Here is a 54,681-nt window from a genome sequence, read left to right on the forward strand (position 1 = left end):
TGTCGGTGAGCAGCAGCGGCGCGTGGTAGCCCAGGTGCGACAGCGGCGCGGAGGCGACGGCCCCCTGCCAGTTGTCGATGTTGACCAGCGTGAAGCCGTGGCCGGGGCCGAGGATGTTCCAGCCCATCATGCCGGCCGGGTCCCACATCTTGGCGAAGGCGACGGAGAGGTTGACCGGGGTGGTCGTGGCCGGGGTGTTGAACGCGACCGCGTCGTCGGCGTCGATCCGGGTGACGCTGCCGTACTGGCTCAGGGTCCGCAGGACCGACGCCGAGATCTGGTCCGGACCCCCGTACACGTAGATCAGCGCGTGGCCCTTGCGGCGCTTGAGCGCGTCGATCGTCGGTCCGGGCACGCTGTTGCGGTGCGCCCAGAGCAGCCCGGCGGGCATGTGCGAGGCCCAGTGCGTGGCCGGCAGGTAGAACCGCCAGTCGTCGCCGTCCGCCGAACCGATCAGTACGTCCTGGGCGCCGTTGCCACCGGTGCTGGCGCTGGTCTCCATCTGTGGCACACCGAGGTCGGGGTTCTGGATGCCGCCGTACAGCTTGTCGATGTTGTTGGCCAGGTCGAAGACGGTGCGGCCGGTGACCGCGGTCCACTTCACCCCGATGGCCGTGAGTTGCCGCTTGACCGCGTCGTTGGCGGCGGCGCCGACCAGGAACGCGTCCACGTCGTTGAAGCGGACGATGCCGGTGTCCCCGAGCCGCTTGATCTCGTTGAGGGTCACCGTCGGGATGCCGGTCCGGGTGACGAAGAGGATCGGGGCGTCGTCCGGAAAGTGCAGCAGCGGTACGGCCGAGATGGCCTGCAGCGGATCGTCGGCGGTGACCAGGGTGATGCCCCACGGCCGGTCGGGGACGTTGTCGGTCTCCCCTGGCGCGTTCTCCGGCAGCGCGGCCGGCCAGATGTGCTGGGTCACCGAGACCGCCTCCTGGAACGGGTCGGTGCCCCAGAGCCGGGTGGTGGTCTTGGTGGCGATGGTCGGCACCAGGCTGGGCGACTCCGGCGGCGACGGGACGTCGAAGTCGCGGCCGCAGACCACCCCGAACGGCCACAGGTTGGGGTCGGGGCTCGGACATCCGCTGGGGGCGGGCGCCGCCGCAGCGGCCGCGGTCTCCGCCAGCGCCTTCCGCGGCTGCTGCGGCGTCGTCGCTCCCGCGACGAATGACAGCACGCACAGCACCGCCACCCCGCCAGCGGGAAGCAGATGCCGGCCCCGCGACAAGCGCCGGCCATCTCCGCTGGACCACATGTGATCGCTCCCCCCAGCCGTCCATCCGGGCAAGCAGAGCCTTCCCATGCCGCGTCACAGCGGCGTCACGGGAAGTCCGCGCCCGTGGCGGCTGGTCACCGCGTGCAGTTCGCTGAGGACGTTCTCCAGATGAAGGACGGCATGACGCCCCCCGGACATGCCCCCATAGCTCACGAAGGCCACCGGCTTGGCCATCCAGTGAGTGAAGTGCCAGTCGATCGCGGCCATGAGGGCAGCGGCGCCTGCGGCGCCCGGCCAGCCGCCCCCTGCGCGCGCTCGGCTGACACGGTCGCGACGCGGCGAGCCCGTTGACAGGTGACCATCTGGTCACATATTTTTCCTTCGGTGGACGACGACCTGGTGTTCAAGGCTCTCGCGGACCCCACCCGTCGCTACCTGCTGGACCTGCTCTTCGAGCGGGACGGCCGCACGCTCACCGAGTTGGAGTCGGCGGTCGAGATCACCCGGTTCGGCGTGATGAAGCACCTGCGGGTGCTCCAGGACGCCGGCCTGGTCGTCACCCGTCGGTCGGGCCGGGAAAAGCTGCACTTCCTCAACCCCGTACCGATCCGGCTCATCCACGACCGCTGGATCGACAAGTACACGGCCGGCCCAGCATCGCTGCTCGCCGGCCTGAAGAAGGCACTGGAGGAACCGCATGACGACACCTGACCTGAGCACGCAGATCTACCAGGTGTTCATCAAGGCCACCCCGGAGCGGGTGTGGCAGGCCATCACCGATCCCGACGAGACCATGCTCTACTTCCACGGCGCCCGGATCACCAACACCCCCGAACGGCACATCTCGTACGGTCCCGACGGGTCCACCTGGGGCGACGGCCCGGTGCTCGAGTGGGACCCGCCGCGCCGGCTCGTGCACGAGTGGCGCTCCCTCTACGACGAGGAACTGGCCGCAGAGCAACCCAGCCGGGTCAGCTGGGACATCGAGCCACAGGACGGCGGCCTGTGCCTGCTCACCCTCACCCACGACCGGCTCGACGGGGCGCCCGGCACCGCCAAGAGCGTCTCCGGCCCCGGCTGGATGCTCGTGCTCAGCGGCCTGAAGACCCTGCTGGAGACCGGAACCCCGCTCACCACCGCCCCGGAGGCCTGACATGGCGCACTTCGCCTACAAGCTGATCCCACCGCGTCCCAGCTTCTTCGCCGACCAGACCGAGCAGGAACAGGCCGTCATGGCCGACCACGTCGGCTACTGGACCGGGCTGCTGGCCGCCGGCACCGCCGTGGTCTTCGGCCCGGTGCTCGACCCGGCCGGCGTGTGGGGCCTCGGCGTCGTCGAGGCCGAGGACGAGGCCGCGCTGGCCACCATCGCCGCGAACGACCCGGTGGTCAAAGCCGGCGTCGGCACCATCGAGACGTACCCGATGCCGGGCGCCATCGTCCGCCCCGCGCCGCCCGGATAGCGCGCCGTCGTCGTTCGCCGGCGTTCGGCCGCCAGATAGACGAACGCCGGCGGACCGCGACGCCACGGCCGGCGAGGCCGGGAGATTGGCCGGTACCGTGAGGCGATGGCCGGCGACTGGACCACATCGGACGCCTGGGTGTTTGCCTCGATCGAGGGCACCGGCCCCGAGGATGCCTACTCACTGACACAAATCGTCGTCAAGGCGGAGGGCATCAATCACTCCCTCCTGAGGGAGGACGAGTTCAACCGGGCGATAGCCCGCCTGGTGTCCGCCGGCCTCGTGGGCGCCGATCCCCATGGGGACCGCTACTGGCACACGGAAGCCGGGCGGGCGCTGTACCGGCGCCGGATGCGGCGGCGGGGACTGTTCGGCTGGATGGACACGTTACCTCCGGCGCTACGCCGGCTCGGCGCACCGCAGGACGGCCCCTGGTCCCTGCCCCCCGGCGCGTTCGAGGACGCGGTTGAGCAACTGCGCCAGAAAGCCGCCGAGTAGGAAAGCTCCTCCCGGGCTGACGCCAGTCCCGGGCCGCCGGGCTACACGCACGCCCAGCAGTACAGCCGGTGGCCCTGGTCGCACGCGTCACGGGCGAGCTGAGAGAGTTCGCGCAGGAAATCGGCCAGCAGCTCCGGGTCGCCCTTTCCCCAGAACTCCTCGGTCCGGGACCAGGCCACCGCGGCCGCGTCCAGCCGTTCGGGCGTCTGCTCTGCCAGCGCCTGCTGCAGTTCGTCGGTGAGTGTCAGGACCAGCCGCTCGCCTTCGTCTCTGACGGCCACGGCTCGGCCCGAGCGCGGGCGAGCAAAGACGATGTCGGCGTCTACGCGGGTGAGCAGCCCCTCCAGGGTTCCCATCTGCACCACCGGGTCGATGCCCTTGGTGGACAGCACCCGCAGGCCGTGCTCGGAGAGCCGGACGCGCGGCCGCATGAGACGGTCCACCGCCTCCCGATCGCCGGCGTCGAGGGCCGCCCGCAGCTCGGGCGAGACGGCCTCGGCCCCGGCCGGGCCGCCATCGAGGTCGATCGCGGCGGCGGCCTGCTCATCCGAGGCGGCCGCGAAATAGTCGTAGAGCACACCCACCCGAGGATCATGCACCACCGGACGGCGCGGTCCATCGGGTGGACGTGCTGGATCCGGCTTCGTGCGGCCCACCTCGGGTCAGGGTCCGAGGAACTGATGGATCAACGACAGCGTGTACGGGAACGACGGCAGCTCGGCTGGTGCGAGGGCACGAATCTCCGCCCGGGTGAACCACCGCGCCTGGGCGATCTCGCCCGGATCCAGCCGCAGCGTCGGTACGTCAACGGTGGCGGCGAAACCGGCCAGCAGCACCGACGGCGAGCTGAACGACCAGGGATGGCTACCTGTGTACGTCAGCCGGAGCGGCACCAGCCCGGTCTCCTCCCACAGCTCCCGGCTGGCCGCCCCTTCGAGCGTCTCCCCGGGCTCGACGAACCCGGCCACGAGTTCCCAGCTGTCCCGGTGCGGCCCGTACGTGTGGCGTACCAGCAGCAACCGGTCGTCGTGCTCGACGGCCATGACCACCGCGGGTGACAGGGCGTTGGGCACGTACGGCAGGGTCGAGCACTCCGGGCAGCGCCGCGTCGGGAAACCCGGGCAGTCGACCAGCGGTCCCCCGCACTCTCCGCAGTGGCGGTTGGTGCGCCGCCAGCGCACCTGGTAGTAACCCCGGGCGACGGCCGCCCCGGCAACTCGGCCACCAGTTCAAGCCATGGCCGCAGCACCGCACCCTCGGCTGTCGCGGTCAACTCACCTGCCCAGACCGGACGACCGTAAATTGCGCCGATGTGGAACAACGCCACATCCGGCAGCGCGGCGACGGTCGGCAGGGCACCGTCGGTCCGGACCACGACCCGTCCGTCGAGGGTCGCCGCCACCAGCAGGTCACCGGCGGCCGGCACGACCGACACGTCGTAGCCGGGCAGGAACGGCATCGGCACCGGAGAACCGTAACCAGTCCACCGCCCGGACACCAGGGACGGTGCCCTAGCTGGTCACTTGGCGTTGAAGTAGTTGGCCTCGGGGTGGTGTACGACGATGGCGTCGGTGGCCTGCTCGGGCATGAGCTGGAACTCCTCCGACAGCTGCACGCCGATCCGGTCGGCGGCCAGCAGGTCCATGATCTTGGCCCGTTCCTCCAGGTCGGGGCAGGCCGGGTAGCCGAACGCGTACCGGCAGCCGCGGTAGTCGGTGCGCAGCAGGCCGGCCAGGTCGGCCGGGTCGTCCTGGGCCAGCGTCCGGCCGCCGGGCAGGGTCAGCTCGGTCCGGATCCGCCGGTGCCAGTACTCCGCCAGCGCCTCGGTGAGCTGCACGGACAGCCCGTGCACCTCGAGGTAGTCGCGGTATTCGTTGCCGGCGAACAGCTTCGCGGTGTATTCGCTGATCGGCTGGCCGACGGTGACCAGCTGCAGGGCCACCACGTCGAGCTGGTCGCCCTTGGGCCGGAAGAAGTCGGCCAGGCACAGCCGGCGTTCCTGGCGCTGCCGGGGGAAGCTGAACCGGGCCCGCTCGGCGTGCCCGTTCTCGTCCAGCACCACCAGGTCGTTGCCCTCGGAGTAGGCCGGGAAGTAGCCGTACACCACGGCCGCCTCGAGCACCTTGTCTGCGGTGAGCCGATCCAGCCAGTACCGCAGCCGCGGCCGGCCCTGGGTCTCCACCAGCTCCTCGTACGTCGGGCCCGAGCCGCCCCGCGAGCCGCGCAGCCCCCACTGGCCCAGGAAGGTGGCCCGCTCGTCCAGCAGCGCCGCGTAGTCGGCCAGCGGCAGTCCCTTGACCACCCGGGTGCCGAAGAACGGCGGCGCCGGCACCTCCACGTCGGTGGCCACGTCGGACCGGACCGACGTGTCGTCCAGCGCCGGCAGCGACTCGGTCACCACGGCCCGCTGCCGCTCCCGCCGGGCCCGCCGCGCCGCGAGCGCCGCCTCGCGCTCCGGGTCGACCACCGGGGCGCCGCCGCGCTTGGCGGTCATCACCCGGTCCATCAGCGACAGACCCTCGAACGCGTCCCGCGCGTAGTGCACCTGCCCCGGGAACATCCCCCGCAGGTCGTCCTCGACGTACGCCCGGGTCAGCGCCGCCCCGCCGAGCAGCACCGGCCAGCGCTCGGCCACGCCCCGGTCGGCCATCTCGGCCAGGTTCTCCTTCATGATGACCGTGCTCTTGACCAGGAGCCCGGACATGCCGATCGCGTCGGCCCGGTGCTCCTCGGCGGCGTCCAGGATCGCCGAGATCGGCTGCTTGATGCCGATGTTCACGACCTCGTAGCCGTTGTTGGACAGGATGATGTCGACCAGGTTCTTGCCGATGTCGTGCACGTCGCCGCGCACCGTGGCCAGCACGATCCGGCCCTTGCCGCCGTCGTCGGCCTTTTCCATGTGCGGCTCGAGGTAGGCCACCGCGGTCTTCATCACCTCGGCCGACTGGAGCACGAACGGCAGCTGCATCTGGCCGGAGCCGAACAGCTCGCCAACCACCTTCATCCCATCCAGCAGCAGGTCGTTGATGATCGACAGCGCGCTGCGGCCCTCGGTCATGGCCGTGTCCAGGTCGGCCTCCAGGCCGGTCCGCTCGCCGTCGATGATCCGCCGCTTGAGCCGCTCGTCCAGCGGCAGCGCGGCCAACTCCTCCGCGCGGGTGGCCCGGGCCGAAGCCGCGTCGACGCCCTCGAACGCCTCGATGAACGCCTGCACCGGGTCGTATCCCTCGCGGCGCCGGTCGTAGACCAGGTCGAGCGCGACCTCGCGCTGCTCGTCCGGGATCCGGGAGACCGGCAGGATCTTGCTGGCGTGCACGATGGCGCTGGTCAGGCCGGCCTGCTGGCACTCGTGCAGGAACACCGAGTTGAGCACCTGCCGGGCGGCCGGGTTGAGCCCGAACGACACGTTGGAGACGCCCAGGGTGAAGTTGACCCCCGGGTAGCGCCGGGCGATCTCCCGGATCGCCTCGATGGTCTCGATGCCGTCCCGGCGGGTCTCCTCCTGACCGGTAGCGATCGGGAAGGTCAGCGCGTCGATGAGGATGTCCGACCGGTCCATCCCCCACCGGCCGGTGAGGTCCTCGATCAGCCGGGCGGCCACCCGTACCTTCCAGTCCTTGGTGCGGGCCTGGCCTTCCTCGTCGATGAGCAGCGCCACCACGGCGGCGCCGTGCTCGCGGACGATCGGCATCACCCGGGCGTACCGGGAGCCGGGCCCGTCGCCGTCCTCGAAGTTCACCGAGTTGACCACGCACCGGCCGCCGAGCATCTCCAGCCCGGCCTCGATCACCGCCGGCTCGGTGGAGTCCAGCATGATCGGCAGGGTGGAGGCGGTGGCGAACCGGCCGGCCAGCTCCCGCATGTCCCGGGTGCCGTCCCGGCCGACGTAGTCGACGCACAGGTCCAGCAGGTGCGACCCGTCCCGGGCCTGGGCGCGGGCGATCTCGACGCAGTCCTGCCAGTCGCCGGCCAGCATCGCCTCGCGGAACGCCTTGGAGCCGTTGGCGTTGGTGCGCTCCCCCACCATCAGCACCGACGAGTCCTGCGCGAACGGCACCGCGTGATAGATCGACGAGACCCCCGGCTCGTGCCGCGGCCCGCGGACCGCCGGGGTCAACCCGCGCATCCGCTCGGCCAGCACCCGGATGTGCTCGGGGGTGGTGCCGCAACAGCCGCCCACCAGCGCCACGCCGTACTCGGTGACGAACCGCTCCAGGGCGTCGGCCAGCTCCAGCGGGGTCAGCGGGAAGTAGGCCCCGTCCGAGGTCAGCACCGGCAGGCCCGCGTTCGGCATCACCGAGACCGGGACGCGGGAGTGCTGCGACAGGTAGCGCAGGTGCTCGCCCATCTCGGCCGGGCCGGTGGAGCAGTTGAGCCCGATGAGGTCCACCCCGAGCGGCTCGATGGCGGCCAGCGCCGCGCCGATCTCGGAGCCGAGCAGCATCGTGCCGGTGGTCTCCACGGCCACGTGGCAGATCAGCGGCACCCGCCGGTCCAGCTCCGCCATGGCCCGCTTCGACCCGATCAACGCGGCCTTGACCTGGAGCAGGTCCTGGCAGGTCTCCACGATGAGCGCGTCCACGCCGCCCTCGATGAGCCCGGCCGCGTTCTCCTGGTACGCGTCGCGCAGCTCGGCGTACGGGCTGTGCCCGAGAGTCGGTAGCCGGGTGCCGGGGCCGATCGAGCCGAGCACGTAGCGCGGCCGGTCGGGCGTGCTGAACTCGTCCGCGGCCTCCCGGGCCAGCCGGGCGCCGGCCGCGGAGAGCTCGCGGATCCGGTCGGCGATGCCGTACTCACCGAGGTTGGGCAGGTTGGCCCCGAACGTGTTGGTCTCCACGCAGTCGGCGCCGGCCTCGAAGTAGGCCCGGTGGATGTCCCGGACGACGTCGGGGCGGGTGATGTTGAGGATCTCGTTGCACCCCTCCAGGCCGTCGTAGTCCGCCAGGGAGAGGTCCGCCGCGTGCAGCATCGTGCCCATCGCTCCGTCGGCGACGAGGATCCGCTGGGTCAGGTCGGCAAGCAGAGAATCGGGCACGACATCCAGGCTAGTCCCTGGGGTGACGTTCGCCCGGCTCACCGTTCCGGGATCTCAGATACTGTGACGTGCGTCGCGTTCGGTCCGGTGCGTACCCGATCGTCCCGGTCCGGGGGCGGCCCGCACCCGGCGCGGCCAGCGGGCCGCATGGCCCCCGGACACGTAGGCTGGCGTACGTGAGGGATTCGAGGGACACCACCAGCAGGGAGATCGACCGGTACGGCGGCCGGCGCCGCTCGCCGGCCGACGCGGCACGCCGCGAGGTGACCCGATGACGGAGTTCGACGGCCTGCCGGAGCTGCGCTCGCCGGTGGCCATCGCGGCCTTCGAGGGCTGGAACGACGCCGCGGACGCCTCGACGGCCGCGGTCGAGCACCTGGAGCAGGTGTGGCAGGCCCGGCCCATCACCGAACTGGACCCCGAGGAGTTCTACGACTTCCAGGTGAGCCGGCCCGTCATCACGATGACCGAGGGCGAGACCCGGCGGATCGAGTGGCCGACCACCCGCTTCATGGTGGCCAGCCCGGAGGGCACCGACCGGGACGTGGTGCTGATCCGCGGCATCGAGCCCAGCATGCGCTGGCGGACATTCTGCGAGCAGGTGCTCGAGCTGTGCCACAGCCTGGAGATCAACCGGGTCGTGCTGCTTGGCGCGCTGCTGGCCGACGTGCCATACACCCGACCGCTGCCGATCAGCGGCAGCGCGTCGGACCGCGACGCCGCAGAGCGTTACCAGCTCACCCCGACCCGGTACGACGGTCCGACCGGGATCGTCGGCGTGCTGCACGACGCGTGTTCCCGAGCCGAGGTCGACGCGCTGTCCTTCTGGGTGCACGTGCCGCACTACGCCAACAACCCGCCCTGCCCCAAGGCCACCCAGGCGCTGCTGCACCGGGTCGAGGAGGTCCTCGACCTGCCGGTGCCGATGGCCGACCTGGCCGAGGAGGCGGCCGAGTGGGAGCAGCGGGTGCGGGCCGCGGCCGAGCAGGATGCCGAGCTCGGCGAATACGTCCGGGAGCTGGAGGAACGGGTCGGCGACGCCGGCATCCAGCCGCTCACCGGCGACGAGATCGCCCAGGAGTTCGAGAAGTACCTGCGCCGCCGGGGCGGCTCGGCCGGCCCCACGGCCGGTTCCTGGTAGGGAGCGGGACTCACGCCCCGGCTCAGCGGCCCGCCCATCCGGGCTTGACGGCCATCATCCGGGCGGTCTTGCCGGCGTCGGTGTCGACCAGGTCGCCCAGCGTCTCGTCGACCCGGCGCAGCAGCTCGTCGCCGAGCACCCGGCGGATGAACGTCGGCGCCCGCCCGCCGGCGGTGGCCCGCGATCCCTCCGGCGGCCGCTGCCCGGGCAGGTACTTGCCGGTCAGCACCCCCTGGGCGAGCGGCTGGAACGCGACCTGGCCGATCCCCTCCGCCGCGCACAGCGGGACCACCTCCGGCTCGATGACCCGCCAGAGCATGTTGTACTGCGGCTGGTTGGCCACGATCCGCCCGCGCAGCCCGAGCTCGTCGGCGAGGGCGAGCGCCGACCGCAGCTGCGCCGCGGTCCACTCGGAGACACCGAGGTAGCGCACCTTGCCCTGCCGGACCAGGTCGTCGAACGCGATCAGCGTCTCCACCAGCGGCGTGTCGTCGTCGTACCGGTGCGCCTGATAGAGGTCGATGTGGTCGGTGCGCAGGCGGCGCAGTGAGGCGTGGCAGGACTCCATGATGTGCTTGCGGGACAGGCCACGGTCGTTCGGCCCGTCACCGGTCGGCAGGCACACCTTCGTGGCGATCTCGACCGATTCGCGGCGGACGCCGCGCAGCGCCTCGCCGAGCACCTCCTCGGCGGCGCCGCGGGCGTACACGTCGGCGGTGTCGAAGGTGGTGATCCCGGCGTCCAGCGCGGCGCGGACGCAGGCCAGCGTGGCACTCCGGTTGCGGTTGCCCTCCGCACAGTCCGTACGGCATCCTAGGAACCTAGCTGTCGGTTGACCGAAGGGTGCGCGCAGATGCAGATCAACCCGGGCGCCGCCGAGTTCCCGCACCGGCAGATCGCCAACCACATCAAGGCGCGGATCCGGCAGGGCGACTGGGCCGCGGGCGAGCGGCTGCCGTCCATCCCGGCCATCGCCGAGATGTTCGGAGTGGCGAAGCAGACCGTCCAGCGCGCCGTCGACCAGCTGCGGGTGGAGGGCGTGCTGATCACCAAGCCCGGCTCCGGGACGTACGTGCGGGGCACCCGGCGCCGGCTCAACCGGCTCTCCCGGGGCCGGTACGGCGGCTTCCGGGGCTACCATGCCGACCTCGCGGCCCGGTACCGGCAGCAGCTCACCGAGGTCGGTCGGGCGCCGGCGCCGCCGGAGGTGGCCGACGCGTTCGGCGTGACCGACGGCACCGAGCTGGTCGTCCGCCGCCATCTGGTACGCACCGAGGACTCCCCGGTGGAGATCGGCGCGTCCTGGTTCCGGGTGGCCGACGCGCAGGGCACCTCGCTGGAACTCACCGAGGCGTTCGGCCGGCCGCTCTACCAGGAGGCCGAGGAGGAGATCGGCCGCCGGTACGCCACCGCCACCGACACGATCACGGCCCGGCAGCCCAGCCGGGAGGAGGCCGAGCTGCTGCAGATCCGGCCGGACACCCCGGTGCTGCACCTGCTGCACGTCGCCTACGACCAGGCGCACAAGCCCATCGAGGTGGCCCAGGCCACCTGGCCGGGACCGGTCACCACGCTCACCGAGGAATACAAGATCCCGGGCCCGGCGGCGGAGCCGGCGCCGGATCCGGGCCTGGTGCTGGGCTGACCGTGCGCGGCGAGGGCCCCGGCTCGGCCGGCGAGACCGGCCGAGCCACCGCGGGCGCCGGCCCAGCCGGCGAGACCGCCGGCCGGACCGGGCCGCGGCTCAACCCGCGCAGGCCACGCCGTTGAGGACGTAGTTGAGCGGGTGACCGTCGTTGGTCCGCCAGCTGCCCTGCAGGCCGAAGGAGACGCTGCCGCCGGCGGGGATCGACGCGTTGCTCGGCACGTTCCGCGCGGTCACCGTGGCGCCGCTCTGGCTCAGCACGGCGTTCCACGCGTTCGTCACCCGCTGGTCGCCGGAGAAGGTGAACACCAGCGTCCAACCGTTGATCGCGACGGTTCCGGTGTTGCTGACCTGCACGGTCGCCACGAAGCCGCCCCGCCACTCGCTCTGCAGCACGTACAGCACGCTGCAGGACTGGCTGGGACCGCCGCTGCCGCTGATCGCCAGATCGGCCGTCTTCTCCCCCAGGACCGTGCCGTCGGGGCCGCTGATCCGCACGCTCAGGTGCAGCGACGTCGCGGTGCAGCCGCTGAAGACGAAGTACGTCAGCGACGCGCTGCCCGTACCGGCGGCCGGCAGGCTGATCTGCTGGCCGACCGGGTCGATCGCGGCGCAGCCGGGCGGGATGGCCGTCCCGTTGCCCTGGAACCGGCCGTACCACTGCGAACTCACCTGCAACGGTTGGTCGGTGCAGTTGCGCACCTGCACGGTCGCCGTCGAGCGGCCGCCCGGGTCGATGCTCGGCGGGTTGAACGTGAGGCTGCTGATCTCCGCGATTCCGGTGCCGGCGCAGCCGGCCTCGGTCGACCCGGTGGCGGCGTGCGCCGGGCCGGTGAGCCCGACCAGGCCCAGCAGGGCCGTCGTCAACAGCGTGAGTGATCTGAGCAGGACCGGCGTCCGCATGGTTGCTCCCGCGGGGGTCGGCCGGGCCAACGGCGGGGACGGTACCGGTGAGCCTGGCGGGGATGGTCCCGCACATGATGCCGACATACATCGGAGATAGTCAATACGCCGACCGGGCCGGTCAGGGTCTTCCGGCCCGACCGGCCCGGTGACGGGACGGCGTCAGAGGCGGATGCCGAGCAGCGCGTCGACCGTGGCGGCGGCCAGGGCCGGCGCCTCGGCGTCGTCACCCGTCCCGGCCAGCGCCGCCTCGGCCCAGGCGTCCACCAGGGCCAGCGTGCCGGCGGTGTCCAGGTCGTCGGCCAGCCGCTCGCGTACCCCGGCCAGCAGATCGGCCCCGGACGGCCCGGCGGGGGCCGCGGCGGCCGACCGCCAGCGGGCCAGCCGGGCCTCGGCGGTGGCCAGCACCTCGTCGGTCCACGGCCGGTCGGCGCGGTAGTGCCCGGCCAGCAGGCCCAGCCGGACGGCCATCGGGTCCACCCGGTCGGCCCGCAGCCGGGACACGAAGACCAGGTTGCCGCGGGACTTCGACATCTTCTCGCCGTCCAGACCGATCATGCCGGCGTGCACGTAGTGGCGGGCGAACGGCACCGTCCCGGTGAGCCGCTCGGCGTGCGCGGCGGAACACTCGTGGTGCGGGAACACCAGGTCGTTGCCGCCGCCCTGCACGTCGATGGTCGGCCCCAGCAGGTCCAGCGCGATGGTGGCGCACTCGATGTGCCAGCCCGGCCGCCCCGGGCCCAGCTCGCCGCCGGGCCAGGACGGCTCGTCCGCGCGGGCGCCGCGCCACAGCAGCGGATCGAGCGGGTCGCGCTTGCCGGCCCGGTCGGGGTCGCCGCCGCGCTCGGCGAACAGCTCCAGCATCTGGGCCCGGTCGAGGTTCGACTCCGACCCCCACCGCGGCGCGGCCGCGATGTCGAAGTACACGTCGCCGGTGCCGTCCTCCAGCCGGTACGCCGCGCCGTCCTTGACCAGCAGCAGGACCTTCTCGGCGATGTCGGGGATGGACTCCACGGCGCCCACGTAGTGCGCCGGCGGCAGGATCCGCAGCGACTCCATGTCCTCCCGGAACAACGCCGTCTCGCGCATGGCCAGGACCACCCAGTCCTCGCCATCGCGCTGGGCCCGCTCCAGCAGCGGGTCGTCGATGTCCGTCACGTTCTGCACGTACGTCACCGGCAGCCCGGCGTCCAGCCACAACCGCTGCACCAGATCGAAGGTGATCATGGTGGCGGCGTGCCCGAGGTGAGTGGCGTCGTACGGCGTGATGCCGCAGACATACAGCGTGGCCGCGCCCGGCGGGCGGGTGGGGTGCACGGCGCCCCGCGCCGAGTCGAACAACGCTGGCGGCCGACCGGTCCCCGGCAGCCGCGGCACCTCATGCCCCGCCCAAGATTCCATGGGCCAAGCCTAGCGAGCCGTCGCGGGCGGCCCGTCCCACCAAGCGGGCTGTGATCAGGACGACAGGGACGCCCGGGGCGTGGCCGGGCGCTGCCGGTCGGAATGTCGGCGCCGGCGGACCGGCCCGGCGGGGCCGGAGCGTCCGGACGGCAGCCGGGTCAGATCGGCGGCCAGGGCACCGCCGGCCAGTCCTGGGACGGGCGGGGAAACCGGCCCCGGGTCCGCAGCCGGGTCACCCGGGCGGCGGTGGCGGCCACCTCGGCGCGGGTCAGATGCTCGGCCAGCCCGTCCCCGAGCGGGCCGGCCAGGTCCTCGGACAGCCGGTCCAGCACCTCCACCGCGTCCGGCGGCAGGGTCCGGCGGGCCCAGCCCCAGAGCACCGTCCGCAGCTTGTCCTCGACGTGGAAGCTCACCCCGTGGTCGACGCCGTAGATCCGGTCGTCCGGGCCAACCAGCACGTGCGCGCCCTTGCGGTCGGCATTGTTGATCACCGCGTCGAAGACCGCCAGCCGGGCCAGTCGCGGGTCGTCGGCGTGCGCCAGCGCGTACGGCAGGCCGTCCTCGTCCTGCGCCGCGGCGATCCGGAACCAGCGCGGCGGCAGGCTGTCCGCCGGCACGAACCCGACCAGCGGCTCGAGGTCGTCCGGTTCGTCGATCCAGAGCTGACAGGCGCCCGGGCCGAACGGCCCGTCCCGCAGCACGGTGGGCGGCACCACGTCCCAGCCCGTGGCTCGGGAGACGAGGTACGCGCTGACCTCCCGGCCGGCCAGCGTGCCGTCCGGGAAGTCCCACAGCGGCCGTTCCCCCGCCACCGGCTTGTAGACGCAGCGGGCCGTCACCCCGTCCAGGGTGATCACGCCGCGCAGCGTCGTGTTCGACGCGTCGACCAGCCGGCCCTCCAGCTCGACCTCGCCCTCGCGTAGCAGCCGCAGGGCGGTTTCGTCGTCGAGCACCGGCTGCAGATCCGGCGAGGTCACCGGTGGTAGCCGTTGTGCCGCGGGCAGAGGTGCCCGGCGGGGTCGAGCGGCTGGCCACAGAGCGGGCAGGGCGGCCGGCCGGCCGCCACCACCCGGCGGGCCCGGTCGATGAACTCGCGAGTCGCCTCCGGGGTCAACCGCACCCGCAGCCGGTCCAGGTCCGGATCCGGCTCCTCGTCCTCGTCGATGGCGTCCTCGCCGACCGCGTCCGGCTCGTCCTCGAGGTCGGCCTCGGCGCCGGACAGCTCGATCTCCGCCTCCGCCTCGCCGGCCGCGATCGCCTCGATCACCACGGTGGCGGTGTCGACGTCGAAGGCGAGCCCGAGCGTCCCGACCCGGAACTCCTCGTCCACCGGGGTGTCCAGCGGCTCGTTGTCGGTCGCCGACAACGGCGGATCGGGCAGTTTGACGCCGAACCTCCGGTTCGCCTCGCTCAGCAACTCCTCGAGCTTCTCGGCCAGCAGCGACACCTGGACCTTCTCCAGGGCCACGCTGACCACCCGGCCACCACCACGAGCCTGCAGGAAGAACGTCCGCTCCCCCGGCGGACCCACGGTCCCGGCGACGAACCGCTCGGGCGGCTCGAAGGCATGCACCTGGTGGGTCATACCCAGAACCCTAGCCCGCCCGTCGACGGGCCGCGCAGCGCACCTCGGCGATTCGGCACCGCCCTCACCCGACCCGTCCGGCGTCCGCGCTGCCCGTCCCGCCGCCCACCGGCGCGTCCGATTCGGCCGCCCGGGACCGGCGGCGCCGGGCCCGCTTCGGCGGCACCAGACCGGCCAGGTCGCCGCCGGTGTCGTTGAGCCGCAGCAGGAACGGGCGGGTGGGGGTGTACCGGATCGCGGTGATCGAGGCCGGATCGGCGACGATCCGCTGGAACAGGTCCAGGTGCAGGCCGAGCGCGTCCGCCACGATGGCCTTGATCACATCGCCGTGGCTGCACGCCAGCCAGATGGCGTCCGGCCCGTGCTCGGCGGTCAGCCGGGCGTCCCAGGCCCGCACCGCGCCCACCGCGCGGTGCGCCATGGCGGCCATGGCCTCCCCGTCCGGGAAGACCGCCGCGCTGGGATGCTGCTGTACGACGGGCCACAGTGGATCCTTGGCCAGCGTCTTCAGCGGCTGCCCCTCCCAGGCGCCGTACCCGCACTCGATCAGGCCGTCCTCGGTCGCCGGCTCGGTGCCGGGCAGCGCCAGCTCGAGGGTCTGCCGGCAGCGCACCAGCGGGCTGGTCACCGCCGCCACCAGGGGCAGGCCGGCCAGCCGGGCGCCCGCGGCGAGCGCCTGGGCCCGGCCCGTCTCGTCGAGTTCCACCGGCTGCCGGCCCGCCAGCCCGCCGGTGGCGTTCGCGGTGGTCCGGCCGTGCCGGAGGAGCAGAAGAGTCGCCACGAGCATCAGCCTACGGAGCCGGCCAGGGCCGCGGCGGGGCACCTCCGGCCCGGCCCGCCGGCCGGCCGGGACCCCGACGCGGTCGGCCCGCTCGGCGGCCGGCGGGACGGGCCGGCCGGGACCCCGGCGCGGTCGGTCCGCCCGGCGGGCAGCGGGACGGGCCGGCCGGGGCCGCGGCTGCGCCGCTCACTCGGGTTCCACCAGCAGCCGGGCGTAGGCGGCCATCGACCGCTGGTAGCGCGGCAGGTGCCGGGCGAGGGCGGCCACGGCGATCGACACCGCCTCCCGCTCCCGGCCCACGCTGGTGAGCGCCAGCGCCAGGGTGGCGCTGACCGCGTCGTCCAGCTCGTCGGAGCCGCGCCCGCGCTCCTCGGTGAGCAGCCGTACGCTCTCCTGCGCCTGCCCCACGTTGCGCAGCGAGCTGGACAGCTGGATCACCGAGCGGCGCCGGCGGATCCCGTCGATGCCCTGCTCCAGCGCCCGGCGGTAGAGCGGAACCGCCCGGTCCGAGTGGCCGGTGGAGTCCCACGCGCAGGCCCGCTCGAAGGCCGCCACCGGGTGGTCCGGGCCCAATTCGTCGGCGAGCGCCCCGACCCGGTCGCGGAACTCCTCCTCGTCCCAGTGCTCGGGCGCGGCGTTGAACGCCGCCCACAGGTCCGCGCTGCGCTGCTCCCAGTCGGCGCTCGGATGCATGACCGTCCTCCTCGTGGTGAAACCGTTAACAGGGGTCCCTTGCTATACGAAAAGCGATAACAAGGGGCCCTTCCTTTCTGACGGGGGCCACTCTGCTGGCGCTGGTAGCTTGGGGGCCAGTGATTCGGTGTGGGCCGAATCAGTGGGTCGGGAGGGACGCGCGGATGGCGGTCACGCTGCGGTTCGGCCCCGCCGACCTGCTGCGCTGCCGGTTCGCCGTCTCGCCGATGCTGGAGACGCTGTCCGCGATCCGGCTGCTCTCCCCGCGCGAGGGCGTCGGCCCGCACGGCCGCTGGCTGGACACCCGGGACACCCGCGACCTCGACCTGCGGCCCATCGCCCTGCTCCAGCCGCGCCGGGGCTACACCCCCGACTTCCTCTCACCGCCGCCGGCCGGCCCGCTCGCCCGGTTCGAGGACGAGCTCGCGGCCGTCGCGGCGACCGACCACGAACGGGTACGCGCCGAGCTGCGGCGCTCGCTGGCCGACACCCCGGGGGCGGCCGACTCGGCGGCCGGACGGCGCCTGCTGGGCCCCCCGGCCGAGGTCCTGCCGATGCTGGTCTCGCTGGTGCGCCGGGCCTGGGAGGTGCTGGTCGAGCCGGTCTGGCCGCAGGTGCGCGGGCTGCTGGAGCGCGACGTGGCCTTCCAGAGCCGGCGGCTGGCCGAGGGCGGCCTGGACCGGCTGTTCGCCGAGCTGCATCCCCGGCTGCGGTGGCACAACGGCGTCCTGACCCGGGAGTACGGTGACCACGAGCACCGCGAGCTGCGCGGCGAGGGGCTCGCCCTGGTGCCCAGCGTCTTCAAGTGGGACCAGGTCGTCGTCGTCGTGGATCCGCCGTGGCAGCCCACCGTGATCTATCCGGCCCGCGGCCTGGGGACCCTCTGGCAGCCCCGCTCCCCGGGCCGGCACGCGGCGCTCGGCCGGTTGCTCGGCCGGACCAGGGCGGCGCTGCTGACCGGCCTCGACGAGCCGGCCAGCACGACGGTGCTGGCCCACCGGCACGCGCTCGCGGCCGGCACCGTGTCCGAGCACCTGTCGGTGCTGCGCGACGCCGGTTTCGTGGCCGGCGACCGGCACCGGCACGAGGTGCGCTACCGGCGCACCCCGCTGGGCGACGCCGCGGTCGGCCAGCCGGCGCGCCGGTAGGGCGGCTCAGGTGGCGGCGATGGTGCCGGTCATCAGGAGGGCCAGCACCAGGCTGCCCAGGGCCACCCGGTAGAGCACGAACAGGTAGAGCGTGTGGTGCGCCACGTACCGCAGCAGCCAGGCGATCGAGGCGTACCCGAGCACGAACGCGATCACGGTGGCCACCACCATCTGCGCGCCGGACGGGTGATGATCGCTCTTGTTGAAAACGTCCGGGATGCTGAACACGCCGGAGATCAGCACCGCGGGGATGGCCAGCAGGAAGGAGTAGCGGGCGGCGGCCTCCCGGGTCAGGCTGAGGAAGAGCCCGGCGGTGAGCGTGCCACCGGACCGCGACACCCCGGGGATCAGCGCGAGGGCCTGGGCGAAGCCCATGACGACGCCGTCCCTCATCCGGAAGTTGTTGATCGTCCGGGTCTGCCGGCCCCAGTACTCGGCGAAGGCCAGCACGAAGGCGAAGACGATCAGCACGGTGGCCACCAGCCACAGGTTCCGGGCCGCCGTACGGATGTCGTCCTTGAACAGCAGCCCGAAGATGCCGATCGGGATGGTGCCGACGATGACGTACCAGCCCATCCGGTAGTCCAGGCTGGATCGCACCGAGCGGTCCCAGATCCCGACCACCCAGGTACGGGTGATCCGCCAGATGTCCTTCGCGAAGTACACCAGCACGGCCGCCTCGGTGCCCAGCTGCGTCACCGCGGTGAACGACGCGCCCGCGTCCTCGTTGAAGAAGATGGCCGAGGTGATCCGCAGGTGCGCCGACGAGCTGATCGGCAGGAACTCGGTCAGCCCCTGCACGATGCCCAGGACGATGACCTCCACCCAGCCCATCTGGGTGCCCACGCCGACCGGTGTCGGGCTCACTCGGCCACCCCGGACAGCTCGAACGCGGCCGCCACCGTGCGCAGCGTCTCGACGCCGCTCTCCCGGTCGGCCGCGAACAGCGTCACCGACAGCGTGGTCACGCCGGCCTCGGCGTACGCCCGCATCCGCTCGGCGATCCGCTCCTTCGGGCCGAGCAGCGAGGTGCGGTCGATGAACTCCAGCGGTACGGCCGCCGCGGCGTCCCGCTGCCGCTTGGCCAGGTAGAGGTCCTGCACCTCACGGGCCGCGTCGCCGTACCCCATCCGGGTGGCGAGCTGGTTGTAGAAGTTCTGCTCCCGGCTGCCCATGCCGCCCACGTACAGGGCCGCGTACCAGCGGACCAGCTCGGCGCAGGAGGCCACGTCGTCGCCCACCACCACCGGCACGCTGGGCACCACGTCGAACCCGGCCAGCTCCCGGCCGGCCCGCGCCCGGCCGGCGGCCACCGAGGCCAACTGCTCGGCCGCGAACTCCGGCGCGAAGAAGATCGCCAGCCAGCCGTCGGCGAGCTCGCCGGCCAGCTCGAGGTTGCGCGGGCCGACCGCGGCCAGGTAGATCGGGATGTGCTCGCGCGGCGGGTGGAAGCCCAACCGCAGCGCCTTGCCCGGGCCGTCGGGCAGCGGCAGCGTGTAGTGCTGGCCGGCGTACTCGACCTGCTTGCGACCCACCGCCAGCTTGACGATCTCCACGTACTCGCGGGTCCGCTGCAACGGCTTGGCGAACCGCACCCCGTGCCAACCCTCCGAGACCTGCGGTCCGGACACGCCCAGGCCGAGCCGGAACCGGCCGCCGGACAGGGCGTCGATGGTGGCCGCGGTCATCGCGGTCATCGCCGGCGACCGGCCCGGGATCTGCATCACGGCGGAGCCCAGGTCGATCCGCTCGGTCTGGCCGGCCAGCCAGGCCAGCATGCTGGGCGAGTCGGAGCCGTACGCCTCCGCGGCCCAGACCACCGAGTAGCCGAGCCGGTCGGCCTCCTGTGCCAGGGCGAGATGATCGGCGGGCGTGCTCCACGCCGTCTGGTAACCAAGGCTGAGCCCGAGTCGCACTGGTCCTCCCCCATCCGCAAAGTCGCATCAGGGTACGCAATCAACCTGGGGAGGCCGATCACCGGCTCGCCCGGACCGTGATCGGAGCGTCGGATCCGCGACGAAGGCCGGTTCGGCGGGTGCGAGGATATCGGCGGGTGGCGAAGGATAATACAGTTCTGCCATGCAGCAACGACCGCTCGGCCGCAGCGGGCTGGCGGTTTCCCGGCTCGCGCTCGGCACCATGACCTGGGGCCGGGACACCGATGCCGACGACGCCGCCGCGCAGCTGAAGAGCTATCTGGACGCCGGCGGCAACCTGGTGGACACGGCCGACGTGTACGGCGACGGCGACGCCGAGGCGGTCATCGGATCGCTGCTGGGCACCCTGGTCGACCGGGACGACATGCTGATCGCCACCAAGGCGGGGCTGCGGCCCGGCGCCACCCGCCGCCGGGACAACTCCCGGGGCCACCTGCTGCGCACCCTGGACGCGTCGCTGCGCCGGCTCGGCACCGACCACGTCGACCTGTGGCAGGTGCACGGGTACGACCCGGCCACCCCGCTGGAGGAGACGCTGACGGCGCTGGACCACGCCGTGGCCAGCGGCCGGGTCCGGTACGTCGGGGTGTCCAACTTCTCCGGCTGGCAGACCGCCCAGGCCGCCAGCTGGCAGGCCGCCTTTCCCGGGCGCGCGCCGGTGGTGGCCACCCAGGTCGAGTACTCGCTGCTGGAACGCGGCATCGAGCGGGAGGTGCTGCCCGCGTGCGCGGCGCTGGGGCTGGGCGTGCTGCCCTGGTCGCCGCTCGGCCGGGGGGTGCTGACCGGCAAGTACCGGCACGGCCGGCCGGCCGACTCCCGGGCGGCGTCCCCGCACTACGAGCCGTTCGTGGCCCGCTACCTGGAGCCGCGCTGCTCCAGCATCGTCGAGGCGGTCGCCACCGCGGCCGGCGGGCTCGGCGTGTCGCCGCTGGAGGTGGCGCTGGCCTGGGTCCGGGACCGGCCCGGGGTGGTGGCGCCGATCCTCGGCGCCCGGACCGTCGGCCAGTTGCTGGGCGGGCTCCAGGTCGAGCGGATCACCCTGCCCGGGGAGATCAGCCGGGCGCTCGACGACGTGTCGGGCGTACCGGTGGGTTATCCCGAACGCGACGGCTGATCGCCGCCACGGCCCGGCCCTCCGGGAGCCGAACGGCCCCGCGGACCCGGCACGCGGGTTGCGACGTCGTTCAGCCCGCCGACCGCGACGGCGGGGGCAGCGGCGGGACGCCGTCGCGCCGGTCCGGGTCCGGCGGTGGGCACGGGATCCTGCCCGCACGGGTTCGCCGGGCCGGTTTCCGTCCGGCGGGCGGCATCGCGGCATCGACCGACGAACGCACCCGGTGTCGGGCCGCGCGGACCGGCAGGCGCCCCGGATGTCGGTAGGCGCCGACCGGCGAGCGCACCGGATGTCGGGCCGCGCGGACCGGCGGGCGCCCGGATGTCTGGGCCGCGCCGGCGGCGGCCCCGAGCCCGCCGCCGACCCGCCCATCACCGATCGCCCGGGCGATCGGATACGCCGGTCCCGTCCGGACCGGTCCCGTCCGGACCGGTCCCGTCCGGACCGGTCCGGGGCCGGGCGTGCCGGACGCGTGGCGCCGTCGGCAGACGCCCGTGGTGGCCGCCCGGGCGCGCCCCGGCTTTGACAGGCTCGTCGGCACCGGCGGTATCCTTTCCCAGGTGGGTTCCTATTGGGAACCTACTGATGCGCCCGGTGATTGTCCAGGGCGATCGGGGAGGATGCGAGGGTGGCCGGCCGGGAACGCGTGGTGGACGAGGTGTGCGGGGTGGCCCAGGCCGCCGCGGTCGCCGGCGACTGGTGGAACCTGCTGGTGCTGCGCGAGGTGGCCCGGGGCCGGCACCGGTTCGACGAACTGGCCACCGAGCTGTCCATCTCCCGCAAGGTGCTCACCGAGCGGCTGGGCCATCTGGTGGCGCACGGGATGCTCGGCCGGCACCCGTACTCCGACCGTCCGGTGCGGCACGAATACCGGCTGACCGACCGGGGGGTGGCGTTCCTGCCGGTGCTGGTCGCCATGCAGGACTGGGCCGACCGGTGGCTCCTCGGCGACGGCGAGCTGACCGCGTCCGCCGCCCCGGCGGGCCCGGAGGCCGTCCGGATGCACGCCCTGCCCGGCGCCCGGATCCCGCCGGAGGCGCTGCTCACCGGCACCGACGGCCGCCCGGGTGATCCCGTCGACGGGGCCGCCCGGGCCACCGTGCTGTTCACGTACCCGGCCACCGGGCGGCCGACCCCGCTGCCGGCCGGCTGGTCGGACATTCCCGGCACGGCGGGATGCACCCTGGAGAACCGGCTGTTCCGGGACCGCTGGCCCGAGTTCACCGCGGCCGGCGTGGCCGTCCGCGGGGTGAGCACCCAGCGGCCGGATGAGCAGGCGGCCTTCGCCGCGGCCGAACAGGTGCCGTTCCCGCTGCTCTCCGACGCCGACCTGCGGCTCGCGGCCGCCCTGCGGCTGCCGGTCGTCCGGATCGGGCAGCAGCCGCGGCTCAAGCGTGCCGTCCTGGTCACCGGCCCGGACCGGGTGATCCGGCACGTCATCTTCCCGGTCCTGGACATCCCGGCCGCCGTCGACGAGGCCCTGGCCCACGCCCGGCGCTGATCCCGACCACCCCGGACCCGGGTCGTCGCGGACCGGCCGGCGCGGCGAGTCCGGGCTAACCCGGGCGTGGCCGGCCGTGATCCCGGGCCAACACGGACGCGGCCGACCGTGATCCCGGGCCAACACGGACGCGGCCGACCGTGAGTCCCGGGCCAACGCCGGCGCGGCCGGCCGTGATCCCGGCCACCGCTGGCCGGATTCGGGCGGCCCGCCGCGGCCGGGGACTGGTGCCGGCCGGACCGGCTGGGCAGGATGGAACGCATGGACTACGAATACGCGCCGCTGCGGTTACCACCGAACGTCGACCGGGTTACCGCGACGGCGCAGCTGGCCATCCAGGCGGAGTTCTCGGGCTGGGAGCTGGCCCGGGTGCGCCTCTACCGCGACGGCACCCGGCAGATCATGCTCCGCCGCCGGGTCGTCAACGCCCCGCAGCCCGGCCTGTCGTACTGAGGCGGCGCCCGGACCGGCCGGCGGTCCGGTTTTCCGCCGGGCCCGCCCACTCTGGGCAGTCAGGATCGATCCCGACGTGGCCGGGCCCGGCGGAGAACCGTCGTGGGCGGCGGGCGCCGCCGACGGCAATCGCAGCTCGGCAACCCGGAGCGCTCCTGGCCCCGGCGGCCTCGCGACGGCTCACGCGTCAGCGCGCCGGCTGGTCCTCGGAGTCGGGCAGGAACGGGTGCTCGTCGAGCCGGCCCACCAGCTGGTCTGAGTCCGCCGGCCGGAACGGCCCGGCGCTGTCGTCATCCTCGAACGCCTCCAGGTCCAGCGGGGCCGCCACCTCGCTGACCATCACCAAGCCGTCCAGCGGGTCCAGCTCGGGGATGTCCAGCGCGGCGAGCGAGCCGTCGCCGGCCTGCAGCAGCTCCAGCACCGCCTCGCCGACCGCCTCGACCGGCTCGGCGTCCTCCCCGTCCGGCATCCCGGCCCGGCGGGCGGCCTCGGCCACCCGGATCAGCGCGGCCACGCTGGGCACCCGGAAGTCCCGGCGCTGGCGCACCGACAGCACCCGCGGGTGCGGATCGGCCTCCTCGGCGCCGTCGGCGCCGCCGAGGCCCACCCCGAACCGTTCGTCCGCCTCGTCCGGGTCGATCGAGTCGACGTCCCAGGGCGTCACCTCCCCGTACGCGTCGAGCAGCCGCTCGTCGTACTCGTAGGAGGCATTGTTGAGCGCCACGTACGCCTGCCAGACATCGTCGTCGTCGACCCGCCCCTCGGCGGTCTTGACGGCGGCCAGGTGGGCCCGCGCGGCCTCGATGACCCGCTCGAGAGCGGCATCCAGGTCGGCGTGCTGGTCGGTCATGGTGGTGGGTGTCCCTTCCGGAGGTACGTGGACGGCGGGTCGGGGATCAGCTGGCGCGCAGGAAGCGGTCCAGCACCCGCACGCCGAACTGTAGTCCGTCCACCGGTACCCGCTCGTCAATGCCGTGGAACAACGCGGAGAAGTTCAGATCGGCGGGCAGCCGCAGCGGGGAGAACCCGAAGCACCGGATGCCCAGCCGGTGCCACGCCTTGGCGTCCGTACCCCCGGAGAGCATGTAGGGCACGGGCCGCGCGCCCGCGTCCTCGGCCCGCAGCGCCGCGGCCATCGCGTCCACCAGCGCGCCGTCGAAGGTCGTCTCGATGGCGTCCTGCCGCTGGATGTGTTCCATCTCGATGTCCGGGCCGATCAGCTCGCGCAGCTGCTCGACGATCAGCTCGGACTGCCCGGGCAGGCTGCGGCAGTCGATCGTGGCGGTGGCCCGGCCCGGGATGACGTTGTCCTTGTAGCCGGCGGCCAGCCGGGTGGGGTTGGCCGTGTTGCGGATCGTGGCCCCGATGATCGTGGCGATCGGCCCCAGCTTGGCGATGGCGGTCTCCGGGTCGTCCGGGTCCAGCTCCACCCCGAGCGCCTCGGACACCTGCTCGAGGAAGGCCCGCACGGTCGGGGTCACCACGGTCGGGAAGCGGTGCCGGCCGATCCGGGCCACCGCCTCGGCCAGCGCGGTCACCGCGTTGTCGTCGTGCACGAACGAGCCGTGCCCGGGGCGCCCCTTGGCGTGCAGCCGCAGCCAGTTGATGCCCTTCTCGGCCGTCTCGATGAGATAGAGCCGCAGGTCGTCGCTGACCGTGTAGGAGAACCCGCCCACCTCGCCGATGGCCTCGGTGCAGCCCTCCAGCTCGTCGGCGTGCCGGTCGACCAGGAAGTGCGCGCCGTAGTCGCTGCCCGCCTCCTCGTCCGCGGTGAACGCCAGCACGATGTCCCGCTCGGGGCGCACGCCGGTGCGCTGCCAGTGCCGGACCACCGCGAGCGCCATGGCGTCGAAGTCCTTCATGTCGATGGCGCCGCGCCCCCACAGGTAGCCGTCGCGCAGCTCACCGGAGAAGGGATGCACCGACCACTCGGCCGGATCGGCGGGTACGACGTCGAGGTGCCCGTGCACCAGCAGCGCGCCGCGGGACGGGTCGGTGCCCGGGATCCGGGCCAGCACGCTGGCCCGCCCCGGGGCCGACTCGTGGATGCGGCTGTCGACGCCCACCTCGGCCAGCTTGCCGGCCACGTACTCGGCCGCCAACCGCTCGCCGGCGCAGGTGTCGTTGTCGCCGGTGTTCGTGGTGTCGATCCGCAGCAGGTCGCGGCACAGGTCGACGACCTCGGCGTCGACGGCCGGGGCGGGGGCTTCCGGGGCACTGGTCATGCCCCTTCATACCAGCCCCGGTTTCGCCGCGCCCGCGGCCGGGTATCGCCGCTGGCACACCACGCGGAGACGGAGGGCCCGATGAGCGCCGTTCCCCTGCCACCGCTGCCCCCGGATCCCGGCGGGCCGGCCGACGACTATCGGCCCGGCGGGCGCAACATGGTCGACCTGCTGGCCGCCGAGCACCACCGGATCGACGGGCTGTGCGCGGAGCTGGTCGACGGCGGCACGGCGCCGGACCGGCGGCGGCAGGTGGCCGAGGTGCTCACCGCCACCGTGGTGCGGCACCTGTCGGCCGAGGAGCAGTACCTCTACCCCACCGTCCGGCTGGCGCTGCCCCACGGCGCGGAGCTGGCCGACCGGGAGGTCGCCGCCGATATCAGCCTGCTGGCGTCGCTGAAGGAGCTCACCGCCGCCGACCCCCGGGACGACGCGTACGACCGGCGGTGCCGGGCGGTGGCCGGGCTGCTGCGCCGGCACGCGGTGGCGGCGGCCACCGAGCTGTTCCCGCCGCTGCGCGCGCTGGCCAGCGATGCCGAGCTGATCCGGTTGGGCAACCGGGTGGAGATCGCGGCCGAGGCCGCGCCGACCCGGCCGCGCCCGTCGACGCCGGCCACGCCGCCGTGGAACCGGGTGGTGGACCCGGCGGTGGGCGTGCTGGACAAGGTGCTGGACGCGGTCACCCGCCGCCGCACCTACGTCGAGGACCTGGTGCCGCGGTCGCGGACCCGCTGACCCACCGGGTCGCACCGAGCCAGGTGCGAAACGGACGCCGCGGGGTACAGACGCGAGCATGACGGATTCGAATCGAGCAAACGGGCCGGACCGCGACGACCTGGAGACGGCCCGGCGGGCCGCCGCCGCGCACACGGCCGCGTCCCGCGACGTGGAGGCGTTCCTGCGCCGCGTCCCGGAGGTGCCCGGGCCGGCCGAACTGGCCGAGTACGCCACCCTCATCGCCCGGGAGGAGGAGCTGCGGGCCCAGCGACTGGACGCCGCCGACGCGGCCGGCCTCACCGCCCCCAGCATCGAATCCCCCTGAGCCCACCCCCGCGCCGGGGGCCCCGGTGCCGGCGGGTCAGCGGTCGGCGAGCGGGTCGTGGCCGAGGTCGAGCAGCGAGTGCCGCCAGTCCTCGTCGGTCACGCCCGTGGCCGTGCGCGCCGCCAGCAGCCGGCGGACCTCCGCGACCGTGTCCCGCATGGTCGCGATGTCCTCGCCGGTCAGGTCCACCTTCCGCTTCCCCTTGATGGCCAGGATCGAGCGTCCGGGCTCGGGCAGGTCCATGCTCGGATCGGCGCCGAACGCCGCCTCGCCGGAGCCCTGCGTCAGCAGCCAGGTCCGCAGCTGGTCGGAGGTGACGTTCACGCAGTCGTGGAACTCGGTCCACAGCTCCTCGACGCCGGGTTCGATCCGCTGGTCACGGGCCATCAGGAAGCCTCCTTCGTCGGGCGCTCGTCATCCCCCGCCCCCTCGGAGCCGGCGTCCTCCTCGTGCCGACAGGGCCCCTCGTGGTCCCCGGGGCAGCGGACCCGGCGGGGGTTGGCGGTGGGCGAGAAGAGGATCGCGTCGGTCTTCGGCGTCTTTTCCCGGTCCTCCTCCGGCTCGGTCATCGCGGCGTCACCGGCCCACCGCGGCGCCGGCGGCCGGTTGCCGCCCCGCGTGGGTGATCACGTCGAACTTCAACCGGCCGTCCCGGGCGTCGACCCGGACCCGATGCCCCGGCAAGAGGCTGCCGTCCAGCAGCATCCCGGAGAGCCGGTTGTCCACCTCGCGCTGAATGGTGCGGCGTAGCGGCCGGGCCCCGAACTCGGGCTGGTAGCCGTGCTCGGCCAGCCAGTCCAGCGCCGCCTCGGTGAACTCCACCTCGACGTTCTGGGCGTGCAGCCGCCGCTCGGTCTCGCTGAGCATGAGCGAGGTGATCTGCCGGATCTGGCCCTCCTCCAACCGACGGAAGATGATCACCTCGTCGATCCGGTTGAGGAACTCCGGCCGGAACTGCTCCTGCAGCCGGCGCATCAGCCGGTCCCGCAGCTCGTCGTTCTCGGCCTCGCCCCCGCCGTTCCCGCCGGCGGCGAAGCCCACGCTGCGTTGGGTACCCATGATCAGCTCAGAGCCCAGGTTGCTCGTCATGATCAGTACGGTGTTCCGGAAGTTCACCGTCCGGCCCTGGCTGTCGGTGAGCCGGCCGTCGTCGAGGACCTGCAGCAACACGTTGAACACGTCCGGGTGGGCCTTCTCCACCTCGTCCAGCAGCACCACCGAGTACGGCCGGCGGCGCACCTGCTCGGTCAGCTGCCCGGCCTCCTCGTAGCCGACGTACCCGGGCGGGGCGCCCACCAGCCGGCTCACGGTGTGCTTCTCCTGGAACTCGCTCATGTCCAGCCGGATCATCCGGTCGTCGTCGCCGAACAGCGCCGAGGCCAGGGCCCGAGCCAGCTCCGTCTTGCCCACCCCGGTCGGGCCGAGGAACAGGAAGCTGCCCATCGGCCGGTCCGGGTCGGCCAGCCCGGCCCGGGACCGGCGCACCGCCTCGGCGACCGCCTGCACGGCGTCGTCCTGGCCGACCACCCGCTCGTGCAGGTGGCCCTCCAGCCGCATGAGCCGGCTGCGCTCCTCCTCGGTCAGCTGGTTGACCGGGATCCCGGTGGCCCGCGAGACCACCTCGGCGATCTCCTTGGGGCCCACGTGCGGCACCCGGTCGTCGTCGCCGTTCCCGCGCGCCCGATCCAGTTGCGACTGCAGCTGCTGCACCCGGTCACGCAGCTGCGACGCCTTCTCGTACTGCTCGTCGGCGACCGCCTGCTCCTTGTCCCGGGCGACCTCCTCCAGCTGATGCTCGAGGTCCCGCACGTCGCCGTCGGGGGTGCGGGTGCGCAGCCGTACCCGCGCGCCGGCCTGGTCGATCAGGTCGATGGCCTTGTCCGGCAGGAACCGGTCGGTGATGTACCGGTCGGACAGCTCGGCCGCCGCGACCAGCGCCTCGTCGGTGAACCGGACCTGGTGGTGGGCCTCGTACCGGTCGCGCAGCCCGCGCAGGATCTGCACCGTGTCGTCGAGGCTGGGCTCGGGCACGAACACCGGCTGGAACCGCCGGGCCAGCGCGGCGTCCTTCTCGATGCTGCGCCGGTACTCGTCCAGGGTGGTGGCGCCGATCACCCGCAGGTCGCCCCGGGCCAGCGCCGGCTTGAGCATGTTGCTCGCGTCCATCCCGCCCTCGCTGCCCGCGCCGCCGGCGCCGACCAGCGTGTGGATCTCGTCGAGGAAGATGATGAGCTGGTCGCGGTTGGCCCGGATCTCGTCGATGACCTTCTTGAGCCGCTCCTCGAAGTCGCCGCGGTAGCGGGTGCCGGCCACCAGGCCGGCCAGGTCCAGCTGGATGACCCGCTTGCCGGCCAGGGTCTGCGGCACGTCGCCGTCGCAGATCCGCTCGGCCAGTCCCTCCACGATGGCCGTCTTGCCCACGCCGGCCTCGCCGATCAGCACCGGGTTGTTCTTGGTACGCCGGGAGAGGATCTCGACGGCCTGCTCGATCTCGTCGCTCCGACCGATCACCGGGTCGATCTGGTCGGCCCGGGCCAGATCGGTGAGGTCCTGCCCGTACTGGTCCAGGGTGGGTGTGCCGCGATCCGGCCGGGCGGGAGCGGCGGCCCCGCGCTCGGCGCTGGCGGCCTGCAACGACTGCGGCTGGACCCGGCTGGAGGCCAGCATCCGCCCGGCGGGCGACTCGGGGTTCAGCGGCAGGGCCATGAGGATGTGCTCCGGCCCGATGTAGGAGGCGCCCATGGCCCGGGACAGCTGGTGCGCGTCGAGCAGCGCCCGCTTGGCCGCCGGGGTCAGCGACAGGTTCGGCGGCACCTCGCCGCCGGGCGCGCCGTCGCCGCTCCCGCCCAGCGCGTTGAGCAGGTTGTTCGGGTCCCCGCCGGCGCGCTCCAGCAGCTGGCGCAGCGGCTCCCGTTGCAGGGCCGCCCACAGCAGGTGGTCGGTGTCCAGGTCGTTGCTGCGCCGCTGCGCGGCCCGGCGGGCGGCGTCGGCGAGCAGCTCACGGGCGTCCGCCGTCATCAGCCGGGTGATGTCCACGCGGTGCGAGCGGCGCCCCTCCCCCCGCCCGAAGTAGCGGGCCAGGAACTCGTCCCACGGGTCGGAGTCGAAGTTCCCGAATCCCTGCGTCATCTCGGTTCCCCTGTCCCTGAGGGTGAGTGGCCGGTCATCGCCGCCTACCCGGGGGTCCCGGCGACAAACGTGCGCGCGTGGCAGGCTGGGACCCATGCAGACCCCGGCCGACCCCGCGGCGCCGCTGCTGGTGGTGGACGCGGCCAACGTGATGGGGTCCCGCCCGGACGGCTGGTGGCGGGACCGCGCCGGCGCGGCCGTCCGGCTGCGGGACCGGCTCGAGCGGGTTGCCGGGGCGGGCCGGCCGGACCTGCCACCCCCGGTGCGGGTGGTGCTGGTGGTGGAGGGGGCCGCCCGGGGCGTGCCGGACGGGGACCTGGTGGGGGTGGTGGCCGCGGCCGGCTCCGGCGACGACGCGGTGGTCGAGCTGGTCCGGGCCGAGCCGGGCCGCCGGCGGGTGGTGGTCACGGCCGACCGGGAGCTGCGGCGCCGGGTCACCGAGCTGGGCGCGGAGGTACGCGGCCCGCGCTGGCTGGACTGAGCGCACCATCCGGGACGGCGCTACCGGCCGCCAGAAGTGACGAATCGGACGAAAAACTCGATCACTGTGCGTGCCACCTCGGGAACTGCCCGTATTGACGAGGCGGTCGAGATCGGACACCGTGGTAGTAACACGCCGCGGGGGTCGCGTCCTGGCAAAAGTGTCTAGCCTCTACTGTAGGGCCTGTCCCGTGGATCTCCGCTCGGGATCCCCGCGGCGGGCTCTCGGGCCCTCCCCGCCCCCAGGAGGTTGCAGCGTGGCGAGCGTCGCCGAGCTCAAGTCGGCCATCGACGCGGCCCTGGCGCAGATCGGCGACGGGCAGGCCGCGGTGCAGGCCGCGGGCGAGAAACTGGCGGAGGCGCAGCAGACCCTGGCCGGCGCGCTGGAGGGCAGCGGGCACGACACCGTGACGGCGGCGCAGGCGTCGCTCACCCAGGCCAGCCAGGAGCTGCAGGACTGCCTGGCCGCCACGCTCACCGCCGTCGAGCAGGCCCAGTTGTACGTCGCGAGCCTGTAGCGCCCATGTCCATCGTGGAGGATCTGGGGGCGCGGGTCCGGGCGGCCGCCGAGGAGCTGCCGCTGGGCCACCTGGCGCAGGCGCTGGACCGGCTGGGCCGGGCCGCGGACCGGCTGCGCTGGGTGCGGCAGGAGTCGCGGGACCCGATGGGCGTGCCGGAGCTGACCGCGGCCACCGAACACATCGAGGCCGCGAACCGGGCGCTGCTGGTGGCGCAGGAGCAGCTCACCGCATACCTGGCCGCCATCGGCCTGGCCGCCGACGGTGGCCGGCCACCGCCGCCGCCGGCGCAGCGGCGCGAACCCGCGGCCCGCCCGGACCGCGAGCCCGAGCCGGAGCGCGGCGAGGCCGCCCGGCGGGGGCCTGCGGACACCGGCCTGCGCCGCTGGTGGCCGGCGCGGGTGGCCGAACTCACGGAGGGCCCGCAGCCGCCACCCGTCGAACCCGGCCGGCGGGTCACCGATCCGGCCGAGCTGCTGCGCCGGGTCTCCGCCGGCGTCCGGGCCGGCGACCGGGCCGGGCTGCGGCGCGAGCTGGGCCAGGTGGAGGCCGACGTCGGGCTCGGGCTGGCGGCCGTGGCGCCGCCGCTGCTCCGCGGCCTGGCGACCGACCTGCTCGGCCATCCACCCCGGCCGGAGGACCTGCCCCGGCTGCGCCGCGAGGTCGGCGGCGGCGTCCGGGCGATGCTGCCGGGGCTGCCGCCGACGGTCCTCGACACCCTGCTGAGCCGGGTCTGCCGGATGCCGCCGCCCCGGCGTACCGACGAACGGTCCAACCCGGCGGACCCGGCCGTGGCGGCCGGGGTGCTGGCCGGGCTGCTCATGCAGCGGGTCGGCCGGGACGCCCGGCCGGCCGTCGGTTCCACCCGGGAGACCCATGGCTGACGTGCGGACCCAGCTCGTCGACCGGGTTCGCGAGCAGCTCGCGCACGCGCTCGGCGCGGCGCACGCCGAGCTGGCCGCGGCCCGGGAGGACCTGCGGACCCGCCGGGACCGGCTGGCCCGGACCCGGCAGGCCGCCGAGCGCATCCCGGCGAGCGCCGGCGCGCAGCGGGACGAGCGGCTCGCCGAGGTCGACCGCCGGCACGCGGCCCGGCTGGCCGCGCTGGCCGACCGGGCCGCCGCGGCGGCCGAGGCCGAGGCCCCGGGCGCGGCCGCGGCGCCGTGGGAGGGCTGGCGGCCCACACCGGCGGTCCGCGGCGAGTCGCCGGGACCGGCCCGGATCGGCCGCATCCCGCTCGGTCCCGGCGTGCCGGCCCTGGTCCCGCTGCTGGACGCCGGGCACGTCCAGCTCACCGCCGACGACGCGGCCGGCGGGGACGCGGTGGTCGCCGCGCTGCTGCTGCGCGCGCTCGGCCGGGCCGCGCCGGGCGCGGTCCGGATCGTCGGGTACGACCCGGAGCACCTCGGCGGCGGGCTGGCCGGGTTCGCCCCGCTCGCCACCGCCGGCCTGCTCACCTTCGTGGGGCCGGGCGGCCTGGGCGGGCTGCTGGACGAGCTGGTCGACCACATCCGGCGGATCAACGAGAAGGTGCTGGCCGGCGAGTACGCCTCGGTGCGCGAGATGGCCGCCGCCACCGCCCGCCGCCCGGAGCCGTGGCGGGTGGCGGTGCTGCTCGGCGGCGACGAGCCGGGTCGGCACGAGCGGGCGCAGCTGGACCGGATCGCCCGTACCGGGGCGGCCTGCGGCGTACACCTGGTGGTCCGCGACCTGGAGCTGGCGGAGTCGGCGGCCGTCACCCGGATCCGGGTGACCGGCGATCGGGCCCGGCTGGCCGCCGTGCCGGCGCTGCCGGTGGTCCTCGACCCGGGACCGCCGCCGGCCCTGCTCACCGACACCTGCCGGCGGCTGGCCGAGCGGGTCAGCGCCGGACCCGCGCCCACGCCCTTCGCCGACCTGCTGCCGCCGCCGGACAAGATGTGGCGGGAGAGCTCCGCGGCCGGCCTCACGGCCCCGATCGGCGACGGTCCGCAGGGCCGGCCGGTCACCCTCACTTTGGGCGACTACCCGCCGCACGCGCTCATCGGCGGCCCGTCGGGCACCGGCAAGACCAACCTCATCTTCGCCTGGATCGGCTCGCTCGCGGCCCGCTACTCCCCCGCCGAGCTGGAGTTCTATCTGCTCGACTTCAAGGAGGGCGTGTCGTTCGCCCGGTTCGCGCAGGGCCGCCGCGATCCCAGCTGGCTGCCGCACCTGCGCCTGGTGGGCATCAACGTCAACACCGACCGCGAGTTCGGGCTGGCCCTGCTGCGGTTCCTCACCGAGGAGCTGCGCCGCCGGGCCGAGGCGGCCAAGCGGCACGAGGTCACCAAGCTGGCCGAGCTGCGGGCGGTCGATCCGGCCGGGCGCTGGCCGCGGATCGTGGCCGTGGTGGACGAGTTCCAGATGCTGCTGGCCGGCCGGGACGCGCTGGCCCGGGAGGCCGCCGACCTGCTGGAGGATCTGGCCCGCCGCGGCCGCTCCCAGGGCATCCACCTGGTGCTCGCCTCGCAGGACGTACGCGGCATCGAGGCGCTGTGGGGCCGACCCGCCCTGGTGGCCCAGTTCACCCTGCGGATCGCCATGCCGAAGGCGCTGCGCATCCTGGACGAGCGCAACGACGCGGCCCAGTCGCTGCGCCGGCACCACGCCGTGGTGAACGCCGAGTCCGGGATGGCCGAGGGCAACCAGGTCGCCCGGATCCCGGCCGCCAGCGACTGGGGCACCTGGAGCGAGCTGCAGCACCGGCTGTGGCGGATGCGTCCGGCCGACGCCGCGCCGGCCCGGCTGTTCGACGGCGACGCGGTGCCGCGGCTCGCCGACGCGCCGGACTTCCAGGCGCTGGCGGCGACCCCGCCCCGGGCGCCGGGCCCGGGCCGGCCGGCCTGGGCCTCGGCCCCCGGCACGCCCCGGCCGGACGGCCCGGCGGCGCCGGAGCCGCCGCGCGGTGGCCGCGCGCCGGTGGCGCTGCTCGGGGAGATCATCGACGTGCAGGCCCGCTCGGCCGCGCTGCGGCTGCCCCGGGCGCCCGGCCGCAACCTCGCGGTGCTGGGCACCGGAGTGGACGAGGCGTGCGCGGTGCTGGACGCGGCCGGCCGGTCGCTGCACCGGCAGCACCGGCCGGGCGCCGCGCGGTACTCGGTGGCCTGTCTCGACCCGGACGCCGACCCGGCGGCGCGGGCGCTGTTCGGCACGCTCGGCGCCGACGCCGCCTGGTACGACGAGGAGTCCGTGCCCGAGCTGGTGGCCGAGACGGCCGAGGGGCTGGCCGGCGGGCCCGCGGAGCCGCACTACCTGCTGCTGTACGCGGTGGACGCCGCCGCCGGCCCGCTCGGCGCGCGGATCGGCGGGCGGACCGGGCTGGAGCACCTGCGCCGGATCATGCACGACGGTCCGGAGCGCCGGACCCACGTGCTGGCCTGGTGGCGGGGGGTGGCCCGGATGCGCGCCGACCTGGGCGGCCCGGCCGCGCGCACCGACCAGATCGGCGCCTGGGTGGCCCTCGACGTGCAGGGCGCCGAGCTGACCTCCTCGCTCTATCCCGGCACCGGCGGCCCGGACTGGTATCCCCGCCCCTGGCGGGGCCTGTTCTTCGACCGGTCGGTGCACCGCACCGGCCAGATCATCATCCCGTACCGGCTGGAACCCTGAACGCGCTCGCGGAGGCGGAGAACATGGGCGGTGAGCCCGGGGTGCGGACCCCGCGCAGCCAGGTCGAACCGGTCGACCGCGGCTACGCCGACCTGCTCGGCCAGCTCGCCGCGCTGTCCGCCCGGGTGGCCGCGCAGCGGGCCGAGGCGCAGTCCTGGTATGCCGGGCAGCGGGAGGCCGCCGACCGGGCGGTGGCCAACGCGCAGGACGCCGTACGGCGCGCGGAGGACCGGTTCGGTGCGGCGAAGGAGGCGGCCGAACGGGTGGACGCCGAGGTGGACGCGCTCTGGCAGGCGCTGCCCGGCCGGCTCGGCGTACCGGCCGGCCGGCTCGGCGCTCCGCCGGCGCCGGCGGCGGACGCGCCCGAGGATCCGGTACGGCCGCTGGAGGCGGCGCGGGCGCTGCTCACCCGGGCGGCGCGCCCGGCGGAGCTGCCGGCGTCGGTCAACCCGGTCCTGGTGCTGTTCGGGGTGCTCGGCGCGGCCCTGGCGGCCGGTCTCGGCGCGCTGGTCCGGCTGGCCGGCGCCCGGTACGGCGGTGACCTGCGGGTGGGACTGCCGGTGGTGGCGCTGGTGGTGACGCTGCTGGGCCCGGTCGTCGGGCTGGTCCCGGCGCGCCGGCTCGCCGACCGCCGGCACGCCGTGCTCGGCCCGCGGCCCATCACCGTGGTGGTGGTCGCCGGCCTGCTGACCACCGGGGTGCTGGTCGCGCTGCTGCGCTGACGGATCCGCTCAGTCGGCGGGGACGAGCACGGCCTCCCGGAGCAGCCGCCGGGCCAGCACCACCCGGTCGGCGTCCTCGTCCAGGCCGGGCAGGTCGCCCACCCGGTCCACCGCGCCGGACAGCACCGCCCGGAGCGCCGGCTCGCAGCCCTCGGGCAGATCCAGCGTCCGGTCCGGCACCCGCAGCGTGATCCGCCCGGGCGCGCCGGGCGACAGCCGCCAGGGCAGGCCGCGGCGCGGCGCCACCCGGGTGTCGGCGTCGATCCGGTCGGCCGCCGCGGCCTGGGCCAGCGGGCGGATCGGCGCGGGCCGGGCGGCCGGCCAGGACCGCCGGCGGAGCCGGTCGGCCAGCGCGGCCGGATCGGCGCCGGGCAGCCAGTCCCGCAGCGCCGCGATGGTCTCGGCGAGCTCCGGTGCCAGCTGGTCCGGGTCGGTCAGGTCGAGGCCGAACGGGAGGGTGGCGCGCAGCCGGGGGTCCTCGGCGGCCAGCCCCAGCAGCTCCTCGACCAGGGCGTACCGGGTGAGCGCCCGGATCCCCACGGTCAGGTGCAGTGAGCTGGTCTCCTGCGCCTGCGCGCTGTGCAGCCAGCCGCGCGGCAGATAGAGAGCGTCGCCCGGCGCGAGCACCACGTCCAGCGCGGGTGGCCCGCTGGCCACCGCCGACACCTCGTCGGCGCGGCCGCCCCAGGCCTGCCGCTCCAGCGGCTCGGGCAGCACGGGCGGGTGGATCCGCCAGTGCTTGCGGCCGTCCACCTGGAGCACGAAGACGTCGTGGGTGTCGTAGTGCGTGGCGAAGCCCTGGCTCCCGGCCGGAGTGAGGTACGCGTTGACCTGCAACGGATGGCCGAGCGCGAGGCCCAGCTCCCGGGCCAGGTCGACCAGCGGCGGCCAGAGCCGGTGCAGCCCCTGCAGCACCAGCGTGGCGCCGTCGGCGTACAGGGCCAGCACCCGCTCGTCGAGCACCTGGTCGGTGATCTCGGCCCCGGAACCGCCGCCGCCGGTGTACCGGGCGGCCGGCAGCAGCTCGCCGTCCTTGGCCACCCGCAGGAACGGCGTCCGCAGGCCACGACGGCTGAGCAGCTCGTCGGCGTCGGCCGGGGACAGCAGGTCGGTGAAGCCGGCCGGATTACCCAGCTCGGCGGCCCGGGACAGCAGCGGGGCGCGGCCCCAGTGCTCGGTCACGAACGCGGCCGGGTCCTTGGCCACGCACCGGGCGAGCGCCGCCGCGCTGGCAGGGTCGCCGAACGCCGGGCGGCCATGGCCGCCCGGCGTCTCGGTAAAGCTGACCGGAGGTCCGATCGTCACCGGGCCGCGCCGTCGGCGCCGCCGTCCTGCCCACCCGGGTTCGCGCCGCCGTCGGCCGGGCCCTCGGCGCCGCCGTCGGCGCCACCGTCCTGCTGGCCCGGGGTCGCGCCGCCGTCCGCGGGACCCTCGGCGCCGCCGTCGGCGCCACCGTCCCGCTGGCCCGGGGTCGCGCCGCCGTCCGCGGGACCCTCCGCGCCGCCGTCGGCGCCGCCGTCCCGACCGGCCGGGTTGGCCCCGCCGTCGGCCGGGCCCTCGGAACCGCCGCCGCTGGTGCTCCGGATGTCGTCATCGTTCAGTCGCATCGACGTCTCCTTCTTCTCCGCCGCGAGGCGGCTCGGGTGGATCTGTCCGGTCCAACCGCCCGAGGGCGGCCGGCGGTACGCCACGCCGGGCGTGCCTGCGCTGGTACCCGCGGTCGATCATGTCTAACCATGCCCCCGATCCCCGGCCGAACCGGCGAACGACCGTGCCGCGCCGTTCGGCTCACCCGGTCGACCGCCCAGCGCTGTGGGGTCCGGCCGCGGTAGGCCGCGAGGCGCCGGCGGGTAGCTTCCGGCGGAGCGAGATCAACGCCAGACCGCCGCCGGCGCCCGTACCCCCCGACCTCGCCGGAAGAGGTGCACCACCATGCCCCTGCTGTCCGCGCTCGACCGCGAGCACACCGTCGCACCGCCCGGTTACAACCGGTGGCTCATCCCCCCCGCCGCCCTGGCGGTGCACCTGTGCATCGGGCAGGTCTATGCCACGAGCGTCTACAAGAACTCCCTGATCGCCCACCTGGACGCGAGCCAGACCGCCATCGGGGTCATCTTCAGCATCGCCATCGTCATGCTCGGCCTCTCCGCCGCCATCGGCGGAACCTGGGTCGAGGCGAACGGCCCGCGGAAGGCCATGTTCGTGTCCGCGTGCTTCTGGGCCGCGGGATTCCTCGTCGGCGCCCTCGGCATCGCCACCAAGCAGCTCTGGCTGATCTATCTGGGGTACGGGGTGCTCGGCGGCATCGGCCTGGGCATCGGCTACATCTCGCCGGTCAGCACGCTGATCAAGTGGTTCCCGGACCGCCCCGGCCTGGCCACCGGACTGGCCATCATGGGCTTCGGCGGCGGCGCCATGGTGGCCAGCCCGCTGTCTCGGCAGCTGCTCTCGGCGTACGACCCGAACTACCAGCCGTCCAACGCCTCGTCGGTGGCCTCCGGCTCCGCCCTGGTCTGGTTGTTCGTCACCCTCGGGATCGGCTACTTCGTCATCATGATGTTCGGCGTGGCCAACATCCGGGTGCCGGCGCCGGACTGGCGGCCGGCCGGCTTCGATCCGGCGAGGGTGGCCGCGAAGCCGCTGGTCACCACCGCCAACGTCTCGGCCGCCAACGCGCTGCGGACCCGGTCGTTCTGGCTGCTGTGGGTCGTGCTGTTCTGCAACGTGACCGCCGGCATCGGCATCCTCGAGCAGGCCAGCCCGATGATCCAGGACTTCTTCCGGGAAAACGGCACCTCCGTGGTGGCGGCCGCCGCGGCCGGCGGCTTCGTGGGTCTGCTCTCGCTGTTCAACATGGCCGGCCGGTTCGCCTGGTCGACCACGTCGGACCTGATCGGCCGCAAGCCCATCTATCTGGTCTATCTCGGCGTCGGCACCGTGCTCTACCTGCTGCTGGCGCTGGTCGGCAACACCGCCACCTGGGTCTTCGTGCTGCTGGCCTGCGTGATCCTGTCCTTCTACGGCGGCGGCTTCGCCACCGCGCCGGCATACCTGCGGGACCTGTTCGGCACGTTCCAGGTGGGCGCCATTCACGGGCGGCTGCTGACCGCCTGGTCCGCGGCCGGGGTGGCCGGCCCGCTGATCGTCAACGGCTTCCTGGACGCCCAGGGCAAGCCGGGGACGCTGACCGCCAGCGCGTACCGGCCGGCGCTGTTCACCATGGTGGGCGTGCTGCTGGTCGGCCTGGTGGCCAACCTGCTGATCCGGCCGGTGCCGGAGCGCTACCACGAGCCGGCCGGCCGGGCCGACGCCAGCGGCCCGGCCGCCGCCGGCGACGCCAGCCCGGCCGGCGCCGCCGGCGAGTCCCGCCCCGCCGGCCCCGCCGATCCGGCGGGATCCGCCGGCCCGACCGACCCCACCGCCACCGAGAGGAGCGCGGCCCGATGAGCGAGCACACCGGTACGCCCGAACACGGCCCGAGCACGGCGGCCGGCTCCGCCCGGCTCTGGATCTCCTGGCTGCTCGTGGTCGTGCTGCTCGGCTACGGCGTGGTGCAGACCATCATCACGGCCGCCAAGCTGTTCACCGAGTAGTCACTCAGTCCGGATGCGGTCAGCGACCGTTCGGGGACTGCGAGCGATGGGCTTCGCTCGCTATCCTCGGCGGGCATGGGGGTCAACGGGGTAGCCACGGCGTCGCTGTGGCGCAACCGGGACTTCGTCCTCTTCTGGTTGCTGCAGACCCTCTCGGTGGCGGGCGACTCCTTCTCGTACGTCGCCATTCCACTGCTGGTGCTGCACGCCACCGGTTCGGTGACCCAGATGGGGCTGCTCACCGGCCTGGCCGGCGCCGCCTCGGTGCTGACCGGCGTCTTCGCCGGGGTGCTGGTGGACCGGCTGAACCGGCGCCGGTTGATGATCTTCTGCGACGCGCTGCGCGCGCTGGCCTTCGCGAGCATTCCGGTGCTGTGGCTGGCCGGCGCGCCGCAGGTCTGGCTGCTCTATCTCGTCGTGCCCCTGGGTGGCGCGCTCGGGATGGTCTTCCGGGTCGGCTACGTCACGGCCGTGGCCGAGCTGGTGGACATCGACGTGATCACCGAGGCGAACGGCCGGCTGTCGGCCACGTACGCGGTGGCCAGCGTGGCCGGCCCGATGCTGGCCGGCATCGTCTGCGGCCTGTTCGGCCCGGCGGTCGCCGTCGGCATCGACGCGGTGACGTTCGGGCTGTCGGCCGCCGGCCTCCTGCTGGTCCGGCTGGGTCGCCGCCGGCCCGAGGTCCGGGCTGGCGCGCCGGCCGCCGGGCGGCAACCGGCGGTGGACGCCCCACCGGCCGCGGCGGTGGTCCGCCCCGCCGTCGGCCGCGACCTGCTGGCCGGGGTGCTGTTCCTGTGGCGGCACCCGGCGCTGCGGGCGCTCACCGTGCTGCTGTCGCTGTCCCTGTTCCTCATGCTCGGCCTCACCGACGTGTTCATCTACCGGCTCAAGCACGACCTCGGGCAGCCGGACCACATCGTGGGCACGGTGATCGCGGTGGCCGCCGTGGGCACGGTGGTGGCGGCGCTGGTGGCCGCGCCGGCGCGGCGCCGGTTCGGCTTCGGCGTGTGCTGGGTGGCCGCGCAGGCGCTGGCCGGGCTCGCGGTGGCCGCGGCCGGGCTGGCCGGCCACCTGGTCAGCGCCGCCGTCATGGTGGCGGTCTACACCTTCGGCATCGGGGTGGCCGGGATCTGCTCGATGTCGCTCCGCCAGCAGGTCACCCCGGAGCACCTGCTCGGCCGGGTGACCTCGGCCTTCTGGACCGTGCACTACGCGCTGGCCCCGCTGGGCGCGGCGGCCCTCACCTCCGCCACGGCCGCGTACGGCAGCTCCGCCGTCCTGCTGCTGGCCGGCGGTGGCTGCCTGGTGGTGGCGCTCGCCGGCCTGTTCACCCCGCTGGTGCGGCTCTCCCCCGCCGCCCTGCACAGACCCGTCACCCAGGGCGCGAGCTGACCCGCGCGGCGGCCGCGGGCGGCGGGCGGCGTCGTGCGGAATACTGGCGGCGATGATGTTCATCGGCACGTCCGGGTGGCAGTACCGCGACTGGCGCGGCCGGCTCTACCCGGCCGGCCTGGCCCAGCGGGAGTGGCTGGAGCACTACGCCGCGGCCTTCGGCACCGTCGAGGTCAACAATGCGTTCTACCGGCTGCCCGAGCGGGAGACCTTCGCCCGATGGCGGGCCCGCACGCCGGACGACTTCTGCGTGGCGGTGAAGATGAGCCGCTACCTGACCCACATCAAGCGGCTGCGCGACCCCGCCGAGCCGGTCGCCAGATTCCTGGACCGGGCCACCGCGCTCGGGGACCGGCTCGGGCCGGTGCTGCTCCAGCTGCCGCCCACCCTGCGGGCCGACGTGGCCGCGCTGGACGCGACGCTGTCGCGCTTCCCGCCCGGCGTGCGGGTCGCGGTGGAGCCCCGGCACGCCAGCTGGTGGACCGACGAGGTCCGCGCGGTGCTCGCCGACCACGCCGCAGCGCTGTGCTGGGCGGACCGGTGCGGCCGGCCGGTCACCCCGCTGTGGCGGACCGCCGACTGGTGCTACCTGCGGCTGCACGAGGGCCGCGCCCGACCCTGGCCACGGTACGGGCGGACCGCGCTGGCCAGCTGGGTGGACCGGATCGCCGAGCGGTTCGGCGCCGGCGAGCCCGCGTACGTCTACTTCAACAACGACCCGGGCGGCGCGGCCGTGATCGACGCGGTGGCCTTCGCCCGCGCGGCCCGGCGGCGCGGGCTGACCGTCGGCCGGACGCCCAGCCGCGCCCCCGCGGAGCCGCCCCACCCCCGGGGTTGAGTCTCCAGCGGCGTCAGGGTCGATGCTGTCGGGGTGGACGAACCGCTGCTCTCCATCGGCCAGCTGGCCCGCCGGACCGGGCTGACGGTCCGTGCCATCCGGTTCTGGTCCGACGCCGGGCTGGTGCCCCCGACCGGTCGATCGGCCGCCGGATACCGCCGGTACGACGCCGCCGCCGTGGCCCGGCTCGACCTGGTCCGGACGCTGCGCGACCTCGGGCTGGACCTGGGGACCATCCGGCGGCTGCTGGACCGGCAGGCCACCGTGGGCGACGTCGTGCACGCCCAGATAGCCGCCCTGGACACCCAGATCCGCACCCTCCGGCTTCGCCGGGCCATCCTGCGGTCGGTGGCCGGGCGGGCCGAGCACCCGGAGGGACTGCGACTGATGAACGAGCTGGCACGGATGTCCGCCGAGGAGCGGCAGCGCATGATCGACGAGTTTGTCGACCGGGCCTTCGCCGGGATCGACCCGGCGGCGCCCGGCGCCGGGCTGGCGGGCGCGATGCGCCAGCTGGACCTGCCGGACGACCCGGCGCCGGACCAGGTGGCGGCCTGGCTCGAACTGGCCGAGCTGGTGTCCGACCGCGACTTCGCCGACCGGGTCCGGGCCATGGTGCTGGCCGGGTCGGCGCAGCCGGCGGACGGGGACCGGGCGATGAACACCTGGCAGGTCGTCACCGATGAGGGGCACCGGCCCGACCTGGTGCTGGCCGAGGCCGGCCCGGCCGCCGCCGCGGGCGTCGATCCCGGTTCGCCGCCGGCGGCCGCGGTGCTGCACCGGATCATCGACCCCGCGCTGCCGGCGGCCGACCGGGCCCGGCTCGCCGACCGGGTCGCCGTCTTCACCGACCGCCGGGTGGAGCGGTACTGGCAGCTGATGGGCCTGCTGAACGGCCGGCCGACGTTCCCGCCGGCCAGCCCGGCGTTCGAATGGTTCGCCGCGGCGCTGCGCGCCCACCCGCCCGTCCCGGCGGGGTGACGCCGGCGCGCGCCGACCGCCGGCGCGGGTCAGGGCCCCGGCCCGCGCCGGCGCGGGGTCACGGCACCACGGCCGCGAGGTCGTTGGGCACGGTGGCCCGCACATCGTCCCACTCCCCCTGCGGAATGTGCCGGCGCAGCGCGCCCAGCACCGTCCGGACCACACCCTCGGCGCCGCCCGCCACGTCGTACGGGAAGTTCTGCCGGACCTCGTACAGGAACTCGTCCCGGTTGAGCTTCACCGGCACCACCGTCGGGTCCCAGCCCTCGAAGTAGACGCCGCGCACCAGGGTCGGCAGCTGCGCCGCGAAGTGCGCGCTCTCCTGGACCGGCAGGCGGTCGCGGAGCAGGTGCAGCACGGTCCGCAGGGCCGCGTACGACTGGTTGCGGCGTTCCTTGGGCCAGCCGTACGCCTGCTCGATCTCCTTGAGCAGCAGGTTGGTCTTGTCGATGGACGCGTCGAACGTCGACTCCGGCTTGTTGCTCACGGCGTTCCCCTCTCGGCTCTCCTGCCCGCCGGTCCACCGTGCCGGCGGACCGGATGAACCCGCCTCCCCCGATCCGGGTGAGTCCCCCGCCGCCGGCGCCACGGCCGGCCGGGCTGGGCGGGCGGCCCGGTCCGGCGCCGCGGTGGCCGCGACCGGCCCGCCGGGGCCGGCCAGCGGCACGGGCTCGGTCAGCGCCCACGCCGCGGCGATCACCCCGATCTGGGAGAACGCCTGCGGGAAGTTGCCCAGCTGCTCGCCGCTGGCCGGGTCGAGCTGCTCGGCCAGCAGGCCGAGGTCGTTGGCCCGGGCTACCACGCTCTCGAACAGCGCCCTGGCCCGCTCGGCCGCGCCCGCGTAGGCCAGGCACTGCACCATCCAGAACGAGCAGAGGAAGAAGCCGGCCGGGTCGGTGTCCCAGCGCCGGATGAGGCCACCACGGGACAGCCGCTGGTTGATCACCTCGATGGTGGCCCACATCCGCGGATCGCTCGCGGGCAGGAACCCGACGCACGGCATGACCAGCACCGAGGCGTCCAGCTCGGACGATCCGAAGGCCCCGGTGTACGCGCCCACCTCGGCGTTCCAGCCCTCCCGCAGGACGGTGTCCCGGATCTCGTCGCGGGCCGCCCGCCACCGGTCGAGATCCGCCGGCGTGCCCAGCCGGTCGCCGAAGCCGACGGCCCGGTCCAGGGCCACCCAGCAGAGCACCTTCGAGGACAGGTAGTGCCGTTCGGTGTCCCGGGCCTCCCACATCCCGGCGTCGGGTCGCCGCCACCGCTCGGCGGACCGGTCCGCGAGGTCGCGCAGCAGTTCCCGGACGTCGTCCGGCATCGGCTCCAGGTAGTCGCGCAACAGCCAGGCCGCGTCCAGCACCTCCCCCGGTACGTCGGACTGCCGCTGCCGCCAGGCGTCGTTGCCGACCCGCACCGGGCGGCTGTCCGCGTACCCCCGGAGGCCCTCGACGGTCCGTTCGGTGACGTCCCGCTCGCCCTCCACGCCGCACATGATCGGCACCGGGCGTCCCTCCGTCCGGCCCATCGTGCCGGCCACCCAGCGAAACAGCCGGGTGGCCTCGTCGGGGCAGGCGGCCACCCACAGCGCTCGCAGGGTCAGCGAGAAGTCCCGCAGCCAGGCGAACCGGTAGTCGTAGTTGCGGTCGCCGCCCGGCGCCTCCGGCAGCGACGTGGTGAGCGCCGCCACCACCGCGCCGCTGGGCTGGTAGGTGAGGCCCTGCACGAACAGCGCGTTGCGCCGGACCAGCTCGGGATACCGCCCGTCATAGTCGTGCAGCGCCGCCCAGGAGCGCCAGCCCCGCTCGGTGGCGGCAAGCGCGGCCGGCACGTCGACCCCGGTCGGGGGCGGATCGTGGTACGTGGCCGTGTGGCTGAGCGAGAAGTCCCGCCGCTCGCCGGCCGCCACCGCGAACCGGGCGACGGCGTCCGACCCGCTGATGGTCAGCGGCACCGCGCCGGACAGGGTGAGGGTGGCCGGTCCGGCGGTGGCGACCAGGCCCGCGTCGGTGTTCAGCAGGTTGCCCAGCACCAGCCCGTACTGGAAGCGCGGGCGGTAGACCAGCTCCAGTTCGACCCGGCCGGTGAGGCCCTGCACCGAGCGCAGCAACCGGTCCGGTGACCGCCGGCCGAGCTCGTGTCCCCGGGCGCCGGGCTCCAACTCCAGCGCGTCGACCAGCGCCACCGAGCCGGCGGCGGTGACGAAGACGGTGCGCAACACCAGCGAATCCGGCAGGTACGCCCGCTCGGTGGTGTACGCCGCGCGGGGCCGGATCGACCACTGGCCTCCGGCGTCCTCGTCGAGCAGCGCGGCGAACACCGACGGCGCGTCGAACCGGCCGGGGCACCACCAGTTCACCGCGCCGTCCCGGTCGACCAGCGCGCCCGTCCGGCCGTCGGCCAGGAAGCCGTGCTCGGCGATGCGTGACCTGCCCACGCCGGCGGTTACCCGGCCCGCCGCCCGGTATTCGGCCGGTGTTCCGGCGACCCGGTGGTCAGGCGCCCGGATGGTCCGGCGGCGACCCGGTATTCAGGCGTCCTCCAGCAACGCGGCCAGGGTGGCCGCGTTGTCCTGGGCGTAGTCCCGGTAACAATTGTTCATCAGCACCTGCGTCCGCTCCGCCTCGCCGGCCAGCTCGCGCAGCCGCGGCGCCCACTCGCGCAGCTCGGCGTCGGAGTAGCGGTAGCCGAACTTCTCGTGGATGTCCCGGCTGGTCCACTTGGTGCTGTGCCCGTGGAACCGGACCACCGCCAGGTCCGCGGTGGCGGCCAGCACCGGCGGCACCGAGGACCGGTGCCCCTGCGGCATGTCCACGCAGACGTACGGCAACTCGTGCTTGCGCAGGAACATCAGCGTCTCGTCGGCGTTGTCGCCGTCGAACCAGGACGCGTGCCGGAACTCGACCACCGGGGTCAGCGGCGCGCACCGGCGCTGAATCTCCAGCAGGTACTGCTTGTTGTCCTTGCGGATGGTGAACCAGGGCGGAAACTGGAACAGCACCGCGCCGAGCTTCCCGGCCGACACCAGCGGGTCGAGCGCGGTGAGGAACCGGGACCAGACATCCTCGTACGCCTGCGGCGGCAGGTCGTCCGGGTAGACGTTCTTCTTGTCGGTGTCGGGCCGGAGGTCCTTGTAGAGCGCGTTCACCCGGGTGGGGTGGCCGGTGAGCAGGCTGAACGCCTTGATGTTGAAGGTGAACCCCGGCGGTGTGCGCGCCGCCCACAGCTCGGCGGTCCGCTCGGCCGGCGGGGAATAGTAGGTGGCGTCGACCTCCACCAGCGGGAACCGCTCGGCGTAGTAGGCCAGGCGCTTCTCCGCGGTGTCCACGTCGGACGGGTACCAGCCCGACTCCAGCAGGGTGGGATCGGTCCAGGAGGCGGTGCCGACGCTGATCCGGCCCATCCGCCGCACACCCGCCCTTCCGCCCGTGTCCCGACCCGACTCACCGTACCCGCACCGGCCGCCGGCGGGGCGGCGGCGCGGACCGGACCGGACGCTCAGGCGGCGCGGCGCTCCCGGGTCTGCTTGCAGGCCACGCAGCTGGTGGCGGACGGGAAGATCTCCAGCCGCTCCACCGGGATCGGCGCCGAGCAACCCTCGCAGAACCCGTACGTGCCCTCGGCCAGCCGGGCCAGCGCGTGCTCGAACTGGGCACGCCGGTCGAGGATGCCGCGCAGCAGCGACTGCGCGGTGTCCCGCTCGGCGGTCTTGGTCCCGTGGTCGGCCTGGTCGTCCCCGGCGGTGTCGCCCACCTCGACCAGCCGGAGCACCTCGTTCTGCAGGACGGCCTCGTCGTACTCCGCGGTCAACTCGTCGTACCGGCCCTGCAGCGACGTCCGGATCTGCTCGATGTCCGCCGCGGAACGTTCCGGGTGCGCCGCGTCGACGTCGACCCGCTCGATGGTTACGGCCTTGTCGTGGACGAGCATGCGCCGCCTACCTCTCTGCTACCGGAACGCCCGCCCGGGGGCCGGACCGCTCCGCCTGTGCTCCGCCGTGGGGCGGGGCGCCGCCGTGGGCGACCTCCACCCTCGGGCGGGGCTCCGCCGTTGAGCGGGGCGAGTACCCCTGTCCCGGCGCGGTCAAACGGCCACCCGGCCGGCTCATTCCGGCGGCAGCACGAGGGCCGGATGCCGCGGATCGTCCACCCGGACGGCGAGGTCGGCGAGCCCCACCGGATCCACCTCCTCGGCGTACCGCTCGTACGCCGGCAGCGTCCACCGGTCCGCCTCGGCGGCCTGCCGGCGCAACGCGGCCGGGGAGAGCGCGAGATGCACGGACAGGTCGAACGGCAGCGGGCCGCCGAGCAGGAACGGGCCGCTCACCAGGACCACGGCGCGGTCCGGCAGACCGAGGTAGTCGGCCCGGCTGGCCCGGTCGCGCTCGGCGTTCCACAGGGTCGGCAGGATCCGTCCGTTGCCCGCCGGCCCGGCCGGCTCCAGCACCTCCCGGCGCAGCCCCGTCTCGTCCAACCAGCCGAGATAGAACGAGTCGGGGTTGGTCCGGCCCTGCTCGAAGCGGAGCGAGGCCGGGCGCAGGAAGTCGGCCGAGCGCAGGTGCACGGCCGGCCGGCCGCGTACCCGGAGCGGGTCGATCAGCGCGTCGGCCAGCCGGTCGGGCGCGGCCGCGGGCGCCCCGTCCAGGGCCACCCGCAGCCGGTCTGCGGGCCGTGCGGTGGCGATCAGCTCGGCCACCTCGGCCACCAGCAGGTCGGGCGCGATCGGACGGAATCTCACCCGTCCATGGTGCCCGGTCAGCCGGCGCGGTCGATCACCACCCGGGCATCGTCGGCGAGCCGGTAGCCCACCCCGTACACCGTGGTCACCAGCGGCACCTCGGTGCCGACCTTGCCGCGCAGCCGGCGGATGTGCACGTCCACCGTGCGCACCCCGGCGTGCTCGTAACCCCACACGGCGTTCAGCAACTGCAACCGGGTGAACACCCGGCGCGGATGGGCGACCAGGTGCATCAGCAGGTCGAACTCCAGCCGGGTCAGCGGCAGCCGCTCGGCGCCCAGCAGGGCCGACCGCGAGGCCGCGAGGATGTGCAGCGTCGGTGGCGTGGGCGGGGCCGGCGGCGGCGACTGCGGGCGCAGCACGGCCGGCTCGGCCCGCCGGTCCACCCCGACCGGACCGGTGTTGACCGTTGCTTCGCCCCGTTCGACCAGCTCACGGGCCGCCTCGAGCAGCCGCCGGGCCGGCGCCGTGAGCGCCTCCTCGCCGGCCAGCGGGATGGACAGCGTCACCGTGAGGGCTGGCATGCCGGGCGCGCCGGCGGGACGCCGCTGCGCTCCCGGCGGCCGACCCGGCCCCGGGTGCTGGGACGGATGCCATCCGGTACGCGACGAGGCGGGGCTGACCGACATGGTCCTCCTTGGCTGGTCCGGGCGTTTCCCACGGCCCCGGGGCGCCGCACGACCGATGCTTCCGGCCGCCTCGGGGAGGGTCAAGGGGCTGCGGCGTTGCATGAATGTGACAATCGACAAACGGACCGGAACGGAACGCTTGCTCTGAGTGCCACGGCAGATGATAGACGCAGTGCTATCCCCCGTGTCGACACCCCTACCCCTGGTACGCGTCCTCGGCCTCGATCCGCACGTCCAGCTCCGCGGCCAACCGGTAGCCGACCCGGTTCACGGTGGTCACCACCGGAATGCCGTCGAACTTGGCCCGCAGCCGCCGGACGTGCACGTCGACGGTCCGGGTGCGCGCCGGCTCGTACCCCCAGACCAGGGTGAGCAACTGCGCCCTGGTGAAGACCCGGCGGGGGCGCTGGGCGAGGAACGCCAGCAGGTCGTATTCGAGCCGGGTGAGGGACAGCCGCCGACCGGCGAGCCACACCTCCCGGGACGGCTTCCGCAGCCACAGGCCGACCGACGGCGCCACGGCCCTGCCGTCGGACTCGCCCCTCGGTCCCGGGACGACGCTCCCGGGCCACGGCTCGACCGGAGCGGCAGCGACGGGCCCGGCGCCCGGCAGTCCGGCGTCCACGGGACCGGTGGGCGGCGGGCCGACGTCCACGGGACCGGCGGGCGGCACGCCGACGCCCACGGGCCCCGCGCCCGGCAGGCCGGCGTCCACGGGACCGGCGGGCGGTATGCCGACGTCCACGGGACCGGCGGGCGCAGGCGGCGGGTCCGGTGTGCCGGTCCGGACGGACGCGCCGGCGCCGGCCAGCTCGGCCACCAGTTCCAGCAGCCGGGCGGTGGCCGGCGTCAGCGGACCAGGCGGTACGGCGAGGTCCACGGTCAGGCGCAGCCGGGGCGACCCGCCGGCCGGGGCGACGCTGTCGACACCCGGCCGGCGGTGCGGCGGGACGAGGTCCCTGGTGAAGAAGGGATGCGGTGGAATGGCGGCGATGGACACTGGCGTCTCCCGGGTGGTGCCGGTGGGGTGGCGGCCGGTCGTGACGGGGTCAGTGGACCGGGGCGGGCCCGGCCCGGTGCTGGACCGCCGGCCGGGGCGAGTGCTGGGCGTACACGTCGGACGGGCCGAAGGCCGGCAGCCCGGCCGCGCGCCAGGCGGCGAAGCCGCCGGCCACGTCGGTGGCCCGGTACACGCCCAGATCCTGCAGCGCGGCCGCGGCGAGCGAGGAGGTGAAGCCCTCCTGGCACAGCACCACCACCGACAGGTCGTAGCGGGCGATCGGCAGTCGGGCGCTACATCGCGGATCGAACCGCCACTCCAGCACGTTCCGTTCCACCACCAGGGCGCCGGGCACCGCGCCGGTCGCGGCGCGCTGCGCCGCGGGCCGGATGTCCACCAGCACGGCGCCGCCGCGGTACGCCAGGTGGGCCGCCTCGGGGTCGAGCCGGACCAGCCGGGCCCGGGCGTCCGCCAGGATGGCGTCGATGCCGCGGGAGCCGGACGGCGCCGGGCGGGTCCCCACGGCGCCGGCCAGTTCGCCGATCACCACGCCACCCCCGCCTCGGCCACCTCGACCCGCCGCAGTCGCGCACCGTCCAACGTGTACCGGGTCATCCGCCGCAACGCCGGGCGGTACACGTGCACACTCACCGCCGGCTCGGCGCCCCGGTTGCCCACCCGGTGCACGTGTCGGGGGCCGAACGACCGGCCTGACCCGGCAGCCAGTACCGCGGGGCGCAACCGCCCGCCGGCCGGCGTCTCCTCGACGAGGCTGCCGGAGACCACCGTGAAGGCGCCGGCGCAGCCGCCGTGGTCGTGCAGATCCGTCTGCTGGCCCGGCAACCAGCTGAGCAGCCAGGCCTCGTGGTCCTCGGCCGCGGCCAGCCGGGCGTACCACCGCTGCGCCGGATCGAAGCGCACCGGGAACGGCCATTCGGCGGTCGCGTAGCGGCGGGCGATGTCGAGGAGACCCGGGTCCATCCGGCCGGGGAACAGACGCTGTTCAAGGCTCATGTCGCTCAGTATGCTGCTTTTCCTATCGGCTTAGTGGGTAATTCCACTATCCGAGATTCGGCAGCGGAAAGTGACCGCGGCGTCGCCGGGCGGGCGTACCGGAACGGTCCGACCGGGAGCGCCCGTAGGCTGTGCGCGTGAGCGACGAAAGGCTGTGCGGGTGAGCGACGAACTCGATGACGACGAACTGGCCTTCGTGCACCGCATGTTCGACCTCGCCCGGGCCGGCGACACCGCCGAACTCACCGAGTGCGTGGACGCCGGGCTGCCGGTCAACCTCACCAACGCCAAGGGCGACACGCTGCTCATCCTGGCCGCGTACCACGCCCACCCGGAGACGGTGGGCGCGCTGCTCGCCCGCGGCGCCGATCCGTCCCGCACCAACGACCGGGGACAGACGGCGCTGGCGGCCGCGGCCTTCCGGTCCTGTGCGCCCGCGGTCGCCGCGCTGCTGGCGGCCGGGGCCGATCCCGACCATGGCAACCCGTCCGCCCGGGCAACGGCCGCCTTCTTCGACCTGCCGGAGATGACCGCCCTGCTGGCCGGCGACGAGTCCTAGCCCCACCGGTCCCCGGGTCGGCGGGGCGGCGACGGCGGGCGTGCGCCGACCGCTGCGCGGCGACCGGTCAGCCGGCGCGACCACCCGTCAGCCGGCGCGGCGACCGGGCAGCCGGCGCGGCGACCGGGCAGCCGGCGCGGCGACCGGGCAGCCGGCGCGGCGACCGGGCAGCCGGCGCGGCGACCGGGCAGCGGGCGCGGCGACCGGTCAGCCGGCGGCGGCCGACTCGCCGGCCAGGAAGCCGGCCGGACCGTCCGCGAGGCCGTCGAAGCCGATCGCCTCGGCGCGCCGCCGCTCCCGCTCGGTCCGCTGGGCCCGGCGACCGGCGTGCACGGCGCCGCACCCGGCGATGGTCAGCGCCGCGAGTTCGAGCACCAACAGCGCGCCGGACGGCGGGTGCCGCTCGCCGGCACCGGCCCGGGCCAGGCAGACCAGCACGAAAAGGAGCGCCGACGCCACGTTGGGCGCGTTGCCGAGCAGCGCCGCCCGCCGGCCACCGTCCACGGGCGCATCCCACAGCTCCACCATCCCGGCAACCACCGTGAGGGCCGCCGCCACCAGGCCGGCCACCGTGGTCCAGTAGCCCACCTGACCCATCAGGTCGGGCCCGCCGAGCAGGTCCGCCAGGTCGAACAGGGTGGCGCAGGCGAAGAGCCCGAGCGGGAACGTGACGAGCATGGGTTGGACAGACTGTCCGTGCACCCGCATGTGGTTCTCCATGTGGCAGCCCCTCCCCAGGATTGTGTCCACCGATGTCCAGTGGAGGTCCTACCCGGGCGTTTCAGGGGCAAAACGAGAACCCTGCTCAGCCTCCGCGCCGGCGGCTCACGGAGTCCACCAGCCGGCGCGCCACCTCGGCCATCGGGATGGACAGGGCCCGGGCCGCGGCCTGGAGCACCTCCCGGGCCTCCCCGGCCGGGCAGCCGCGCTGAGTCATGATCACTCCGACCGCCTGGCCGACCACCTCCTCGTCACCGGAGGCCACCGGCTCCTCGCCACGTCCGGCCCGCACCCGGTCCCGTACGGCCGCCAGCAGCAGGCCGGCGTGTTCGGCCAGCAGCATGGCGGTGAGCGGGTGCCGGTCGGTGAGCGCCCCCGGCAGCCGGGCGTACAGGTTGAGCGACCCGATCACCTGGTCGTCGATGTCCACCGGGGCGGAGATCACGCCCTGCACCCCGAGCCCCCGGGCCCGGTCGGTCCACCGCGGCCACCGCCCCGACGCGCGCAGGTCCGGCACCAGCACCAGCTCGCGCTCCCGGATGGCGGTCATCGCCGGCCCGTCATCGCCGTACTGCACGTCGTCGAGCGTGCGTACGGGCTCGTCGGAGGCGGCCACCGAGGCCGGCTCGCCGGCCTGCAGGATTGTCACGCTTGACCAGGCCACCCCCGGCACGGCGTCCCGGCACGTGCGGACCAGCTGGGCGAGGGCCTCGTCGAAGTCACCGGCGGAGATCAGCCCGGCCGTCAGCTCACGCAGCAGGGCAGCCGTCTCCAGGACGCCCAGCGTGTCGCCGGGCGCCGAGGTGTGCAGCCTCACCGCTCCGCGACCCGGCCCATCGCCGCCGCGTCCGACGCGGCGCGCCCAACTCGTACGGTCGGCTTCGTCATGGTGGTCTCTCCCCCCGGATCTCGGACCCCGGCTACTACCCCAGCCGACGGGGGTCAAAACCGGGCAAAAAACGGCCCGCGGCGGCCGCGGATGCGCTAAGGGGCTGCCGGATTCAGCGGCCCCCCGAGCGCAGCCGGCGGCCGATCGAGGCGATGAGCCGGTCGAGCTCCGAGCCGAACGGGTTGTCGTGCACGAGGTAGGTCCAGGTGGCGGTGGGCCGCATGATGTTGGCGGCATCCGGCTCCCACTCGTCGCCGAACTCGGTCTCGGAGAAGGTCTGCACGGTGCGCCGCTCGATCTCCGGCATCAGCTCGTTGAAGGCGGGCACGGCCGCCCGGTGGAACTCGTCCAGCGGGTCGAGCCGGCCCAGCGCGCGCAGGTGCACCCCCTCGCGGACCTCGGACAGCTCGGCCAGGTGCTCGGCCCAGAGCCGGTCCAGGTGGTAGAGCGCGATCGACCGGGAGGCCCGGGAGAGGATGTCCTCGTCCATCTCCTTGGTCTTCTCCGGCAGCCGCTCCAGCAGCATCAGCGCGGCCACCTCGGAGGTGAGCAGCCGCTCCCGCCGCTCGGCGAGCGCCTTGCGCTGCTGCTCGATCACCACGCTGTACCGCCAGGTGTTCCGGTGGATCTCATGGTTGACGCCCTCGGCCACCCGCTGGGCGTGCTCCACGGCGTACTCCACCTGGTCGTCGGTGACCAGGCCGTCGGCGTTCATCCGGGGCGACGGCGGGATCGCGTCGGCCGCGTGCCGGACCACGAGGTCGTCCTCCAGGCTCACGAAGAAGACGGACTCGCCGGGGTCGCCCTGCCGGCCGGCCCGGCCGCGGAGCTGGTCGTCGACCCGCCGGCTGTCGTGCCGGCCGCTGCCCATCACGTACAGGCCGCCCAGCTCGGCCACCCGGTCCCGGTCGGCCTGCTCGCTGCCGCCCAGCCGGATGTCCACGCCCCGGCCGGCCATCTGGGTGGAGACCGTCACCGCGCCGTACGTGCCGGCCTCGGCGATGATCGACGCCTCCTCCGCGTCGTTCTTGGCGTTCAGCACCACGCACGGCACGTCGGCGGCGGCCAGCGCGGCGGCCAGCCCCTCCGACTCCTTGACGTCGAGGGTGCCGACCAGCACCGGCCGGCCCGCGGAGTGGCAGCGCCGGATCTCGTCGACCAGCGCGTCCTCCTTCTCGGCCCGGGTGGCGTAGATCCGGTCCGGGTTGTCCACCCGTATGCACGGGGTGTTCGGCGGGATCACCGCCACCTCTAGCCCGAAGAACTCCCGCAGCTGGTCGCCGACCAGCACGGCCGTGGCGGTCATCCCGCAGACGGTGGGGTACAGCGCCACGAACGCCTGCACGGCGATCGTGCCCAGCACCTCGCCCTCGGCCGTGGCGTCCAGCCCCTCCTTGGCCTCGACGGCCGCCTGCAGTCCGTCCGGCCAGCGCCGCCGCTGGGCCACCCGGCCCCGCATCTCGTCGATCAGCTCGACCGCGCCGTTCCGGACGATGTAGTCGACGTCCCGGTGCAGCAGGGCGTGCGCGTGCAGCGCTACATTCAGCGCCGAGATCTGCTCGAAGTTGTCCTCGGCGTACAGGTCGAGCCCGCCCAGCTTGGCCTCCAGCCGGGCCAGGCCCCGGCTGGTGAAGGCCGCGCTGCGGCCGTCCTCGGCCACCGTGTAGTCGGTGCCGGCGGTCAGCCCCCGGACCAGCGCCGCGGCCGTGTGCACCGGGTCCTGCTCCCCCGGCACCGCGCCGGCCAGCACCATCGGCACCCGGGCCTCGTCGATGAGGATCGAGTCGGCCTCGTCGACGATGGCGGTGGCCAGCGGCCGCTGCACCCGCTCCTCGATGTCCGTGACGAGCTGGTCGCGCAGGTAGTCGAAGCCGGCCTCGCTCACCGACACGTACGTGACGTCCCGGGCGTACGCCGCACGCCGCTCCTCCGGCGTCGAACCCTCGTTCACCCAGCCCACGCTGATCCCGAGCAGCGCGTAGACCGGCGCCATCCACTCGGCGTCGCGCCGGGCCAGGTAGTCGTTGACGGTCAGCACGTGCACCGGGCCGTTGCCCAGCCGGACGTGCCCGTACGCCGCCACGGTGGCGGTCAGCGTCTTGCCCTCACCGGTGGCCATCTCGACGACCTTGCCGGCCAGCAGCGACATGGCGCCGAGCAGCTGCACGTCGTACGGCCGCTGGTCCAGGGCCCGTCGCGCGGCCTCGCGGCCGATCGCGCAGATGGCGGTGAAGTCGTCGGCCTGGCCGGCCAGCTCGGTCAGCTCGGCGTCGTCGAGCGCGGACAGCTCCTCCTCGCGCGCCTCGATGTCCGGCAGCAGCCTGGCCAGCGGGGTGAGATCGACCGTGCTGCCGGGCTTCTGGAGGAAGCGCCGGACCCTGCTCTTCAAACGCTGCGAGACGCCCATGGGAGCAAACGGTAGCCGACCGGGAACCCGATCGGCGTACCCGGCCGGCCGGCATCCCATTCGCGCCGCTCAATCCCCTCGACCCGCCCCCGGACTGAGGGACGAATCGGGCATATCCCGTCCCGTCCCCGGTGGGCGGGTGGCGGTTCGATGAGCGCGGCACCGGCGCCGGCGGCCGGGTCGGCCGACACCCCGGTCGGCCGACCCGCCCCGCTCAGCAGGCGAGCACGGCCTGCAGCTCGTGCCGGCTCCGGTCGGCCAGGCCGGTGAGCAGCTCCGGCGCCTCGTCGAACGGGACCACGGCCGAGATCAGGTGCTTGCGGATCTCGTCGCCGTACCGGCGCAGCAGCACTCCGGTCTCGGCCGAGAGCCGCTCCCGGTCCCAGGCGTGCGCCAGCCCGCGCGGCACCCGGCCGATCTGGGCGCAGCGCAGGCTCAGCCCGTTGTGGTGGAACTCCTCGCCGAGCCGCACGTCGTCCGCGCCACCCTGGTAGAACGCCAGGTCCACCACCGTGCCCTGGGGCCGCAGCGAGCGCAGCGCCAGCTGCAGGACGGACGCCTGGCCGCGGCACTGGAAGACCACATCGGCGCCGCGGTCGCCCGGGCCGTGCCGCCAGCGCAGCTTCACCACCTCCGCCGGATCGTGGGCGTCCGGGTCGAGGGTCTCCAGGCCCATCGCCTCGGCCACCCGCCGGCGCGCCGGGGTGGGGTCGACCACCAGCACCGTGGCGCCGTGCAGCCGGGCGAAGAGCGCGGTGAGCAGGCCCACCACGCCGGCGCCGGTGACCACCACCCGGCGGCCGGCCACCCCGTCGGCCAGGCCGCGCACCTGCGCCCCGTACAGGTCGGCGCCGGCGTGCAGCAGCCCGTTGGCGCAGATCGGCCCCATGTGCGCCAGGTAGATCCCGAGCACCGGGTCGATGTCCTCGGGCAGCGGGACGAACCGGTCGGCCAGCGGATCGGCCAGGTAGCCGGTGCGGTGGCCGTACGGGATGGCCACCACCGTGCCCTCGGCCACCGCCGGGGTCCGGCTCTCGACCACCCGACCCACCTCCATGTAGCCCAGCCGGTTCACCGGATACGGCGAGTCCGGCGTGCCCGGCCGGAACAGCCCAAGGTCGGTGTCCCACTTGCTGGACACGTACGGGTTGGTGCCCTTCACGTAGCTCAGCTCGGTGCCGGCGGACACGCCGCTGTAGAGGGTCTCCACCCGGAAGGTGCCCTCGGTCACCGGCGCTGCCGGCTCGGTGCGGACCTCCACCCGGCCCGGCCCGGTGACCACCACGACCCGGTCGTTCACCGCGCACCCCCGGCGGTCGCCGCCGCGGCGCCGGCCGCACCGGCACCGGCGGACCCGGCCGCGACGCCGGCGGCCGTGGGGCCGCCCGGGGCCGCCGTGCCGCCGGCGGGCGGCGCGGCCGGCCGGACCGGCCGGCCGGTGCGGGCCGACTCGGCCACCGCGCAGGCCAGCCGGTGGGTGGCCAGCGCCTCGGCGTACGGGACCCGGATGTCGTCGCCGATCCCGCGGACCGCGTCCACGAACGCCCGGTCCACCGCCGTACGGGCGGCGTCCGGATCGGCCTCGAGTCGCCACTGGCCGTCCGCGTCCCGGACCTCGAGCCCCTGCTCGCCCACGCTGAGCGCCAGCCCGTCGGCGATCACCTCCAC

The 54,681-nt window shown here is 74.4% G+C and carries 57 protein-coding genes and 1 pseudogene (2 of these 58 cut by a window edge); 23 read left to right on the forward strand and 35 right to left on the reverse strand.

The annotated features are described in order from the left end of the window. Positions 1-1,174, reverse strand: partial view of a hypothetical protein gene (locus tag ACFFHU_RS23100; RefSeq protein WP_377342175.1) — the 5' portion only. Its footprint begins 224 nt before the window's first position; 1,174 of the gene's 1,398 nt are visible here — the first part of the coding sequence; it begins with the start codon at positions 1,172-1,174; its stop codon lies off the left edge, out of view. 132 nt (positions 1,175-1,306) lie between these two features. Next, complete coding sequence (locus tag ACFFHU_RS23105; RefSeq protein WP_377342176.1) at positions 1,307-1,480, reverse strand: NADPH-dependent FMN reductase; 174 nt, start codon at positions 1,478-1,480, stop codon at positions 1,307-1,309. 117 nt (positions 1,481-1,597) lie between these two features. On the opposite strand from ACFFHU_RS23105, the gene ACFFHU_RS23110 reads away from it, so the two are divergent. The 4 genes from ACFFHU_RS23110 to ACFFHU_RS23125 all read left to right on the forward strand — a co-directional run bounded on the left by ACFFHU_RS23110 (position 1,598) and on the right by ACFFHU_RS23125 (position 3,174). Then, a complete protein-coding gene (locus tag ACFFHU_RS23110; RefSeq protein WP_377342177.1) occupies positions 1,598-1,924 on the forward strand; it encodes an ArsR/SmtB family transcription factor in 327 nt (108 codons plus the stop codon). Then, a complete protein-coding gene (locus tag ACFFHU_RS23115; protein WP_377342178.1) occupies positions 1,911-2,366 on the forward strand; it encodes an SRPBCC family protein in 456 nt (151 codons plus the stop codon). Before ACFFHU_RS23110 ends, ACFFHU_RS23115 begins: the two co-directional genes overlap by 14 nt. Position 2,367: 1 nt before the next feature. After that, positions 2,368-2,676, forward strand: coding sequence for a YciI family protein (locus tag ACFFHU_RS23120; protein WP_377342179.1), 309 nt, complete (start codon positions 2,368-2,370; stop codon positions 2,674-2,676). Positions 2,677-2,781: 105 nt separating this feature from the next. Continuing rightward, positions 2,782-3,174 (forward strand): hypothetical protein, encoded by a 393-nt coding sequence (locus tag ACFFHU_RS23125; protein ID WP_377342181.1) that lies wholly within the window; start codon positions 2,782-2,784, stop codon positions 3,172-3,174. Positions 3,175-3,215: 41 nt separating this feature from the next. Here the strand turns inward: ACFFHU_RS23125 and ACFFHU_RS23130 are convergent, their stop codons facing one another. The 3 genes from ACFFHU_RS23130 to metH form a co-directional block, all read right to left on the reverse strand. Continuing rightward, positions 3,216-3,758: a hypothetical protein gene (locus ACFFHU_RS23130; protein WP_377342183.1), complete on the reverse strand. Its 543-nt coding sequence runs from the start codon at positions 3,756-3,758 to the stop codon at positions 3,216-3,218. 78 nt (positions 3,759-3,836) lie between these two features. After that, positions 3,837-4,247, reverse strand: coding sequence for an NAD(+) diphosphatase (locus tag ACFFHU_RS23135; protein ID WP_377342185.1), 411 nt, complete (start codon positions 4,245-4,247; stop codon positions 3,837-3,839). 446 nt (positions 4,248-4,693) lie between these two features. After that, positions 4,694-8,197: a methionine synthase gene (metH, locus tag ACFFHU_RS23140; protein WP_377342519.1), complete on the reverse strand. Its 3,504-nt coding sequence runs from the start codon at positions 8,195-8,197 to the stop codon at positions 4,694-4,696. Between the two features lie 283 nt (positions 8,198-8,480). Here metH and ACFFHU_RS23145 point away from each other — a divergent pair, with 283 nt between their 5' ends. Further along, positions 8,481-9,350: a PAC2 family protein gene (locus ACFFHU_RS23145; RefSeq protein WP_377342188.1), complete on the forward strand. Its 870-nt coding sequence runs from the start codon at positions 8,481-8,483 to the stop codon at positions 9,348-9,350. A gap of 22 nt (positions 9,351-9,372) precedes the next feature. Here the strand turns inward: ACFFHU_RS23145 and ACFFHU_RS23150 are convergent, their stop codons facing one another. Beyond that, positions 9,373-10,239 (reverse strand): aldo/keto reductase, encoded by an 867-nt coding sequence (locus ACFFHU_RS23150; RefSeq protein ID WP_377342190.1) that lies wholly within the window; start codon positions 10,237-10,239, stop codon positions 9,373-9,375. Here ACFFHU_RS23150 and ACFFHU_RS23155 point away from each other — a divergent pair. Further along, positions 10,204-10,995 (forward strand): GntR family transcriptional regulator, encoded by a 792-nt coding sequence (locus ACFFHU_RS23155; protein ID WP_377342191.1) that lies wholly within the window; start codon positions 10,204-10,206, stop codon positions 10,993-10,995. The two genes, ACFFHU_RS23150 and ACFFHU_RS23155, sit on opposite strands and share 36 nt — an antisense overlap. A 99-nt stretch (positions 10,996-11,094) precedes the next feature. On the opposite strand, the gene ACFFHU_RS23160 is transcribed toward ACFFHU_RS23155, so the two are convergent. From ACFFHU_RS23160 to ACFFHU_RS23185, 6 genes are all read right to left on the reverse strand, one after another. Next, positions 11,095-11,898: a cellulose binding domain-containing protein gene (locus ACFFHU_RS23160; RefSeq protein WP_377342193.1), complete on the reverse strand. Its 804-nt coding sequence runs from the start codon at positions 11,896-11,898 to the stop codon at positions 11,095-11,097. 162 nt (positions 11,899-12,060) lie between these two features. Further along, complete coding sequence (gene mshC, locus ACFFHU_RS23165) at positions 12,061-13,299, reverse strand: cysteine--1-D-myo-inosityl 2-amino-2-deoxy-alpha-D-glucopyranoside ligase (protein WP_377342195.1); 1,239 nt, start codon at positions 13,297-13,299, stop codon at positions 12,061-12,063. Between the two features lie 158 nt (positions 13,300-13,457). Continuing rightward, complete coding sequence (locus ACFFHU_RS23170; protein WP_377342196.1) at positions 13,458-14,276, reverse strand: Rv2133c family protein; 819 nt, start codon at positions 14,274-14,276, stop codon at positions 13,458-13,460. Next, positions 14,273-14,884 carry an Rv2134c family protein gene (locus tag ACFFHU_RS23175; RefSeq protein WP_377342198.1) on the reverse strand — a complete coding sequence of 204 codons (612 nt, stop codon included), beginning with the start codon at positions 14,882-14,884 and terminating at the stop codon, positions 14,273-14,275. The genes ACFFHU_RS23170 and ACFFHU_RS23175 overlap by 4 nt, the downstream gene beginning before the upstream one ends. A 64-nt stretch (positions 14,885-14,948) precedes the next feature. Next, complete coding sequence (locus tag ACFFHU_RS23180; protein ID WP_377342521.1) at positions 14,949-15,674, reverse strand: Rv2135c family putative phosphatase; 726 nt, start codon at positions 15,672-15,674, stop codon at positions 14,949-14,951. Positions 15,675-15,851: 177 nt separating this feature from the next. Beyond that, the gene (locus tag ACFFHU_RS23185) at positions 15,852-16,358 is read right to left on the reverse strand and encodes a tetratricopeptide repeat protein (RefSeq protein WP_377342200.1); all 507 of its coding nucleotides are present in this window, start codon (positions 16,356-16,358) and stop codon (positions 15,852-15,854) included. A gap of 164 nt (positions 16,359-16,522) precedes the next feature. On the opposite strand from ACFFHU_RS23185, the gene ACFFHU_RS23190 reads away from it, so the two are divergent. Next, positions 16,523-17,506, forward strand: a complete 984-nt coding sequence (locus ACFFHU_RS23190) for an ArsR/SmtB family transcription factor (protein WP_377342201.1) — start codon at positions 16,523-16,525, stop codon at positions 17,504-17,506. A 6-nt stretch (positions 17,507-17,512) separates the two neighbouring features. Here ACFFHU_RS23190 and ACFFHU_RS23195 read toward each other — a convergent pair whose 3' ends face one another. Together ACFFHU_RS23195 and ACFFHU_RS23200 are read right to left on the reverse strand one after the other, a co-directional pair. Next, entirely contained in the window at positions 17,513-18,340 is an 828-nt protein-coding gene (locus tag ACFFHU_RS23195) for an undecaprenyl-diphosphate phosphatase (protein ID WP_377342522.1), read from the reverse strand. A gap of 29 nt (positions 18,341-18,369) precedes the next feature. Continuing rightward, positions 18,370-19,422: an LLM class F420-dependent oxidoreductase gene (locus ACFFHU_RS23200; RefSeq protein ID WP_377342203.1), complete on the reverse strand. Its 1,053-nt coding sequence runs from the start codon at positions 19,420-19,422 to the stop codon at positions 18,370-18,372. Between the two features lie 163 nt (positions 19,423-19,585). Between ACFFHU_RS23200 and ACFFHU_RS23205 the strand changes: the two genes are divergently transcribed. The 3 genes from ACFFHU_RS23205 (at position 19,586) to ACFFHU_RS23215 (ending at position 22,511) form a co-directional block, all read left to right on the forward strand. Continuing rightward, positions 19,586-20,557, forward strand: coding sequence for an aldo/keto reductase (locus tag ACFFHU_RS23205; protein WP_377342205.1), 972 nt, complete (start codon positions 19,586-19,588; stop codon positions 20,555-20,557). Positions 20,558-21,185: 628 nt separating this feature from the next. Next, positions 21,186-22,058 (forward strand): winged helix-turn-helix transcriptional regulator, encoded by an 873-nt coding sequence (locus ACFFHU_RS23210; RefSeq protein ID WP_377342207.1) that lies wholly within the window; start codon positions 21,186-21,188, stop codon positions 22,056-22,058. Positions 22,059-22,319: 261 nt separating this feature from the next. Further along, the gene (locus ACFFHU_RS23215) at positions 22,320-22,511 is read left to right on the forward strand and encodes a DUF5703 family protein (protein ID WP_377342208.1); all 192 of its coding nucleotides are present in this window, start codon (positions 22,320-22,322) and stop codon (positions 22,509-22,511) included. A 187-nt stretch (positions 22,512-22,698) separates the two neighbouring features. On the opposite strand, the gene ACFFHU_RS23220 is transcribed toward ACFFHU_RS23215, so the two are convergent. Further along, the gene (locus tag ACFFHU_RS23220) at positions 22,699-23,361 is read right to left on the reverse strand and encodes a hypothetical protein (RefSeq protein WP_377342210.1); all 663 of its coding nucleotides are present in this window, start codon (positions 23,359-23,361) and stop codon (positions 22,699-22,701) included. Between the two features lie 46 nt (positions 23,362-23,407). Then, positions 23,408-24,736, reverse strand: a complete 1,329-nt coding sequence (locus ACFFHU_RS23225) for a M20/M25/M40 family metallo-hydrolase (RefSeq protein ID WP_377342212.1) — start codon at positions 24,734-24,736, stop codon at positions 23,408-23,410. Positions 24,737-24,817: 81 nt separating this feature from the next. On the opposite strand from ACFFHU_RS23225, the gene ACFFHU_RS23230 reads away from it, so the two are divergent. Continuing rightward, entirely contained in the window at positions 24,818-25,471 is a 654-nt protein-coding gene (locus ACFFHU_RS23230; RefSeq protein ID WP_377342214.1) for a hemerythrin domain-containing protein, read from the forward strand. Between the two features lie 58 nt (positions 25,472-25,529). Then, entirely contained in the window at positions 25,530-25,778 is a 249-nt protein-coding gene (locus ACFFHU_RS23235; protein ID WP_377342216.1) for a hypothetical protein, read from the forward strand. A 36-nt stretch (positions 25,779-25,814) separates the two neighbouring features. Here the strand turns inward: ACFFHU_RS23235 and ACFFHU_RS23240 are convergent, their stop codons facing one another. The 3 genes from ACFFHU_RS23240 to ACFFHU_RS23250 are packed head-to-tail and all read right to left on the reverse strand — an operon-like array spanning position 25,815 to position 28,907. Then, the gene (locus ACFFHU_RS23240; protein ID WP_377342217.1) at positions 25,815-26,165 is read right to left on the reverse strand and encodes a DUF3140 domain-containing protein; all 351 of its coding nucleotides are present in this window, start codon (positions 26,163-26,165) and stop codon (positions 25,815-25,817) included. Then, a complete protein-coding gene (locus ACFFHU_RS23245) occupies positions 26,165-26,347 on the reverse strand; it encodes a hypothetical protein (RefSeq protein WP_377342218.1) in 183 nt (60 codons plus the stop codon). The genes ACFFHU_RS23240 and ACFFHU_RS23245 overlap by 1 nt, the downstream gene beginning before the upstream one ends. A gap of 7 nt (positions 26,348-26,354) precedes the next feature. Continuing rightward, entirely contained in the window at positions 26,355-28,907 is a 2,553-nt protein-coding gene (locus ACFFHU_RS23250) for an ATP-dependent Clp protease ATP-binding subunit (protein WP_377342220.1), read from the reverse strand. Positions 28,908-29,001: 94 nt separating this feature from the next. On the opposite strand from ACFFHU_RS23250, the gene ACFFHU_RS23255 reads away from it, so the two are divergent. The 5 genes from ACFFHU_RS23255 (at position 29,002) to ACFFHU_RS23275 (ending at position 34,257) form a co-directional block, all read left to right on the forward strand. Further along, positions 29,002-29,388 carry a hypothetical protein gene (locus tag ACFFHU_RS23255; protein ID WP_377342222.1) on the forward strand — a complete coding sequence of 129 codons (387 nt, stop codon included), beginning with the start codon at positions 29,002-29,004 and terminating at the stop codon, positions 29,386-29,388. 256 nt (positions 29,389-29,644) lie between these two features. Further along, positions 29,645-29,905 (forward strand): hypothetical protein, encoded by a 261-nt coding sequence (locus tag ACFFHU_RS23260; RefSeq protein ID WP_377342225.1) that lies wholly within the window; start codon positions 29,645-29,647, stop codon positions 29,903-29,905. A 5-nt stretch (positions 29,906-29,910) separates the two neighbouring features. Next, a complete protein-coding gene (locus tag ACFFHU_RS23265) occupies positions 29,911-30,789 on the forward strand; it encodes a hypothetical protein (protein WP_377342227.1) in 879 nt (292 codons plus the stop codon). Then, positions 30,782-33,535, forward strand: coding sequence for an FtsK/SpoIIIE domain-containing protein (locus ACFFHU_RS23270; RefSeq protein WP_377342229.1), 2,754 nt, complete (start codon positions 30,782-30,784; stop codon positions 33,533-33,535). Before ACFFHU_RS23265 ends, ACFFHU_RS23270 begins: the two co-directional genes overlap by 8 nt. 23 nt (positions 33,536-33,558) lie before the next feature. Further along, on the forward strand, positions 33,559-34,257 hold the full coding sequence (locus tag ACFFHU_RS23275; RefSeq protein WP_377342231.1) for a hypothetical protein: 699 nt from the start codon (positions 33,559-33,561) through the stop codon (positions 34,255-34,257). A gap of 9 nt (positions 34,258-34,266) precedes the next feature. Here the strand turns inward: ACFFHU_RS23275 and ACFFHU_RS23280 are convergent, their stop codons facing one another. Continuing rightward, entirely contained in the window at positions 34,267-35,556 is a 1,290-nt protein-coding gene (locus ACFFHU_RS23280; RefSeq protein WP_377342524.1) for a cupin domain-containing protein, read from the reverse strand. Between the two features lie 2 nt (positions 35,557-35,558). Continuing rightward, on the reverse strand, positions 35,559-35,864 hold the full coding sequence (locus ACFFHU_RS23285) for a hypothetical protein (protein ID WP_377342233.1): 306 nt from the start codon (positions 35,862-35,864) through the stop codon (positions 35,559-35,561). A 325-nt stretch (positions 35,865-36,189) separates the two neighbouring features. On the opposite strand from ACFFHU_RS23285, the gene ACFFHU_RS23290 reads away from it, so the two are divergent. The 5 genes from ACFFHU_RS23290 to ACFFHU_RS23310 all read left to right on the forward strand — a co-directional run bounded on the left by ACFFHU_RS23290 (position 36,190) and on the right by ACFFHU_RS23310 (position 41,061). Then, positions 36,190-37,704: an OFA family MFS transporter gene (locus ACFFHU_RS23290; protein WP_377342235.1), complete on the forward strand. Its 1,515-nt coding sequence runs from the start codon at positions 36,190-36,192 to the stop codon at positions 37,702-37,704. Then, positions 37,701-37,850 (forward strand): MFS transporter small subunit, encoded by a 150-nt coding sequence (locus tag ACFFHU_RS23295; protein ID WP_377342237.1) that lies wholly within the window; start codon positions 37,701-37,703, stop codon positions 37,848-37,850. The genes ACFFHU_RS23290 and ACFFHU_RS23295 overlap by 4 nt, the downstream gene beginning before the upstream one ends. Before the next feature lie 75 nt (positions 37,851-37,925). Further along, positions 37,926-39,242 (forward strand): MFS transporter, encoded by a 1,317-nt coding sequence (locus ACFFHU_RS23300; RefSeq protein WP_377342239.1) that lies wholly within the window; start codon positions 37,926-37,928, stop codon positions 39,240-39,242. Between the two features lie 52 nt (positions 39,243-39,294). Beyond that, positions 39,295-40,080, forward strand: coding sequence for a DUF72 domain-containing protein (locus ACFFHU_RS23305; RefSeq protein WP_377342240.1), 786 nt, complete (start codon positions 39,295-39,297; stop codon positions 40,078-40,080). Between the two features lie 33 nt (positions 40,081-40,113). After that, on the forward strand, positions 40,114-41,061 hold the full coding sequence (locus tag ACFFHU_RS23310) for a helix-turn-helix domain-containing protein (RefSeq protein WP_377342243.1): 948 nt from the start codon (positions 40,114-40,116) through the stop codon (positions 41,059-41,061). 58 nt (positions 41,062-41,119) lie between these two features. Here ACFFHU_RS23310 and ACFFHU_RS23315 read toward each other — a convergent pair whose 3' ends face one another. The 9 genes and pseudogenes from ACFFHU_RS23315 to ACFFHU_RS23355 all read right to left on the reverse strand — a co-directional run bounded on the left by ACFFHU_RS23315 (position 41,120) and on the right by ACFFHU_RS23355 (position 48,438). After that, the gene (locus ACFFHU_RS23315) at positions 41,120-41,728 is read right to left on the reverse strand and encodes a DUF2267 domain-containing protein (protein WP_377342525.1); all 609 of its coding nucleotides are present in this window, start codon (positions 41,726-41,728) and stop codon (positions 41,120-41,122) included. After that, positions 41,729-43,495 (reverse strand): annotated as a pseudogene (locus ACFFHU_RS23320) (glycoside hydrolase family 15 protein); the annotation flags it as partial. Between the two features lie 93 nt (positions 43,496-43,588). Next, complete coding sequence (locus ACFFHU_RS23325) at positions 43,589-44,461, reverse strand: DUF72 domain-containing protein (RefSeq protein ID WP_377342244.1); 873 nt, start codon at positions 44,459-44,461, stop codon at positions 43,589-43,591. A gap of 95 nt (positions 44,462-44,556) precedes the next feature. Then, complete coding sequence (locus tag ACFFHU_RS23330) at positions 44,557-44,988, reverse strand: TraR/DksA family transcriptional regulator (protein WP_377342245.1); 432 nt, start codon at positions 44,986-44,988, stop codon at positions 44,557-44,559. A gap of 174 nt (positions 44,989-45,162) precedes the next feature. Continuing rightward, the gene (locus tag ACFFHU_RS23335) at positions 45,163-45,795 is read right to left on the reverse strand and encodes a nucleoside/nucleotide kinase family protein (protein WP_377342246.1); all 633 of its coding nucleotides are present in this window, start codon (positions 45,793-45,795) and stop codon (positions 45,163-45,165) included. Positions 45,796-45,812: 17 nt separating this feature from the next. Next, the gene (locus ACFFHU_RS23340) at positions 45,813-46,424 is read right to left on the reverse strand and encodes a winged helix-turn-helix domain-containing protein (protein ID WP_377342248.1); all 612 of its coding nucleotides are present in this window, start codon (positions 46,422-46,424) and stop codon (positions 45,813-45,815) included. Positions 46,425-46,620: 196 nt separating this feature from the next. Beyond that, the gene (locus tag ACFFHU_RS23345) at positions 46,621-47,424 is read right to left on the reverse strand and encodes a winged helix-turn-helix domain-containing protein (RefSeq protein WP_377342249.1); all 804 of its coding nucleotides are present in this window, start codon (positions 47,422-47,424) and stop codon (positions 46,621-46,623) included. A gap of 49 nt (positions 47,425-47,473) precedes the next feature. Further along, positions 47,474-47,971 (reverse strand): rhodanese-like domain-containing protein, encoded by a 498-nt coding sequence (locus ACFFHU_RS23350; protein ID WP_377342251.1) that lies wholly within the window; start codon positions 47,969-47,971, stop codon positions 47,474-47,476. Then, entirely contained in the window at positions 47,968-48,438 is a 471-nt protein-coding gene (locus ACFFHU_RS23355; RefSeq protein WP_377342253.1) for a cysteine dioxygenase, read from the reverse strand. Before ACFFHU_RS23355 ends, ACFFHU_RS23350 begins: the two co-directional genes overlap by 4 nt. A 205-nt stretch (positions 48,439-48,643) precedes the next feature. Between ACFFHU_RS23355 and ACFFHU_RS23360 the strand changes: the two genes are divergently transcribed. Then, positions 48,644-48,997, forward strand: coding sequence for an ankyrin repeat domain-containing protein (locus tag ACFFHU_RS23360; RefSeq protein ID WP_377342526.1), 354 nt, complete (start codon positions 48,644-48,646; stop codon positions 48,995-48,997). A 207-nt stretch (positions 48,998-49,204) separates the two neighbouring features. Here the strand turns inward: ACFFHU_RS23360 and ACFFHU_RS23365 are convergent, their stop codons facing one another. The 5 genes from ACFFHU_RS23365 to ACFFHU_RS23385 form a co-directional block, all read right to left on the reverse strand. Beyond that, positions 49,205-49,717: a DUF2231 domain-containing protein gene (locus tag ACFFHU_RS23365; RefSeq protein WP_377342255.1), complete on the reverse strand. Its 513-nt coding sequence runs from the start codon at positions 49,715-49,717 to the stop codon at positions 49,205-49,207. Positions 49,718-49,802: 85 nt separating this feature from the next. After that, on the reverse strand, positions 49,803-50,534 hold the full coding sequence (locus ACFFHU_RS23370; RefSeq protein ID WP_377342257.1) for a GAF and ANTAR domain-containing protein: 732 nt from the start codon (positions 50,532-50,534) through the stop codon (positions 49,803-49,805). Positions 50,535-50,718: 184 nt separating this feature from the next. Beyond that, positions 50,719-53,013, reverse strand: coding sequence for an accessory Sec system translocase SecA2 (gene secA2 / locus ACFFHU_RS23375; RefSeq protein ID WP_377342259.1), 2,295 nt, complete (start codon positions 53,011-53,013; stop codon positions 50,719-50,721). A gap of 214 nt (positions 53,014-53,227) precedes the next feature. Beyond that, positions 53,228-54,313, reverse strand: coding sequence for a zinc-dependent alcohol dehydrogenase (locus ACFFHU_RS23380; protein ID WP_377342261.1), 1,086 nt, complete (start codon positions 54,311-54,313; stop codon positions 53,228-53,230). Then, positions 54,310-54,681, reverse strand: partial view of a Gfo/Idh/MocA family protein gene (locus tag ACFFHU_RS23385; RefSeq protein WP_377342263.1) — the 3' end only. 708 nt of this gene lie beyond the right edge of the window; 372 of the gene's 1,080 nt are visible here — the last part of the coding sequence; the start codon falls outside the window, past its right edge; it ends in the stop codon at positions 54,310-54,312. The genes ACFFHU_RS23380 and ACFFHU_RS23385 overlap by 4 nt, the downstream gene beginning before the upstream one ends.

The organism is Plantactinospora siamensis (assembly GCF_042434095.1).
GTDB lineage: Bacteria > Actinomycetota > Actinomycetes > Mycobacteriales > Micromonosporaceae > KBS50.

Excerpts from the sequence above, each read along its gene's own strand:
- ACFFHU_RS23105 (WP_377342176.1), bottom strand. The coding sequence starts at position 1,480 with ATGGCCGCGATCGACTGGCACTTCACTCACTGGATGGCCAAGCCGGTG.
- ACFFHU_RS23115 (WP_377342178.1), top strand. The coding sequence starts at position 1,911 with ATGACGACACCTGACCTGAGCACGCAGATCTACCAGGTGTTCATCAAG.
- ACFFHU_RS23120 (WP_377342179.1), top strand. The coding sequence starts at position 2,368 with ATGGCGCACTTCGCCTACAAGCTGATCCCACCGCGTCCCAGCTTCTTC.
- ACFFHU_RS23125 (WP_377342181.1), top strand. The coding sequence starts at position 2,782 with ATGGCCGGCGACTGGACCACATCGGACGCCTGGGTGTTTGCCTCGATC.
- ACFFHU_RS23145 (WP_377342188.1), top strand. The coding sequence starts at position 8,481 with ATGACGGAGTTCGACGGCCTGCCGGAGCTGCGCTCGCCGGTGGCCATC.
- ACFFHU_RS23155 (WP_377342191.1), top strand. The coding sequence starts at position 10,204 with ATGCAGATCAACCCGGGCGCCGCCGAGTTCCCGCACCGGCAGATCGCC.
- ACFFHU_RS23160 (WP_377342193.1), bottom strand. The coding sequence starts at position 11,898 with ATGCGGACGCCGGTCCTGCTCAGATCACTCACGCTGTTGACGACGGCC.
- mshC (WP_377342195.1), bottom strand. The coding sequence starts at position 13,299 with ATGGAATCTTGGGCGGGGCATGAGGTGCCGCGGCTGCCGGGGACCGGT.
- ACFFHU_RS23175 (WP_377342198.1), bottom strand. The coding sequence starts at position 14,884 with ATGACCCACCAGGTGCATGCCTTCGAGCCGCCCGAGCGGTTCGTCGCC.
- ACFFHU_RS23185 (WP_377342200.1), bottom strand. The coding sequence starts at position 16,358 with ATGCATCCGAGCGCCGACTGGGAGCAGCGCAGCGCGGACCTGTGGGCG.
- ACFFHU_RS23190 (WP_377342201.1), top strand. The coding sequence starts at position 16,523 with ATGGCGGTCACGCTGCGGTTCGGCCCCGCCGACCTGCTGCGCTGCCGG.
- ACFFHU_RS23195 (WP_377342522.1), bottom strand. The coding sequence starts at position 18,340 with ATGGGCTGGGTGGAGGTCATCGTCCTGGGCATCGTGCAGGGGCTGACC.
- ACFFHU_RS23205 (WP_377342205.1), top strand. The coding sequence starts at position 19,586 with ATGCAGCAACGACCGCTCGGCCGCAGCGGGCTGGCGGTTTCCCGGCTC.
- ACFFHU_RS23215 (WP_377342208.1), top strand. The coding sequence starts at position 22,320 with ATGGACTACGAATACGCGCCGCTGCGGTTACCACCGAACGTCGACCGG.
- ACFFHU_RS23220 (WP_377342210.1), bottom strand. The coding sequence starts at position 23,361 with ATGACCGACCAGCACGCCGACCTGGATGCCGCTCTCGAGCGGGTCATC.
- ACFFHU_RS23225 (WP_377342212.1), bottom strand. The coding sequence starts at position 24,736 with ATGACCAGTGCCCCGGAAGCCCCCGCCCCGGCCGTCGACGCCGAGGTC.
- ACFFHU_RS23230 (WP_377342214.1), top strand. The coding sequence starts at position 24,818 with ATGAGCGCCGTTCCCCTGCCACCGCTGCCCCCGGATCCCGGCGGGCCG.
- ACFFHU_RS23235 (WP_377342216.1), top strand. The coding sequence starts at position 25,530 with ATGACGGATTCGAATCGAGCAAACGGGCCGGACCGCGACGACCTGGAG.
- ACFFHU_RS23240 (WP_377342217.1), bottom strand. The coding sequence starts at position 26,165 with ATGGCCCGTGACCAGCGGATCGAACCCGGCGTCGAGGAGCTGTGGACC.
- ACFFHU_RS23245 (WP_377342218.1), bottom strand. The coding sequence starts at position 26,347 with ATGACCGAGCCGGAGGAGGACCGGGAAAAGACGCCGAAGACCGACGCG.
- ACFFHU_RS23250 (WP_377342220.1), bottom strand. The coding sequence starts at position 28,907 with ATGACGCAGGGATTCGGGAACTTCGACTCCGACCCGTGGGACGAGTTC.
- ACFFHU_RS23255 (WP_377342222.1), top strand. The coding sequence starts at position 29,002 with ATGCAGACCCCGGCCGACCCCGCGGCGCCGCTGCTGGTGGTGGACGCG.
- ACFFHU_RS23265 (WP_377342227.1), top strand. The coding sequence starts at position 29,911 with ATGTCCATCGTGGAGGATCTGGGGGCGCGGGTCCGGGCGGCCGCCGAG.
- ACFFHU_RS23270 (WP_377342229.1), top strand. The coding sequence starts at position 30,782 with ATGGCTGACGTGCGGACCCAGCTCGTCGACCGGGTTCGCGAGCAGCTC.
- ACFFHU_RS23275 (WP_377342231.1), top strand. The coding sequence starts at position 33,559 with ATGGGCGGTGAGCCCGGGGTGCGGACCCCGCGCAGCCAGGTCGAACCG.
- ACFFHU_RS23285 (WP_377342233.1), bottom strand. The coding sequence starts at position 35,864 with ATGCGACTGAACGATGACGACATCCGGAGCACCAGCGGCGGCGGTTCC.
- ACFFHU_RS23290 (WP_377342235.1), top strand. The coding sequence starts at position 36,190 with ATGCCCCTGCTGTCCGCGCTCGACCGCGAGCACACCGTCGCACCGCCC.
- ACFFHU_RS23295 (WP_377342237.1), top strand. The coding sequence starts at position 37,701 with ATGAGCGAGCACACCGGTACGCCCGAACACGGCCCGAGCACGGCGGCC.
- ACFFHU_RS23300 (WP_377342239.1), top strand. The coding sequence starts at position 37,926 with ATGGGGGTCAACGGGGTAGCCACGGCGTCGCTGTGGCGCAACCGGGAC.
- ACFFHU_RS23305 (WP_377342240.1), top strand. The coding sequence starts at position 39,295 with ATGATGTTCATCGGCACGTCCGGGTGGCAGTACCGCGACTGGCGCGGC.
- ACFFHU_RS23325 (WP_377342244.1), bottom strand. The coding sequence starts at position 44,461 with ATGGGCCGGATCAGCGTCGGCACCGCCTCCTGGACCGATCCCACCCTG.
- ACFFHU_RS23330 (WP_377342245.1), bottom strand. The coding sequence starts at position 44,988 with ATGCTCGTCCACGACAAGGCCGTAACCATCGAGCGGGTCGACGTCGAC.
- ACFFHU_RS23340 (WP_377342248.1), bottom strand. The coding sequence starts at position 46,424 with ATGTCGGTCAGCCCCGCCTCGTCGCGTACCGGATGGCATCCGTCCCAG.
- ACFFHU_RS23355 (WP_377342253.1), bottom strand. The coding sequence starts at position 48,438 with ATGAGCCTTGAACAGCGTCTGTTCCCCGGCCGGATGGACCCGGGTCTC.
- ACFFHU_RS23360 (WP_377342526.1), top strand. The coding sequence starts at position 48,644 with ATGTTCGACCTCGCCCGGGCCGGCGACACCGCCGAACTCACCGAGTGC.
- ACFFHU_RS23365 (WP_377342255.1), bottom strand. The coding sequence starts at position 49,717 with ATGGAGAACCACATGCGGGTGCACGGACAGTCTGTCCAACCCATGCTC.
- secA2 (WP_377342259.1), bottom strand. The coding sequence starts at position 53,013 with ATGGGCGTCTCGCAGCGTTTGAAGAGCAGGGTCCGGCGCTTCCTCCAG.